General features: G+C 39.4%; 60 protein-coding genes, 4 tRNA genes and 1 pseudogene (2 of these 65 cut by a window edge). 25 read left to right on the forward strand and 40 right to left on the reverse strand.

Features of this window, described 5'->3' with window-relative positions:
* Window positions 1–753, reverse strand: partial view of a transketolase gene (gene tkt, locus AC4CU0_RS08850; RefSeq protein WP_490742963.1) — the beginning only. 1,236 nt of this gene lie to the left of the window's left edge; the window shows 753 of its 1,989 coding nt (coding positions 1–753); it begins with the start codon at window positions 751–753; the stop codon falls past the left edge of the window.
* Between the two features lie 462 nt (window positions 754–1,215).
* Entirely contained in the window at window positions 1,216–1,641 is a 426-nt protein-coding gene (locus AC4CU0_RS08855) for a pilin (protein WP_490742964.1), read from the reverse strand.
* Window positions 1,642–2,083: 442 nt separating this feature from the next.
* Between AC4CU0_RS08855 and metK the strand changes: the two genes are divergently transcribed.
* From metK to AC4CU0_RS08880, 5 genes are all read left to right on the forward strand, one after another.
* On the forward strand, window positions 2,084–3,250 hold the full coding sequence (gene metK, locus AC4CU0_RS08860; protein WP_078188779.1) for a methionine adenosyltransferase: 1,167 nt from the start codon (window positions 2,084–2,086) through the stop codon (window positions 3,248–3,250).
* 169 nt (window positions 3,251–3,419) lie between these two features.
* Window positions 3,420–3,860 (forward strand): SMI1/KNR4 family protein, encoded by a 441-nt coding sequence (locus tag AC4CU0_RS08865; protein WP_490742965.1) that lies wholly within the window; start codon window positions 3,420–3,422, stop codon window positions 3,858–3,860.
* A 151-nt stretch (window positions 3,861–4,011) separates the two neighbouring features.
* On the forward strand, window positions 4,012–4,356 hold the full coding sequence (locus tag AC4CU0_RS08870; protein ID WP_078193577.1) for a hypothetical protein: 345 nt from the start codon (window positions 4,012–4,014) through the stop codon (window positions 4,354–4,356).
* Between the two features lie 145 nt (window positions 4,357–4,501).
* Entirely contained in the window at window positions 4,502–5,203 is a 702-nt protein-coding gene (locus AC4CU0_RS08875; RefSeq protein WP_180034757.1) for a VIT1/CCC1 transporter family protein, read from the forward strand.
* A 135-nt stretch (window positions 5,204–5,338) separates the two neighbouring features.
* Complete coding sequence (locus AC4CU0_RS08880) at window positions 5,339–6,550, forward strand: YeeE/YedE family protein (protein ID WP_490742966.1); 1,212 nt, start codon at window positions 5,339–5,341, stop codon at window positions 6,548–6,550.
* A gap of 39 nt (window positions 6,551–6,589) precedes the next feature.
* On the opposite strand, the gene AC4CU0_RS08885 is transcribed toward AC4CU0_RS08880, so the two are convergent.
* The 3 genes from AC4CU0_RS08885 to AC4CU0_RS08895 form a co-directional block, all read right to left on the reverse strand.
* On the reverse strand, window positions 6,590–7,111 hold the full coding sequence (locus AC4CU0_RS08885; protein WP_490743488.1) for a hypothetical protein: 522 nt from the start codon (window positions 7,109–7,111) through the stop codon (window positions 6,590–6,592).
* Window positions 7,112–7,176: 65 nt separating this feature from the next.
* Window positions 7,177–7,956, reverse strand: a complete 780-nt coding sequence (locus AC4CU0_RS08890) for a TIGR03915 family putative DNA repair protein (RefSeq protein WP_490742967.1) — start codon at window positions 7,954–7,956, stop codon at window positions 7,177–7,179.
* Window positions 7,957–7,965: 9 nt separating this feature from the next.
* On the reverse strand, window positions 7,966–9,225 hold the full coding sequence (locus AC4CU0_RS08895) for a putative DNA modification/repair radical SAM protein (protein ID WP_180106200.1): 1,260 nt from the start codon (window positions 9,223–9,225) through the stop codon (window positions 7,966–7,968).
* A gap of 215 nt (window positions 9,226–9,440) precedes the next feature.
* Here AC4CU0_RS08895 and AC4CU0_RS08900 point away from each other — a divergent pair, with 215 nt between their 5' ends.
* Window positions 9,441–10,484 carry an NAD(P)H-dependent flavin oxidoreductase gene (locus AC4CU0_RS08900; protein WP_490742968.1) on the forward strand — a complete coding sequence of 348 codons (1,044 nt, stop codon included), beginning with the start codon at window positions 9,441–9,443 and terminating at the stop codon, window positions 10,482–10,484.
* A gap of 220 nt (window positions 10,485–10,704) precedes the next feature.
* Here the strand turns inward: AC4CU0_RS08900 and dusB are convergent, their stop codons facing one another.
* Window positions 10,705–11,724 carry a tRNA dihydrouridine synthase DusB gene (gene dusB / locus AC4CU0_RS08905; RefSeq protein WP_257222171.1) on the reverse strand — a complete coding sequence of 340 codons (1,020 nt, stop codon included), beginning with the start codon at window positions 11,722–11,724 and terminating at the stop codon, window positions 10,705–10,707.
* Between the two features lie 128 nt (window positions 11,725–11,852).
* On the opposite strand from dusB, the pseudogene AC4CU0_RS08910 reads away from it, so the two are divergent.
* Window positions 11,853–12,208: pseudogene (locus AC4CU0_RS08910) on the forward strand (tyrosine-type recombinase/integrase); the annotation flags it as partial.
* 16 nt (window positions 12,209–12,224) lie between these two features.
* On the opposite strand, the gene AC4CU0_RS08915 reads toward AC4CU0_RS08910, so the two are convergent.
* Window positions 12,225–12,572, reverse strand: a complete 348-nt coding sequence (locus AC4CU0_RS08915) for a hypothetical protein (protein ID WP_168377460.1) — start codon at window positions 12,570–12,572, stop codon at window positions 12,225–12,227.
* 447 nt (window positions 12,573–13,019) lie between these two features.
* On the opposite strand from AC4CU0_RS08915, the gene AC4CU0_RS08920 reads away from it, so the two are divergent.
* Window positions 13,020–13,766, forward strand: coding sequence for an IS5 family transposase (locus AC4CU0_RS08920; protein ID WP_026056797.1), 747 nt, complete (start codon window positions 13,020–13,022; stop codon window positions 13,764–13,766).
* A gap of 915 nt (window positions 13,767–14,681) precedes the next feature.
* On the forward strand, window positions 14,682–14,852 hold the full coding sequence (locus AC4CU0_RS08925; protein WP_490742969.1) for a hypothetical protein: 171 nt from the start codon (window positions 14,682–14,684) through the stop codon (window positions 14,850–14,852).
* Between the two features lie 92 nt (window positions 14,853–14,944).
* Here the strand turns inward: AC4CU0_RS08925 and AC4CU0_RS08930 are convergent, their stop codons facing one another.
* Together AC4CU0_RS08930 and AC4CU0_RS08935 are read right to left on the reverse strand one after the other, a co-directional pair.
* Window positions 14,945–15,154, reverse strand: coding sequence for an acyl-CoA thioesterase (locus AC4CU0_RS08930; RefSeq protein ID WP_180007934.1), 210 nt, complete (start codon window positions 15,152–15,154; stop codon window positions 14,945–14,947).
* A gap of 120 nt (window positions 15,155–15,274) precedes the next feature.
* The gene (locus tag AC4CU0_RS08935) at window positions 15,275–15,457 is read right to left on the reverse strand and encodes a hypothetical protein (RefSeq protein WP_168377709.1); all 183 of its coding nucleotides are present in this window, start codon (window positions 15,455–15,457) and stop codon (window positions 15,275–15,277) included.
* A 277-nt stretch (window positions 15,458–15,734) separates the two neighbouring features.
* On the opposite strand from AC4CU0_RS08935, the gene AC4CU0_RS08940 reads away from it, so the two are divergent.
* The 3 genes from AC4CU0_RS08940 to AC4CU0_RS08950 all read left to right on the forward strand — a co-directional run bounded on the left by AC4CU0_RS08940 (window position 15,735) and on the right by AC4CU0_RS08950 (window position 17,916).
* A complete protein-coding gene (locus AC4CU0_RS08940; protein ID WP_490742970.1) occupies window positions 15,735–16,940 on the forward strand; it encodes a DUF1615 domain-containing protein in 1,206 nt (401 codons plus the stop codon).
* Window positions 16,907–17,536, forward strand: coding sequence for an HAD-IB family hydrolase (locus tag AC4CU0_RS08945; protein WP_490742971.1), 630 nt, complete (start codon window positions 16,907–16,909; stop codon window positions 17,534–17,536). Before AC4CU0_RS08940 ends, AC4CU0_RS08945 begins: the two co-directional genes overlap by 34 nt.
* Window positions 17,537–17,712: 176 nt before the next feature.
* Window positions 17,713–17,916, forward strand: a complete 204-nt coding sequence (locus tag AC4CU0_RS08950; protein ID WP_078188800.1) for a hypothetical protein — start codon at window positions 17,713–17,715, stop codon at window positions 17,914–17,916.
* 84 nt (window positions 17,917–18,000) lie between these two features.
* Here the strand turns inward: AC4CU0_RS08950 and AC4CU0_RS08955 are convergent, their stop codons facing one another.
* Both AC4CU0_RS08955 and AC4CU0_RS08960 read right to left on the reverse strand, forming a co-directional pair.
* Window positions 18,001–19,095 (reverse strand): fatty acid desaturase family protein, encoded by a 1,095-nt coding sequence (locus tag AC4CU0_RS08955; RefSeq protein WP_078193588.1) that lies wholly within the window; start codon window positions 19,093–19,095, stop codon window positions 18,001–18,003.
* Between the two features lie 12 nt (window positions 19,096–19,107).
* A complete protein-coding gene (locus AC4CU0_RS08960) occupies window positions 19,108–20,175 on the reverse strand; it encodes a ferredoxin reductase (protein ID WP_490742972.1) in 1,068 nt (355 codons plus the stop codon).
* 144 nt (window positions 20,176–20,319) lie between these two features.
* Between AC4CU0_RS08960 and fabR the strand changes: the two genes are divergently transcribed.
* Window positions 20,320–21,018, forward strand: coding sequence for an HTH-type transcriptional repressor FabR (fabR, locus tag AC4CU0_RS08965; RefSeq protein WP_490742973.1), 699 nt, complete (start codon window positions 20,320–20,322; stop codon window positions 21,016–21,018).
* A 63-nt stretch (window positions 21,019–21,081) separates the two neighbouring features.
* Here fabR and AC4CU0_RS08970 read toward each other — a convergent pair whose 3' ends face one another.
* Complete coding sequence (locus AC4CU0_RS08970) at window positions 21,082–21,879, reverse strand: alpha/beta fold hydrolase (RefSeq protein WP_490742974.1); 798 nt, start codon at window positions 21,877–21,879, stop codon at window positions 21,082–21,084.
* A 106-nt stretch (window positions 21,880–21,985) separates the two neighbouring features.
* On the reverse strand, window positions 21,986–22,249 hold the full coding sequence (locus tag AC4CU0_RS08975) for a PAAR domain-containing protein (RefSeq protein WP_078193592.1): 264 nt from the start codon (window positions 22,247–22,249) through the stop codon (window positions 21,986–21,988).
* Window positions 22,250–22,762: 513 nt separating this feature from the next.
* Between AC4CU0_RS08975 and AC4CU0_RS08980 the strand changes: the two genes are divergently transcribed.
* Window positions 22,763–23,200 carry a hypothetical protein gene (locus tag AC4CU0_RS08980; RefSeq protein WP_490742975.1) on the forward strand — a complete coding sequence of 146 codons (438 nt, stop codon included), beginning with the start codon at window positions 22,763–22,765 and terminating at the stop codon, window positions 23,198–23,200.
* 112 nt (window positions 23,201–23,312) lie between these two features.
* On the opposite strand, the gene rapA is transcribed toward AC4CU0_RS08980, so the two are convergent.
* The 8 genes from rapA to AC4CU0_RS09020 form a co-directional block, all read right to left on the reverse strand.
* Complete coding sequence (gene rapA / locus AC4CU0_RS08985; protein ID WP_490742976.1) at window positions 23,313–26,150, reverse strand: RNA polymerase-associated protein RapA; 2,838 nt, start codon at window positions 26,148–26,150, stop codon at window positions 23,313–23,315.
* Between the two features lie 141 nt (window positions 26,151–26,291).
* A complete protein-coding gene (locus AC4CU0_RS08990; RefSeq protein WP_490742977.1) occupies window positions 26,292–26,936 on the reverse strand; it encodes an RluA family pseudouridine synthase in 645 nt (214 codons plus the stop codon).
* A 136-nt stretch (window positions 26,937–27,072) separates the two neighbouring features.
* Window positions 27,073–27,774 carry a phosphopantetheine-binding protein gene (locus AC4CU0_RS08995; protein WP_490742978.1) on the reverse strand — a complete coding sequence of 234 codons (702 nt, stop codon included), beginning with the start codon at window positions 27,772–27,774 and terminating at the stop codon, window positions 27,073–27,075.
* Between the two features lie 139 nt (window positions 27,775–27,913).
* Entirely contained in the window at window positions 27,914–28,207 is a 294-nt protein-coding gene (locus AC4CU0_RS09000) for a hypothetical protein (protein ID WP_490742979.1), read from the reverse strand.
* A gap of 222 nt (window positions 28,208–28,429) precedes the next feature.
* Window positions 28,430–28,843, reverse strand: a complete 414-nt coding sequence (locus AC4CU0_RS09005; protein ID WP_490742980.1) for a GlcG/HbpS family heme-binding protein — start codon at window positions 28,841–28,843, stop codon at window positions 28,430–28,432.
* 103 nt (window positions 28,844–28,946) lie between these two features.
* A complete protein-coding gene (gene hemL, locus AC4CU0_RS09010) occupies window positions 28,947–30,245 on the reverse strand; it encodes a glutamate-1-semialdehyde 2,1-aminomutase (RefSeq protein WP_490742981.1) in 1,299 nt (432 codons plus the stop codon).
* A gap of 35 nt (window positions 30,246–30,280) precedes the next feature.
* The gene (gene thiE / locus AC4CU0_RS09015) at window positions 30,281–30,901 is read right to left on the reverse strand and encodes a thiamine phosphate synthase (RefSeq protein ID WP_078188828.1); all 621 of its coding nucleotides are present in this window, start codon (window positions 30,899–30,901) and stop codon (window positions 30,281–30,283) included.
* A 592-nt stretch (window positions 30,902–31,493) separates the two neighbouring features.
* Window positions 31,494–31,877 carry an Mpo1-like protein gene (locus AC4CU0_RS09020; RefSeq protein WP_490742982.1) on the reverse strand — a complete coding sequence of 128 codons (384 nt, stop codon included), beginning with the start codon at window positions 31,875–31,877 and terminating at the stop codon, window positions 31,494–31,496.
* 319 nt (window positions 31,878–32,196) lie between these two features.
* Here AC4CU0_RS09020 and AC4CU0_RS09025 point away from each other — a divergent pair, with 319 nt between their 5' ends.
* Both AC4CU0_RS09025 and AC4CU0_RS09030 read left to right on the forward strand, forming a co-directional pair.
* Window positions 32,197–33,657, forward strand: a complete 1,461-nt coding sequence (locus tag AC4CU0_RS09025) for a CYTH domain-containing protein (RefSeq protein ID WP_490743489.1) — start codon at window positions 32,197–32,199, stop codon at window positions 33,655–33,657.
* Window positions 33,658–33,984: 327 nt separating this feature from the next.
* Window positions 33,985–34,314, forward strand: a complete 330-nt coding sequence (locus tag AC4CU0_RS09030; RefSeq protein ID WP_180084258.1) for a hypothetical protein — start codon at window positions 33,985–33,987, stop codon at window positions 34,312–34,314.
* Between the two features lie 68 nt (window positions 34,315–34,382).
* Here AC4CU0_RS09030 and AC4CU0_RS09035 read toward each other — a convergent pair whose 3' ends face one another.
* Window positions 34,383–35,072: a TetR/AcrR family transcriptional regulator gene (locus AC4CU0_RS09035; RefSeq protein WP_249735044.1), complete on the reverse strand. Its 690-nt coding sequence runs from the start codon at window positions 35,070–35,072 to the stop codon at window positions 34,383–34,385.
* A gap of 117 nt (window positions 35,073–35,189) precedes the next feature.
* Here AC4CU0_RS09035 and AC4CU0_RS09040 point away from each other — a divergent pair, with 117 nt between their 5' ends.
* A complete protein-coding gene (locus AC4CU0_RS09040) occupies window positions 35,190–36,434 on the forward strand; it encodes an MFS transporter (protein WP_490742983.1) in 1,245 nt (414 codons plus the stop codon).
* Between the two features lie 35 nt (window positions 36,435–36,469).
* Here AC4CU0_RS09040 and AC4CU0_RS09045 read toward each other — a convergent pair whose 3' ends face one another.
* Window positions 36,470–37,102: a hypothetical protein gene (locus AC4CU0_RS09045; protein WP_490742984.1), complete on the reverse strand. Its 633-nt coding sequence runs from the start codon at window positions 37,100–37,102 to the stop codon at window positions 36,470–36,472.
* Window positions 37,103–37,208: 106 nt separating this feature from the next.
* On the opposite strand from AC4CU0_RS09045, the gene AC4CU0_RS09050 reads away from it, so the two are divergent.
* Together AC4CU0_RS09050 and AC4CU0_RS09055 are read left to right on the forward strand one after the other, a co-directional pair.
* Window positions 37,209–37,610, forward strand: a complete 402-nt coding sequence (locus tag AC4CU0_RS09050) for a DUF3144 domain-containing protein (RefSeq protein WP_078188837.1) — start codon at window positions 37,209–37,211, stop codon at window positions 37,608–37,610.
* A gap of 172 nt (window positions 37,611–37,782) precedes the next feature.
* On the forward strand, window positions 37,783–38,847 hold the full coding sequence (locus tag AC4CU0_RS09055; RefSeq protein ID WP_180111719.1) for an amidohydrolase family protein: 1,065 nt from the start codon (window positions 37,783–37,785) through the stop codon (window positions 38,845–38,847).
* A gap of 80 nt (window positions 38,848–38,927) precedes the next feature.
* Here AC4CU0_RS09055 and AC4CU0_RS09060 read toward each other — a convergent pair whose 3' ends face one another.
* Together AC4CU0_RS09060 and AC4CU0_RS09065 are read right to left on the reverse strand one after the other, a co-directional pair.
* The gene (locus tag AC4CU0_RS09060) at window positions 38,928–41,696 is read right to left on the reverse strand and encodes a M16 family metallopeptidase (RefSeq protein WP_490742985.1); all 2,769 of its coding nucleotides are present in this window, start codon (window positions 41,694–41,696) and stop codon (window positions 38,928–38,930) included.
* A gap of 149 nt (window positions 41,697–41,845) precedes the next feature.
* Window positions 41,846–42,667: a PhzF family phenazine biosynthesis protein gene (locus AC4CU0_RS09065; RefSeq protein ID WP_490742986.1), complete on the reverse strand. Its 822-nt coding sequence runs from the start codon at window positions 42,665–42,667 to the stop codon at window positions 41,846–41,848.
* Window positions 42,668–42,771: 104 nt separating this feature from the next.
* Here AC4CU0_RS09065 and AC4CU0_RS09070 point away from each other — a divergent pair, with 104 nt between their 5' ends.
* Window positions 42,772–43,380, forward strand: a complete 609-nt coding sequence (locus tag AC4CU0_RS09070; RefSeq protein ID WP_490742987.1) for a flavin reductase family protein — start codon at window positions 42,772–42,774, stop codon at window positions 43,378–43,380.
* A 109-nt stretch (window positions 43,381–43,489) separates the two neighbouring features.
* The gene (gloB, locus tag AC4CU0_RS09075; protein WP_180183911.1) at window positions 43,490–44,221 is read left to right on the forward strand and encodes a hydroxyacylglutathione hydrolase; all 732 of its coding nucleotides are present in this window, start codon (window positions 43,490–43,492) and stop codon (window positions 44,219–44,221) included.
* 91 nt (window positions 44,222–44,312) lie between these two features.
* On the opposite strand, the gene AC4CU0_RS09080 is transcribed toward gloB, so the two are convergent.
* The gene (locus tag AC4CU0_RS09080) at window positions 44,313–44,579 is read right to left on the reverse strand and encodes a hypothetical protein (RefSeq protein ID WP_490742988.1); all 267 of its coding nucleotides are present in this window, start codon (window positions 44,577–44,579) and stop codon (window positions 44,313–44,315) included.
* Window positions 44,580–45,019: 440 nt separating this feature from the next.
* Here AC4CU0_RS09080 and AC4CU0_RS09085 point away from each other — a divergent pair, with 440 nt between their 5' ends.
* Window positions 45,020–45,223, forward strand: coding sequence for a hypothetical protein (locus AC4CU0_RS09085; RefSeq protein ID WP_078188846.1), 204 nt, complete (start codon window positions 45,020–45,022; stop codon window positions 45,221–45,223).
* Between the two features lie 305 nt (window positions 45,224–45,528).
* Here the strand turns inward: AC4CU0_RS09085 and AC4CU0_RS09090 are convergent.
* The 6 genes from AC4CU0_RS09090 to AC4CU0_RS09115 all read right to left on the reverse strand — a co-directional run bounded on the left by AC4CU0_RS09090 (window position 45,529) and on the right by AC4CU0_RS09115 (window position 48,424).
* Window positions 45,529–45,613, reverse strand: a tRNA-Leu gene (locus tag AC4CU0_RS09090).
* Window positions 45,614–45,686: 73 nt separating this feature from the next.
* Window positions 45,687–45,771, reverse strand: a tRNA-Leu gene (locus AC4CU0_RS09095).
* A gap of 36 nt (window positions 45,772–45,807) precedes the next feature.
* Window positions 45,808–45,881, reverse strand: a tRNA-Trp gene (locus AC4CU0_RS09100).
* A 37-nt stretch (window positions 45,882–45,918) separates the two neighbouring features.
* A tRNA-Leu gene (locus tag AC4CU0_RS09105) sits at window positions 45,919–46,003 on the reverse strand.
* A 107-nt stretch (window positions 46,004–46,110) separates the two neighbouring features.
* Window positions 46,111–46,935 carry a protein kinase domain-containing protein gene (locus AC4CU0_RS09110; RefSeq protein ID WP_490742989.1) on the reverse strand — a complete coding sequence of 275 codons (825 nt, stop codon included), beginning with the start codon at window positions 46,933–46,935 and terminating at the stop codon, window positions 46,111–46,113.
* A complete protein-coding gene (locus AC4CU0_RS09115; RefSeq protein WP_180002994.1) occupies window positions 46,913–48,424 on the reverse strand; it encodes a DUF3336 domain-containing protein in 1,512 nt (503 codons plus the stop codon). Before AC4CU0_RS09115 ends, AC4CU0_RS09110 begins: the two co-directional genes overlap by 23 nt.
* A 189-nt stretch (window positions 48,425–48,613) precedes the next feature.
* Here AC4CU0_RS09115 and AC4CU0_RS09120 point away from each other — a divergent pair, with 189 nt between their 5' ends.
* Window positions 48,614–49,492 carry an ATP-binding protein gene (locus AC4CU0_RS09120; RefSeq protein WP_490742990.1) on the forward strand — a complete coding sequence of 293 codons (879 nt, stop codon included), beginning with the start codon at window positions 48,614–48,616 and terminating at the stop codon, window positions 49,490–49,492.
* 235 nt (window positions 49,493–49,727) lie between these two features.
* Here AC4CU0_RS09120 and AC4CU0_RS09125 read toward each other — a convergent pair whose 3' ends face one another.
* Window positions 49,728–50,117, reverse strand: a complete 390-nt coding sequence (locus tag AC4CU0_RS09125; RefSeq protein ID WP_180110621.1) for a hypothetical protein — start codon at window positions 50,115–50,117, stop codon at window positions 49,728–49,730.
* A gap of 132 nt (window positions 50,118–50,249) precedes the next feature.
* Window positions 50,250–51,266 carry a tRNA (adenosine(37)-N6)-threonylcarbamoyltransferase complex transferase subunit TsaD gene (tsaD, locus tag AC4CU0_RS09130; protein ID WP_490743490.1) on the reverse strand — a complete coding sequence of 339 codons (1,017 nt, stop codon included), beginning with the start codon at window positions 51,264–51,266 and terminating at the stop codon, window positions 50,250–50,252.
* 146 nt (window positions 51,267–51,412) lie between these two features.
* On the opposite strand from tsaD, the gene rpsU reads away from it, so the two are divergent.
* Window positions 51,413–51,628 (forward strand): 30S ribosomal protein S21, encoded by a 216-nt coding sequence (gene rpsU / locus AC4CU0_RS09135; RefSeq protein WP_001136722.1) that lies wholly within the window; start codon window positions 51,413–51,415, stop codon window positions 51,626–51,628.
* Between the two features lie 39 nt (window positions 51,629–51,667).
* A complete protein-coding gene (locus AC4CU0_RS09140) occupies window positions 51,668–52,114 on the forward strand; it encodes a GatB/YqeY domain-containing protein (protein ID WP_078193617.1) in 447 nt (148 codons plus the stop codon).
* A 103-nt stretch (window positions 52,115–52,217) separates the two neighbouring features.
* On the opposite strand, the gene AC4CU0_RS09145 is transcribed toward AC4CU0_RS09140, so the two are convergent.
* From AC4CU0_RS09145 to AC4CU0_RS09170, 6 genes are all read right to left on the reverse strand, one after another.
* Window positions 52,218–52,775, reverse strand: a complete 558-nt coding sequence (locus tag AC4CU0_RS09145; protein WP_180041330.1) for a GNAT family N-acetyltransferase — start codon at window positions 52,773–52,775, stop codon at window positions 52,218–52,220.
* Between the two features lie 47 nt (window positions 52,776–52,822).
* Window positions 52,823–53,182 (reverse strand): hypothetical protein, encoded by a 360-nt coding sequence (locus AC4CU0_RS09150; RefSeq protein WP_111885700.1) that lies wholly within the window; start codon window positions 53,180–53,182, stop codon window positions 52,823–52,825.
* A 122-nt stretch (window positions 53,183–53,304) separates the two neighbouring features.
* Window positions 53,305–54,744, reverse strand: a complete 1,440-nt coding sequence (locus AC4CU0_RS09155; protein WP_490742991.1) for a M48 family metalloprotease — start codon at window positions 54,742–54,744, stop codon at window positions 53,305–53,307.
* A gap of 85 nt (window positions 54,745–54,829) precedes the next feature.
* Window positions 54,830–55,801 (reverse strand): 2-hydroxyacid dehydrogenase, encoded by a 972-nt coding sequence (locus tag AC4CU0_RS09160; RefSeq protein ID WP_180094218.1) that lies wholly within the window; start codon window positions 55,799–55,801, stop codon window positions 54,830–54,832.
* Window positions 55,802–55,821: 20 nt separating this feature from the next.
* A complete protein-coding gene (locus AC4CU0_RS09165) occupies window positions 55,822–56,469 on the reverse strand; it encodes a hypothetical protein (RefSeq protein ID WP_180177948.1) in 648 nt (215 codons plus the stop codon).
* Between the two features lie 171 nt (window positions 56,470–56,640).
* A protein-coding gene (locus tag AC4CU0_RS09170) for a M48 family metalloprotease (protein ID WP_490742992.1) crosses the window boundary here: on the reverse strand, window positions 56,641–57,323 show its end. Its footprint extends 1,207 nt past the window's final position; 683 of the gene's 1,890 nt are visible here — the last part of the coding sequence; its start codon lies off the right edge, out of view — the gene reads right to left on this strand; the stop codon is at window positions 56,641–56,643.

Genomic DNA, 57,323 nt, shown 5'->3' on the forward strand with positions numbered 1-57,323 from the left:
TAAACCAATAATGGTTTTACAGATAATTAAGGTTGGTTTCGCAGTTTCAGCTTTTGCTTCAACAGTTGCTGCACGGATTGCGTCTGCATCATGGCCGTCAACTTTAAGTACTTGCCAGCCGTATGCAAGGAAACGCTGTTCTGTATCATCAGAGAACCAGCCTTCTACTTCACCGTCAATCGAGATGCCGTTGTCATCGTAGTAAACAACTAATTTACCTAGACCCAAAGTACCAGCCAATGAACATGCTTCGTGAGAAACACCTTCCATTAAACAGCCGTCACCTAAGAAACAGTAAGTGTTGTGATCTACAACTGTGATGTCTTCTTTGTTGAATTGAGCCGCTAAAGTTTTTTCAGCAAGTGCAAAACCTACAGCGTTTGCAATACCTTGACCCAATGGACCAGTCGTTGTTTCGATACCCGGTGCATAGCCCAATTCTGGGTGACCTGGAGTTTTAGAATGCAATTGACGGAATGATTTCAAATCTTCAATAGACAGGTCATAACCTGTTAAGTGCAATAGCGCATATTGCAACATAGAGCCATGGCCGTTTGACAATACGAAACGGTCACGGTTTGCCCATTGTGGGTTTGCAGGGTTGTGGTTGAGGAATTCACGCCATACCACATCAGCAATATCTGCCATCCCCATTGGAGCACCTGGATGTCCTGAATTTGCTTTTTGCACAGCATCCATTGCCAATACACGAATTGCGTTTGCAATACGACGTTCGTTAAGCGGGGTTGTCATAGGTCAGAGTCCAAACAAATGGTTTAAAAGAGTAAGATGAATAAGAATTCAAAGATGCGCATATTGTCTTAAAAAAAGCGGAATGGGTAAAGCCTCAGGGGCAAATTTTCGCTAATTATTCCTGCACCACCTGTATTTTGGGCGCTTATTGCTCAATTTCAAGCCTATGCATGTCGTTTATTTTGTATACAGTTACGCTTTTATATGGCGAATCAATGACAGCGCAATGCATATTTAGAGTTTAGTGGCGAAAGCAAACGCTTCGTAATTGATAAAAGTCCAATACATCGAATGGAAATTGTGAATATAAATAGCAGCCAAAGCCGATCCAAATAAATGACCATTAGAAATATGAAATATAATCAATAAAGAAACTTATGAATGTTTATTAAACTCTAAGAGCATACTCATCCCTTTGAAATCAGCACTTATCCAATATACTCACGGTTTCACATTCAATATTTATATACCACGACATGTAGCAGGTAAGTTTCGCTGCGAAATATCATCCGATTGACAATTCCAAGCACCGTTTAAACCATCTGGAATACTAAAATAGATCTGCTTTGAGCGAAGAGCAAAATTGACATCTGTTGATTTAAACGTAAAAACCACTGAACACGTTCCTGCCACATCAGTAATTTCACTACTTGCAATATACTTGGTACTGATACTTTCATTCAGCGCTGTATTCAAATCTACACAGCTTTGTTCCTCTGAATAATTTTCAATCAGTTTCAATTTATAGGGTGAAATCATTGTTAATACTTCAGCTACTTGCGCCCGAGCGACATAGCCATTGTAAGATACAGTAGCAATTGCAGCCAAAATGCCGATAATTGCCACTACCATCATGATTTCAATGAGTGTAAAACCAGACTGTTTCATTACGTTTCCCCATTCAACGTAATGACAAATAGGCAATTTGCGTACCAAGTCTCAAAAGCGCGTACTTATTGTGTTTTATTTTTCAAATTAAACGAATAATTGTCGTTTACAGTCATATTCTGTCAGTTCATGACATTCATATTGATAAATCTCAGGATATTGATTTGATTTTTTCTTATAATTGATTCACTTGAAATGCCACTTTAGGCATTTTAACGCCTAATCACATTGTTGCTTGTGCCAAAACAAAATATCTCAATTTTTCTCATCATAAAAAATTAAATTGATAAATCCATAGCTCATATCAATTTTTTAGATGCCTATATCAATTAAAAAGTCATTGAAATGAATTAATTTCATCCAATTTGGTCATGTTAAGCTAGTCCTAAACGCTTTCTCGATGTAACATATTGCGTCTTTAAATTTAACTGTGATAGGACTTATGCGCGAGTACGCTGTATTTACCTCGGAATCTGTAAGCGAAGGCCATCCGGATAAAATGGCTGACCAAATCAGTGATGCTATTTTGGATGCAATCTTAAAAGAAGACCCATATGCACGGGTTGCTTGTGAAACGCTTGTAAAAACGGGTGCGGTTGTACTTGCCGGTGAAATCACAACAACTGCAAATGTTGACTTTGAAGCGATTGTTCGTAATACCGTAAATGGTATCGGATATCATCATTCAGATCTTGGCTTTGATGGTTCAACTTGTGCCGTGATCAACATGATCGGTAAACAATCACCTGAAATTGCTCAAGGTGTAGACCGTCAAAAACCTGAAGATCAAGGTGCAGGCGACCAAGGTTTAATGTTTGGATATGCAAGCCGTGAAACCGATGTGCTTATGCCAGCACCTATTTCATATGCGCATCGCTTAATGGAAAAACAAGCTGAACTACGTAAACAAGGCAAACTTGCTTGGTTACGTCCTGATGCAAAAAGCCAAGTAACATTTGCTTATGAAAATGGCATGCCAGTTCGCTTAGACGCAGTTGTACTTTCAACTCAGCACGATCCAAAAATTACCCAAGCTCAATTGAAAGAAGCGGTAATTGAAGAAATCGTGAAAAAAGTGATTCCTGCTGAAATGTTCCATGCAGACACTAAATTCCACATCAACCCAACAGGTATGTTCGTCATTGGCGGCCCTGTAGGTGACTGTGGTTTAACAGGCCGTAAAATCATTGTAGATACTTATGGTGGTATGGCTCGTCACGGTGGTGGTGCATTCTCTGGTAAAGATCCATCAAAAGTTGACCGTTCTGCTGCTTATGCAGGCCGTTATGTTGCTAAAAACATTGTGGCTGCTGGTCTAGCTGACAAATGTGAAATTCAAGTGTCATATGCGATTGGTGTTGCAGAACCAACATCTATCTCGATCAACACATTCAATACTGCAAAAGTATCTGAAGATTTGATTATTGCACTTGTACGTGAACACTTTGACTTACGTCCATACGGTATTACTCGTATGTTGAACTTGATCCAACCGATGTACCAACAAACTGCTGCGTATGGTCACTTTGGTCGTGAAGGTTCTGATACCGCATTTACATGGGAAAAAACTGACAAAGTGGAAGCGCTTAAAGCATCTGCTGGTCTTTAATCTTAGTAGATTAATTTCTCAAAAAAGCCTGCATTGATTGCAGGCTTTTTTATGGCCCATATGTCCATAACTAAAACATCTAGGATAAAAATAACGAGTGTAAAAAATATTGACTAAAATTTACGCCTAGCTTATTCATAAAACACCAAAATAATTTAAGAACAACATCATGCCCTTTCCATTAGACTTAAAATTTATTACTGCAACTGAAGAACAATTAGGATTTAAGTTTCCAGAAAAATATAAAGCCAAAATGCAAATTGAAAATGGTGGCGAATTCGGCATTAGCTTTTCTAATGCGGATGAATTTGAAGATGATGATGACATCGAAGCTTGGTGGCTTTTTCCCTTCCAAGACACCAGCGATGTGAAAAGAATAAAACGTACGATGAATCATCTAGCCGTAGAACATCAATCCATAAGTGAAATAGAAGACTTCCCTGAAAACAGCATTGCTATTACACATAACGGCGATGGCGATTATTTATTGATGCGTACGATAGACGATACACAATTGGGGGAAGAAATATATTTATGGCGCCATGAAGACAGTGAATTTCTCTATCTACTTGTGACTTCAATTGAAGAATTATTTACTCAAAATCCTTAACACCATAAGCAGATATAAAGCCTTTCAAACTACAAAATAAGCTGGATAAAATTACACTAAATCAACAATTTTTGATCGATTTTTGAATATTTTTTCAGCTAATATAAATTCAGCCCATGCTACGGGCATAACAAAAAAAGGAAAGATCAAAATGAATAAATTACTTGTTGCTTTAGGTTTGGCTGCAACTGTTGCACTTGTTGGCTGTAATAAAGACAAAGCGCCAGAAACAGGTGCAACAACTGGTGAACACTTAGAAAACGCTGCTGACCAAGCAGGCCATGACATCGCTGATGCAACTTCAGATGCGGCAACTGCGACAGCGACTGCTGTTGATAATGCTGCAACTGCAACTGCGACAGCAGCCGAAAATGCTGCAGAAAATGCTGAAGCTGCTGCACACAATGCCAAAGAAGCAGCTAAAGACGCAACTGCTGCAACAGCAGGTGCTGTTGAACAAGGTGCAGCTGACGTGAAAGAAAAAGCGCAGCAATAAGCATTTTATAAAAAAGCACCTTCGGGTGCTTTTTTTACATCTGTATTTTATTCAACTTACTGTTTCAATCTATTTTTAACTTGAAATTTAACTGATGTCAGGTCAATCTTATGAGGTCATATAAATAACAAACTTAGAGAAAATAATGTCTTACTCACATCATGCCGAAAAACATTTTATGGAACGTACAGGTTGGCTACGTGCATCTGTACTCGGTGCAAATGATGGCATTATCTCCGTCACTAGTTTAATTATGGGCATGGCTGCAAGTGGTGCTTCTAGCCATACCTTACTCATTACATGCATTGCAGGACTCATATCTGGTGCAACCTCTATGGCGGCGGGCGAATATATCTCTGTGAAATCTCAAGAAGACGTCGAAAAAGCAGATCTTCACATGGAGCATAAAGAACTGCAAAAGAACCCTGAGCTAGAACTTAAAGAACTTACCCAAATTTATATTCAACGTGGTTTAGAGCCTACACTGGCCCATGAAGTCGCAGTCCAATTAACTGCACATGATGCACTTGAAGCCCACGCCCGAGATGAAATTGGAATCCATGACAATACAGCAGCAAAACCCGTTCAAGCAGCGCTATCATCGGCTTTAGCCTTTTCAATTGGTGCACTATTTCCGATGGTTGCGATCTTGATCAGTGCTGACATGCATATTGAAAAAACCGTTATGGCCGTTGGCGTGATTTCTCTAGCACTACTCGGTGCCTTAGCCAGTTATGCAGCAGGTACTTCTATGTTGAAAGGCAGTCTACGTGTTGCACTCTGGGGCATTGCAGCCATGCTATTTTCAAGTTGGATTGGTTCTTTATTTAATGTAAATCCAGTTTAATGTTTCTTTTATCAGTTTTACAAATATTGAAAATCAATTATACACAGTAATGATTGTGTGATTTTTCAACAATATTCATTTTTACAATATATAAAAACCGTAAAATAGAGATACATTTTTTAAGCTTTTTTTTCCATGTCTTTTATTGCTGCGCCAGCCAATCGATCCAATATATCGATTTGGGTGGCTTTTGTTTTATTAATTTTAGTTACCATTGGTGCTTATCTGATTGTAGGCGTTAACCAAGCATTACTATTTTTAATTGGTGGTGCTTTGGGTATGACCCTTTATCATGCGTCTTTTGGTTTCACCTCGAGTTGGCGTGTCTTTATTAAAGAGCGTCGTGGTCGTGGCTTGCGTGCACAAATGATCATGTTGGCATTGGCTGTACTGCTCTTCTTCCCTGCTTTAGGTGCGGGTGAATTATTTGGCAACCCCGTCAAAGGTAACGTTAATCCTGTTTCAATGTCCGTGATGATCGGTGCCTTTATTTTTGGTATTGGTATGCAACTTGGCGGCGGCTGTGCATCGGGTACCCTGTACACTGTGGGCGCAGGTAGTGCACGCATGATTGTAACGCTGATCTTCTTCTGTACAGGTTCATTGATTGCAACTTCACATATTCAATGGTGGTTTGACCTTCCCCACTTTGAGCCGATTTCTTTAGTCAAAAGCTTTGGTGTAGTCCCTGCACTGGCATTAAACTTTGTGCTCTTTATATTGATTGCCGCAGCAACAGTTTACTTTGAAAAGAAACGCCATGGTCAGCTTGAGGTTGAGCCGCAAGCAATGCAACACGGCTGGAAACGTTTTCTACGTGGACCATGGCCATTGGTTTGGGGCGGAATTATCCTGACTTTACTGAACTTTGCCACACTCGCACTTGCAGGCCGTCCTTGGGGCGTGACCTCTGCCTTAGCCGTTTGGGCCGCAAAATCAGCAAGTGTCATGGGCATCGATGTTGCATCTTGGGCATATTGGCAGCAGCCTGCAAATGCCAAAGCACTCACCGAATCATTATGGTTTGATATCACGTCGATGATGAATTTCGGTATCATGCTCGGTGCCTTACTCGCAGCGAGCCTAGCTGGTAAATTTGCACTAAACTTTAATATTCCAAAACGTTCACTGCTAGCGGCTGTTATCGGTGGTTTGATGTTAGGTTATGGCGCACGTTTAGCATACGGCTGTAACATTGGTGCGTATTTCAGCGGTATTGCTTCAGGTAGTTTACACGGTTGGTTATGGTTAGTATTTGCCTTCATTGGGAACAGTATTGGCGTCAAACTACGTCCAATCTTCTTCCCCGGCGAACGTCCACAAACTGAAAAACTAACAGGCTGCTAATTTCTGTGAAATAAAAAGCCCCTCAAATGAGGGGCTTTTTTAATCTGTCAGAGCTGCTTTTAGATTACAACCATATTGCATAGTTTCTTGTGCCTGTTTGTATGTAGTATAGCGGTTGATAATAAAATCATAAAATTGGTCTGCATTCGCAAATACCTGACTCAAATCTTCGTTTGCGGCATTTGGCAGTTTAACGTCTTTCACCAAGGCTAAGTTCACATGTCCGAGATGATACATTTCAGAAAAATAATGATTCATTACTTCGCAATAGGCAATTTTGGAGCTTTTTAAAGCGGTATTGGCAACAAAATGCTGATTTAAAGTTTTTAAGTTCTGAACATCTAAAGCGGATTGATCTGAAAAAGCCATACTTTCTACTTTTTTTAGTTGGCTGAAATCAGCTGCTAGAGTCTGATTTAATTGTTCAAAGCGTTGTTGTAATCCCGCTGTATCGGCAACTTGATAACTTTGCGGATTGAATGTTTTCTTTTCTTGTTCATTTGCAGAACACGCCGTGAGCGTCATTGCCGTCAGAACGGTTGTAACAAGAAATAATTTCATCAAAGTCTCACTTAAACAATCAAAAGCGCAATCATTATGCCCGAAAACAACTAGATGATTCACACTTAAATCGCTTTCTCATTCATATAACGCCAATAACGACGTGGCACATACTGCACATGTAATTTCATATTACGTCGGGCTTCAATATTGACACTTCTAAAATAATCTTTCCAAAGCTGATCATACAAAACCTCATCATCATCCAGTTCGATATTAAAGGATTGACTATGGCCTGATTGTATTTGCCTATCTATGGTTGTGGCATCCATATCCACTTGATGCACCTGTTTTAAATCATAATAAATGCCATAATTGCGTTTTTCATCGTAAATCAGCCAACGTTGATCTTGATAGCGTGATTTGAAATGCCGTTCGATCAAAGGCAATACATTAAAGTCAGGTGAGACTAAACTGATAAACAAGCCATCCTGACATTTTTTAAAACGCACAAAAGCTTCCATTCGGTGCTTTTCACGCCCCACTTGCTTCGCCCACTGACTCATCCCTAATACATCAGCATGACCATAGTTTTTAGACACATCACGCTGTTGCTGGAACACATAAATCGCAAAATTAAAACAATGTTGAAAAGCCCGCTGCTGCTCGGATAAAAACGCATAATAAAACTGCTTCAAAGCACTTTCAGATGCTTTAAGCTTTAATCCTTGCCATACCCGCTGTGCTTGTTCATCGTGACTAGCCACATCAATGACTTCGGCGAAAAGACCTGCCTGCACTTGCCCATCTGTACAAATCTGAATGTCAAATTGCTTAAATTGAAAGGCCCGAAAAATACAGCTTAGCAATCCTGTCATCGTGCCATCAAAGACATAAATACTCACGACTGTATCCTAAAATCCTAAGTTCAATTGTGGAGAAACTTGCTGCGTATATTTCGACTGACCACTTTGCAAGATCTGCTGACGTATTTGATGTGGCTGTTGATCTCGAATAAATTTGGGAGAATCTTCACAACGTATAAAATGTTGTGCTCTATTGTAGGAAATACCCATACGTTTTAATTGGTCGATATGGATTTTCCCAAATCGTCGTGCTTGAACAATTTTTTGAGCAGAACGCACACCAATACCCGGCACTCGCAAGATCATCTGATATTCTGCACGATTGATATCCACGGGAAATTGCTCTGGATGACGCAGTGCCCACGCTAATTTTGGGTCAATATCCAGCTCTAAATTTGGATGCTCTTCATCGACCAATTCCGTCGCTTCAAAACCATAAAAGCGCATCAACCAGTCACTTTGATACAACCGATTTTCTCGTAATAACGGTGGCGCAGACCCCACAGCTGGCAGCGCACGCTCCTCTTCATTAATGGGAATATAACCTGAGTAATACACACGCTTAAGCTTAAACTCTTTGTAATGACGGTCTGCCATCAGTATTACATCACGGTCAGACTCTTGATGTGCGCCCACCACCATTTGCGTCGTTTGTCCTGCGGGTACAAATTTAGGTACAGTGCGTATTATTTTTCGTTCATCTTTGAATTGAATCAAACGATCTCGGACGATACCTAAGTCCTTTTGAACTTCGACATGGCTTTTTTCAGGTGCAAATTTTTTTAAACCATCTTCTGTCGGCATTTCCAAATTAATGCTCATACGGTCTACATATAAACCTGCTTCGGTAATGATTTCCTGAGATGCCCCCGGAATAGTCTTCAGATGAATATAACCATTAAAATTTTCTTCTAAACGCAGCTTTTTCACCACTTGCAACATGCGCTCCATGGTGTAATCCGCCGATTTAAAAATCCCCGAACTTAAAAATAGCCCCTCAATATAGTTCCGACGATAAAAGTTCATGGTCAAATCGACCACTTCCTGTACCGTAAATGCTGCGCGCTTTACATCGTTACTCCGACGGGACACACAATATGCACAGTCAAAAATACAGACATTGGAAAATAGAATTTTTAACAATGATACGCAGCGGCCATCTTCGGTATAGCTATGGCAAATACCGTTTCCAGTGTTACCCAGACCTTTGTCTTTATTTTGGCGCTTGCTACCACTCGAAGAACATGAGACATCATATTTGGCAGCATCGGCTAAAATTTGCAGTTTTTCACGGATACGTTCAGACATGGGAGAGTTTTAAAATTTAAAATGATCAGAGCATTAATTTTAATAGGATCAACCTCAAAAGTCGGGTCATACATCATCAATACGACATGAGGTGTCGCTTAATTTTAAGCACAGCATTGGTGCAGGCTCCAGGCCATTTCGATATGAAATAACGAATATTATTTGCTTAATTTCACTCGCTTGGGCAAAGTAATTAGAGTGATTGGAGTATGCACATGACTTTATTAGAAAAACTTGGCATCAAACACCCTATATTTCTTGCCCCGATGGCAGGTGTTTCTACATCTGAGCTTGCTGCAGAAGTGTCAAATCAAGGTGGGCTTGGTTCACTGGGTTTAGGTGCAAGCAGTGTTGAGAATGCACGTCAGCAAATATTACAAACTCAAGAACTTACTGACCAACCTTTTCAGGTCAATTTCTTTTGTCATGACACTGTAGAACTCGATGAGCAAGTTGCTGCCAAATGGATCATGCAATTTAAATCACGCTTTGCCCAATATAATGCAGAAGCTCCAGAAGCACTCAACTGTATTTATCCAAGCTTTAAAGACAATGACCAGTTTCTAAACCTCGTATTGGAAACGCGCCCTAAAGCGGTGAGTTTTCATTTTGGCATTCCGCACCCACATCAAATTCAGGCCTTAAAACAAGCGGGTATTTTGACTCTAGTTTCTGCAACCAATTTAGCAGAAGCTAAACTGATCGAAGCTGCGGGTATTGATATCGTGATTGCTCAAGGTATTGAAGCTGGTGGTCACCGTGGCATTTTCAATGAAAACTTCGATAGCAGCGTTAAAACTCGTGACTTAGTTCAGCTCTTGAAACGCCATATTCAATGCCCCGTTGTTGCAGCTGGTGGCATTATGAATGGACATCAGGCCTATCAAATTATGGAGTTGGGTGCAGATGCTGTTCAACTGGGCACTGCTTTTGTGCAATGCAAAACATCAAATGCAAATGAGGCTTATCGCAAAGCACTATTTGATGCGCCCATCACGCAGATTACATCAAGTATTTCAGGCCGGCCTGCACGTGGCATTATCAATAACTGGCACACAGATATTGATACGCCGACTCGCCCAACCGTTCCGGCTTACCCATATAGCTATGATTTAGGCAAACAATTACATGCAGCAGCCAGCAAGCATGGCGTACATGAATATGGTGCATTTTGGGCAGGAACCAATGTCTCTCAAATACGTGAATTGGAAGCACCCGACTTGATCAATCAATTGGTTTTAGAAATGCGCTTTAACTAAGACCTCGCTCAACGCATCATTTAAACATGAATGCCTAATAAAAAGCCCTCAACATTGAGGGCTTTTTATGTGCAATTTAGGCTGTCATCGATGCACAATTTAAATATTTGTTTTAGATCATTTGAATAAAGTTAGTTAAATCTATTTCAAATAAATCTAACTAGCTTAAATCGACTTACTTTGTATCACATTGCACAGATCCATTTCGATTGGCTTTAAGTTATTTGGTTTCAAGCAAATTGACCTGATCAACTTGAACATCACTCATGATCTGACCATGATCGAGTAAGTGATTAAAATAGTTCTCGACGACTTTATATTGATCTGCTGTAGATTCAACTTTATACATATTTTGGCGGAACTCATTACTAGAGCGTAAACCCTTTGTGTACCAAGCAATATGTTTACGTGAAATTCGACAACCTGAATATTCACCATAAAAACCATATAATTCAGACAAATGTCCGAGCAATACGTCACGAACTTCCATAATACTTGGCGCAGCCATATGCTCACCTGTCGTCAGGTAATGTCCAATTTCACGGAATATCCATGGGCGACCTTGAGCTGCGCGACCAATCATGACTGCATCGGCACCAGTATAATCCAATACATATTTGGCTTTTTCAGGTGTATCAATATCACCATTGGCAATCACAGGAATATTGATCAACGATTTCACATCTTTAATTAAGCTATAACGCGCCGTATTCAGATACATATCTTCACGTGTACGACCATGAAGCGCCAATGCAGCAATCCCAGCTTCTTCGGCACGTTTCGCAACGCGCATAATGTTTTCATGACCATTGAGATAGCCCAAACGGGTTTTTAAGGTCACGGGCACATCAACTGCATCAACCACAGCATCTAAAATGCGAGCCACTAAGTCTTCATCTTTGAGCAGCGCTGAACCTGCTAACTTATTACAGACTTTCTTCGCGGGACATCCCATATTAATGTCGACAATTTGCGCACCATTTGCCACTTGATAGCGAGCGGCTTCAGCCAGTTCAGCTGGATCTGACCCTGCAATTTGGGCAGAAATAGGCGCTATTTCACCATCAAAATTGGCACGATAAAGACTCTTTTTACTCATGCGTAGTGTCTTATCTGCCGTCATCATTTCACTGACCGCATGACCTGCACCAAAGTATTTGCAAAGTGTACGAAATGGGCGATCTGTAACCCCTGCCATAGGTGCCACCCACAGTTTTCTCTCGATGGGACGATCGAACAATTCTTGAATGACATTGTTTTTACTCAAAATCTTTAACCTCGTTTAACTTCGTTTAGTCGCTCCGTATTGACTTTTAATGCTCTTTAGTTGCACCTATTTGCATCACGAAATTTCAATGTTGCAAATTCATAGGTACAGTCACTAAGCGACAAACAAAAGACGGTACAACTCGGTATAGAGCTCAAGTCCGCGTACAACTTCAAGGCTACCCAGAATTCAAGCAATCCAAAACATTTAGCTAAAAGTCTTTGGCTGATGAGTGGATTAAACGCGCAGAGGCAGAAATTGAATTGCACCCTGAAAAAATGTTGAACCCTGAGGTGCAACTTAAGCAAAAACACTCAGAGAATTCATATTTCAGTATTTGGATGAGGCGGACAGTTTTGCTAGGACAAAAACAGGAGCACTACAGCATATCGCTAGTTTAGATATTTCTGAAAAGAATATCTATTCTTTAACGCGACAAGACTTTTCTGATTACGCCGCTTCTTATAAAAGTATTAATCTTTCTGAACACCAACATTATCTGCATCAAATTCTAATGACATTTTCTCATATAGCTTGCTTTCAGCTGCATCTAAGCGAGCTTTTGCGGCAGCTAATGGTTTCCGGTAATAAAGATAGCTTTTCATATCTTTATCACAGCTATCCAGTTTTTCCTCACAATCACTATCATTCCTTTTGGCTTCTCTAGACTCTCTGATTATTCTGTTGTAATTATTTTTGGCTTCGTACCATTTAAATTCAATTACATTATGAGCATTTGATGGTTCATCTTTAGCATAGCAGTTCACTGATGCTAGGAAGCAAATTGTTATTCCGTTAATAATTTTGGTTAGATAATGCACTTTTGATGCTCGTTAAATTGGATGTTATTGTAAATAGTAACGTAATCTAACCCACCTGCCATAGGTGCCACCCACAGTTTTCTCTCGATGGGACGATCGAATAATTCTTGAATGACAGGATGTTGACTCAATGTTTTAACCTCTAGCTATATTTAGCAAATGATACCCGAACCACATTCGAAATCTTCGAATCCACTTTTAACAATGCTAAATTCAAATGTATGTTCGCAAAATCTGTTGAGCGTAAAAACGTTTCATGGCAATGATTATGCAATTGAATGATGACAATGAACATCAACATCGTTCAACGCTTAAATTGAGGAATTTGAAGCTTCGGAATTGGACGGCAAATTTGCAATGCGATAGTTTAGGGTCTGTTGACATTTGTTGATTAAAAAAATAGCGAGATAGTAAAATTAAATCGCCAAACCCAATTTTACACTCGCTATGCCTCGAACAATGCTAAATGATCAACACTGGTCCAAGTTACTTGCTATTTTCCGTCACTTTAATATTTATCTCAAATTAAATTTACGGAATTTTATTGAAGCGATTTTATTTCGAATTAGAACAGGCTGTCCTTGGCGTGATTTACCTCAAGAGTTTGGTAAATCAAATTCTATTTTTAAGAAATATAATCGATGGTCTAAAAATAGTAAGTTTATGAATATTTTTAAATTATTCAGCCAGCATGCTGATAAAGAGTGGATTTTTATCGATGGGAGCCATGTACGAGCGCATCAACATTCAGCTGGTATTAAGAATCAAAGTATTTCCAAAAGTATTGGTGGTAATAGTTCAAAAATACATTTAGCAATCGATTCAAATGGTAATCCTATTGAATTTATTATTTCAGATGGAACTTCACATGATATTAAGGTTGCACCTGATCTTGTATCAAAATTAGATTTAACAGAGTCAGAAATGCTATGTGCAGATAAAGGCTATGATTCAGAAAGTTTCAGAAAGAAAATTAGAGAAAGTAATACGAAAGCAAACATTCCTCGAAGATCAAATGCCAAATCTAGCAATGATGATATGGACTGGTATATGTATAAAATCAGACATTTAGTTGAAAATGCATTTTGTAGATTAAAACAATTTAGAGGAATTGCCACAAGATACGATAAGCTAAAACGTAACTATCAAAGCGCTGTTGCTTTAGCTTGTATATTTATATGGTTGCCTCTTTAGCTCAATTTATCGGCTGTAAATGTCAACACACCCTAGTAATTCCAAACAAAAATTTCTACGCTTTTGCTTAAGAGTCGTTGAAAGTTATGCATATACCTTCTAGCTAACACACTATCGATTCAACATCAGACTTTCAGCAGATCTGCCTGTACAGGTGTTACTATAGAGGGATACTGCTAAAATCATTGAAAACTTAAATCTATAAATTCACATCAGTGAGTTGAACTTTATGAAAAAATTGAAAATTCTCTCTTTTATATTTTTCGCTACCATATTGACTGCCTGCCAACAACCGAATGACGAGGTAGCTGCAGCTGAAAGCCAAAACGCTGATTAAACAACGGAACAAGCGACTCAACAATTTGAGCAGTCAGATGCGCAAATCAGTCAATACCTTGATGTTTTAGATGCCCCAAGCACATCTATTAAGGAAAAAACACAAGTCTTATGTCATGACTACCCTCATGAATATAAAACTAACTACATGCCTGCCATGCTCAAACTCGCAGCCCAAGACTATACTCAAGATAAAATGTTGAATGATTTGAAGATTGCACAGGACTATTACAAAGAAAAACTCAAAATTGAATGCCCTGCTGAATAACCTCCGTTTCATCATGGCGTCATAATTGTGCGATAAATTATAATTAAGCGAAAAGTGGGTAAGTTTCGCTGTAATAACAACGTAAAATATACTTCCCGATTTATTCGGGTTTTTCTTTTTAAAGCTTTCAAATAATAAACGGCAATTGAATGGCACATATTATTTTGTGATAGACTTCAAAATACTGATTTAATTTGATAATTTTTTCGTTGAAATTCACAATTTGGACACAGAACAATCTATTTTAATTACACGTTTCTCATGATTAATACATTAAGTTATTTTTCCAAAAATAGACTGAAGATTGAATCATGAAAACTTTAAATAAAGCACTTTTTGCTGCACTTATCTCGACGGCGGCTGCAACTACATTTGCTGCTGAAGAACAAAAAGTTGAAGCTGCTGCATCTGAAGTTCAAACGACTGAAGTTGCTCAAGACGCAACTGAAGCGGCACCTGCTTCTGAAGCTGTTGCAAAATAATTGAGCAAAAATTTAAAAGCCCACAGATAGTGGGTTTTTAAATTCACAGGCATTTTTAAGTCTTTCGCAGCTTTCAATGAATTTGACTTCAATTATTTAAAATATAAACGTTGAATTTGACGTGCCCGCCGGTTTAAACCTAATACTTCTTTTCTTTGTAAAATGTCTTCTTCACTAAATCCCAAGCGCTGGATTAATTCAGACATAGCTAAATCTGCATGTTCGATCAACACGGCATCTTGTTCCGTTGACCAAATCACGGTTGATACCGTTAATTTGTGCTGGCGTTTTAAATTTCTCATTTGCACAGTATAAAAGACTTTGGACACATCAACAAAAAAGCCCACCCGATGTGAGCTTTTTGCAAAGACTGATTAGTGTTCATCTATTGGATTGAAAAATAGATTTACTGAACGATGATGTTAAAGATTTTCATCCTTCGTGATCATCACTGAGGTTAAAATTGGAACGGCAAAACAAGGTAGTAAGAGTAAGATCCAATATTCCACCATCGGTTTAGCCACAACAAAGTTAATAATGATTGCCCCCAATACCATAACTAACGCAATCAAACCCAAGAAACGACTGAAAAATTTAGCTGGCATAATAATCCCCTTAAAAAATTTATGGATTTCAGCTAGTATATACCTGCATTTTTTATAATCTGTTGAAAATGATATTGGAATATTCATCTATTTAGCTCAAAAAGCATTCTTTTTCCAATCATCCCAACCAAACTGCTTGTTTCTACACGTGTAGATCTCCATAAATAGATTGACAGTCACCTATGAGGCATATACATATTTATTCATTACTTATGTATTTTGCATAGTATACTGCTCCTGCTTTGTCGCCCCCATATGGCTGAGTTTATTGGAAAATATGAACAAAACTTTTTCGACCACATTATGCTTTAAATCCCTTTCTGTACTGGCTTTATCCATTGGCTTGACTGCCTGTGGTAATGGTTCATGGTGGAGCAAAGATGAACCCACTATGGAAGCGGAACAGATTAAAAAAGCCATTCCACCTCGCGTGAATGATCGTCTGTCATGGGCCAATGATATCTACGACATTAGTGATCAGCTCGGTATTCCGACCACGAAAGAAAATGTCTGTACGATTGTTGCTGTGGTCGATCAAGAGTCCAATTTTGTTGCTGACCCACATGTGCCGGGGCTCGGTGAAAAAGCCGTTAAAGAAGTTCAAGATCGTCTTGAAGAAAAGTTTAAAGATAAATTGGGTGATGGCATCGGTGGTACAGTCGCTGGCTATTTCCAAGATGTGTTAAAAAATCAGCCGAGTCCTGAAGATAACTATTTGAGCCAAATGCGCCGCGTTCAAACTGAACGTGAGCTAGACGAGCTATATCGTGAAATTTTTGACTATATGTCTAAACACTATCACGTGAGTGCGTTAACAGGCGCGGCGAAATTGGTTGGACAAGATATTGGTGAAAAGCTCAACCCCATTACCACTTTAGGTTCGATGCAGGTCCATATAGGCTATGCCAAAGACCATAAGCGCCAAGGTGGAAATATTGCGGCACTACGTACAGATATGTATAGCCAATATGGCGGTTTGTATTACGGCATTCACCGTTTAATGATGTACCCGGCTGAATATGACAAACCGATTTATCGTTTTGCAGATTATAACTCGGGTCGTTATTCGAGTCGTAATGCGGCATTCCAAAGCATGTTGAATGACTTAACCCCTGCTGAGCTCGATTTAGATGGTGACCTCTTACTTTATAATAAAGATGGTTCTCCACGTTCAGCTAAAAGCCAGTCTGAAACCGCGCTGATTGCCGTTTTTGCAGAAAACAATGTGATCGCGACGCCACGTCAAATTCGTTCAGATCTTAAAAAAGAAAAAGATCAGGACTTTGAAGATACTTTGACGTATAAAGCGGTCAAAAAGTTGTACCAAGAAAAGACTGGTAAAGAACCGTTTTATGCCATGATGCCTGAAGTCGTAATTTCGGGGCCGAAATTAAGCCGTGATTACAATACCAATTGGTTTGCCACACGAGTCGATGGACGTTATCAAACATGCATGCGCCGCATCAAAAATCTAAAACTCTAGCCTTATTTGATTTTGACGGAACCCTGTGTAACAAAGACAGTTTTACAGGGTTCATCTTCTATTCCCTGCCTAAACGGCATATCGTGCGCCAAGGGATTAAAATTCTCCCTTGGATTCAAGGCTATTATCTCAAGCTATATCCTGCACATGCAATGCGTCCTCGCCTTTATGCTGCAATGTTTAGCCAAGCCAATCATGAGCAGGTTTTAAATCAAGCAGCGCAATATGCTGAACATTTGATGGCAGAACTCAATCCTTCACTGTATGAACAATTACAGCAACACCAAAAACGCGGTCATGAAGTTGTATTGGTTTCTGCATCCGTCGATTTATATCTTAAACCTGTGGCTGAAAAGCTCGGGGTCAAACTGATCTGTACTGAAACTGCAACCAATAACCAAAAACTGACTGGTTTATATGAAACCTTAGACTGTAGTGGTGAGCAAAAGAAAATTCGCGTTTTGGAGCAATTTAACCTTCAAGACTACGAGTATGTTTATGCCTATGGAAATAGTGATGAAGACCTCGCTATGTTCGAATTGGCCACCCACCATTTCATGAATGGACAGGATAAGCGCCTACCGGAACTCGACTAAAGTCGAGTGATTTAGTTTGTTTTATTAATCAAAGTTAACAATCACAAACTTAAATTTAAGTCGCTCTAATATATGATTAAATTTTGAAAATTCTGCTTTTATTTTGGCTTTATAGTGTGCTATTTTTCTCATTAATTAGAAATAATGCGGTCAAATATTAAAAGCGGGAAAAGAATATGAATCAATTCAATCCACCGAAATATGTCAAAGGCCTCCATATTAAATTTGGCGAAAATCCATTTGTACTCCTTGCTCAATTTGCCTTCTCAGCCACTCGCCAGATGTGGACGAAAGAAGAAATTGAATTGGTCATTCGTATGGCTAAAAAAGGAAATTATATGAATTTGATTAAGATCCTCAAATTACATATCAAAAAGTGAAGTAAATATTTACCCCAAAGTTAATATAAAAAAGCCATGCAAATGCATGGCTTTTTTGATCCAGTAACTCAAGCGTAGCTTTTATTACTTTTTAAATGGAAACGCATATTTCACAATACGTTTTAGTACACTGCCGTACTGTTTCACTAAGCTTGCGTTGTTATAGTTCAAACCATATTTTTCACATACGGCCTGTACTTTTGGCGCCATTTTACGATAACGACGCGCAGGAACATCTGGGTATAAATGGTGTTCGATCTGATGGCTTAAATGCCCTGTCAAAATATGAAATGCTTCTGAACCGGTAAGGTTTGAAGAACCACGAATTTGGCGCATGTACCAATGTCCACGACTTTCATTTTCAAGTACTTTTTTCGGGAAAACTTCAACATCTTTGGTAAAGTGACCACAGAAAATAATACTAAACGTCCAAATATTACGAAGACCATTCGCAACGAGGTTCCCTGTGAGTACAGGTAATGCTGCAGGCCCTGCAATAAGCGGGAAGAACACATAGTCTTTAAATAATTGCTTGCCGATTTTGGCTTGCATTGGCTTCCATTCTTCTTTGGTCTGTTGTTTTGTTTTGCGACCTTTAAAGTATTTACCCAATTCAAGGTTTTGAATGGCAACACCCCATTGGAACAATAAGCAAAATGGAATACTATAAATCGGTTGTAATAGATAGCCCGGCTTCCAACGCTGTTCTGGGAACAAACGAACGAGACCATAACCAATATCATCATCCATACCTTTAATGTTGGTATAGGTATGATGTTTAAAATTGTGAGTTTGGCGCCAGTTATCTGCAGTACCCACGATATCCCATTCATAAGTCTGACCATTGAATTTAGGATCATTCATCCAGTCATATTGACCATGCATGACATTATGACCTAATTCCATGTTTTCCATGATTTTGGCAAAACCTAAAAGACCTGTGCCTAAAATCCACGCTGGCGGAAACCAACCTGCAAACAATAATGCACGACCCGCCATAGATGAATATCGAATGGTCGAATACACACGGCGAATGTATTTCGCATCCTTTTCACCTAAGTCATCTAAAACTTCTTGCTTAATCGCGTCAAGCTCACGCGCAAGTTCATCTAATTGCGATTGGGTTAACTCACGGTTTTTAGGATTTTTAAAATATTCAATTTTTACAGGCATGTTCATATTTTTTCTACCTTATAAATCAATAACAAGATCTGACTGTGCTGAGTTCACACAAATTTTGAGTAAATTACCCGGCTCTGTATTTTGGCTACCATTGACCATATTTTTAGTCGAACCTTCAACTTTGTTGCAGGCACATTTATTACAAATGCCCATACGGCAACCGTGATTTGGTTTGATATTTTGCTGTTCAAGACTGGCTAGAATTGATTGGCCTTTTGGGATACTGACGGTTTTATTGGATTGTGTAAGCGTGACATTCACAAAGCCAATGTCATCCGTTGCAATTGGGCTCATGCTAAATGCTTCACTCATAAAGCATTGTGCATGATCAAATAACGCTTCGGCCTGAGTGACGAAACCCGATGGACCACATGCAAACACTGTACTGTACTCAATGGTGTCAAATTGAGCAGCGTGAGCGGCATTTAATCGTGGATCAGCAACTTCTTCTTGGGTAAAGAAAATTTGAAATTTAAAGTTTGGATATTGATTTGCCAAAGCTTCGAAGCGTAATTTGAATGCAGCATCATCGTGATACTTAACCCAATACATTAACTGAATTGGTTGCTCCGCAATTTGCTTAGTTTTGCTCATCCCTTTCAACAAACTCAACATTGGCGTAATACCACTACCCGCAGCCAATAGTAGCAAGGGTGTAGAATTTGACACCAAAGTCATATCACCAAAAGGCTGACCAAATTCTAAGATGTCACCAACTTGTGCTTGTTCTACCAGCCAAGTACTCACAATACCCGTATTCACTTTTTTTACGCTAAGCAATACGTGTTGATCATCTAACTGAGTCAAACTATAAGTACGTTCGTAACGGATCCCATTTACACGAGCAAAAACAGGATGATGCTGACCAGCTTCACCCATTTTAAACAAACGGTTCACCTGTATAGTTAGGCTGACCATCTCATTTGCTGCATTTTCTTTTTGTACAATTTTGCCGAGAGCCTGATTACCAGACCATAACGGATTAAATTTCTGCAACCAGAAATTTACCGCATTGACGTCTACAACACTGTCTTTGAGTGCGTTTAAAGACTTTTTCGCTTTTTCGAGTACATGCATAATCAAATACAACTCATGGGAGGTTTTTAATTATTATACATATGTATATATATTTGTATATACGCTTGTGCATTTAATCGACATTTTCACAAAAGCTATTAGCAGACGCTATAATATGTTAATGTTTTTAATCTATTAAAAAATATGACTCAGTCTGCACAGACGAATATGGTTAACATGTACCAGGAAGATTTACATTCTGAAGCTGAAACTCCACTTGCAGTTCGCACTGTAGGTCGTAAAGCAACAATTACCAAGGAAGAACTGTTTCAGGCAGCGCTTAATTTAATTGGTCCACAAAAAAGTATTTCATCACTGAGTTTGCGTGAAGTTGCACGTGAAGCTGGCATTGCTCCAAATAGTTTTTATCGTCACTTCAAAGATATTGATGAATTAGCCATTGAGTTGATTGATCGAGCTGGTGGTGTGTTACGTCAAATTTTGCATGAAGCACGCCTTCAGGCATCACGCCAAAGCAGTATTATTCGTAGTTCAGTTGAAGTATTTATTCAGCAGCTAGATGCCGATGAAGGCAACTTAAGCCTGTTACTCCGTGAAGGCTATACTGGTTCGCATTCTTATAAAAATGCAGTTGAGCGTCAACTTAACTATTTCCAACAAGAATTAAGAGAAGATTTAATCGTCCTAGAACGCTTAAATCAAAGCAAATTGGCTCATCCTGACATCGTGGCACGTGGTATTACCCAATTGGTGTTTAACATGGGTGCAAAAGTCATTGATCTACCGACAGAACAACGCAAAGAAGTTGCCGAACAAACCATGATTATGATTCGTATGATCTTGGAAGGTGCTCGCCATTTAGACGAAGCCCAGATTCGCTAAAAATTAACGGTGAGAAAAAAAGGAGACGTTCAGGTCTCCTTTTTTATGAGCAAATTTTATTTTCTAATGCTGTAAGTACTGCATGACGTGTAGCGCTGTCTGTTTCGGCTGCTCAAGTGGAAACATGTGCCCGCCTTCAACTACACTATAATCTATACCATAGGTTTTCTTCATTCCGTCAGGCAAACCTTGTTTATAAAAATGGCTGTTATCTGCGGTGATAAGGTGTACAGGCATTTGAGGGGCTTTCCGTGGAGTACGCCACCACCATGCAGGCACTGTACGGAAAATTTGCGCTTCCACGGCTTTTGGAATGCTGAGGGTCACGCCACCGCGTTTTTCATCAGCTTGAATGCCTTGTGCGATGTAATCTTCAAAACACTGCGCATCAAAACTTTTAAATAAACGATTATTCCGTAGTGCCGTATAGGCTTCATCCAAATTTGACCAATGATCATTGCGCTTCAGTGTAATTGCTGCAGGGGTAATTTTATCGACAGCTTTGAGCTTTAATTTTTGCATGCCCTCAAAAATGGCGGACTTAGGGCCGATTACGAAAGGTGGATCCATAATAATCAGTTGTGAAAACAGGTCTGGACGTTTATAAGCCGCCATAAGGGTGACTAAAGAACCAAAAGAATGCCCAAGCCCAATCACTTTTTGCTTTGGAAATTGGTGCTCGATATCTGCTATGACTTGATCAACCAAATATCGCCAGTCTTTGGTGATCGGATAGCGCTCATCCATACCAATCAGCGGAATCGCCTTCACATCAAATTGCGGTGCAAAGTAGGATAAAAACTTTCGATAACTTGCAGCAGGAATACCATTGGCATGGGTAAAATGGATCGCGCTTTTCACCTAAAACTCATCTAATCAGCTGATGATGACCCATCATAAAGTGATCTATACGATTTAAACAGGACTCAATGAGTTTATCTATATGACCCCAAAGTCAATTTGCAGATTATTTTTGTGAACCAACCATTGATTGATTCGGTAAAAATGTTGCGCCACAAGTGGTTTTATCTCCAGCAACCACAACACCTCGCCCCTTTACCGTTGTACTTTGATCTGCCGCTATCGCAGCCACAGTCGAATTACATTTCGGGCAATAATGTTTCATACCGTTTAAATGCACCGCAATACCATTAATCACAAATGAAGGTTCACATTCTGAAACTACACCACCGTGTGACGTTTTACTACCTAAGGTAATTAAGGATTTCATATTTTTATTTTCTTCTAACGAACTGCTGAAATTTGAAGCATTTTAACGGAACTGCCCTCAACTCGCTAGCATCGACGTATAAATTTAACCAAGCCAAAACTTTACTTAACTAAAGCATCAAAACACGACATTAAGACAGTTCGTGAACAATCATTTGATTATGATGCTATCGCTATATGTCCGAATACATTTAATCATTTCACTTTCAGGATTCAATCGATATCAATAACGACAATTTATGTCGCGATGCCGATTCTTTTACTAATCAAAGCATGTATATTGGGTCTAGCAATGAGCATGAAGCAAAGCGCCCCATTTTACAATTTCAGTATTTAACTGAACTTCGAATCAAAAAACGTTGCATTTCTACGACATGATTAACTTTAGAACATTCTTAGACTAAACACATTATTCAAAACTATTTTTATAAATATTTAGACTCAATACGTAGCACAACTTCATATAAATAGCGCAGATAAATAAAGCATAACCATTCTATTTTCAGGAGGTTTTATGATTTTAATAAATGACTTTGATTTAACCCAACCCCAAAAAGTCATCGTGTTAGACCATACACTAGATGACTCAACCCTTTTAACTGAAGTACTCGCCTTGTGTAAGACCGCAGACCCAGAGCTCATCGTGGCGGAAAGCAAAGAGGCTGATTTAGTCTTACGTTTATTACCTGAAATACATGCTTATTGTGGTGCCATTGCCTTAAAACAGCCGCTATGCAATGACATCAACTTTGATTTACTTACTGCTCATTATGCAACACGCAGCCAAGCAGACCAATGTACGATCCAAATTCAGTTAGCAAAAAATCATCCGGACTATACAAAGCTCGAAGCCATATTTTATATGTTGGATGAACATGAAGACTTTGATCAAGCTGTAGAATTGCTGAAGAATAGTTACTTTTTTTATGCCGATGTCGACAATTTAGATTAAAAATAAACAATACAAAACTTAGATTTAGCGTAAATCTGTCGTGATTAATTTTGCAGTTATATTTTTAGCCATAAAAAAAAGCACCCGAAGGTGCTTTTTGAAGATTCTTAACTTATGGCTTAACCACTACCATAATTTGAATTGCTTCTGGTGTAACCGCCAGACCATCAAGCAGTGTTAAACCTTCTTTTTGCAGTTTTTGTAAATGTGCAATTTCGTCTTCACGAATACTTGGGTTGAACTGCTTCAAATAAGTCAAACGGTCAATTTCATACTGCCATTTGCTACCGTAGATTTCTTTGGCTTGTTGTTTAAAACCCGGTAATGCACCACGAGCAATTTCAAGCGCTTGCGTATAACGCTGTTCAATGACATCACGACGCGCCTTAACCACTTGGCGGCAACTGTTGCCATCAAGATGATGTAAATAAGGACGTAAAATTTCAGGTGCAATTTTTTGCGATAAATCCTGACCTTTTTCGCTCAGTAATACACGAACCAACTGTTGTGGCAAACTTGACGGCAAATTCAATGCTTTTGGTGCAACCACATCGACTTTAAACCACACTTCCATTAACACAGAACCTTGTGGTAAAGCGGCCGATTTCAATACAGCAACGTTGGTACTACCAAAGCTTTGTGTATTAATCATTTCCATCACACTTTCAGTGAATGGATGCTCAAGTGTTAAATACTGAGCATCTTCACGGATCTGTGCTTGGTCACGATAGAACGTCGCCGTCATACCTTCTTCATCCAAAGTCAGACCTTGAACTTGCATTTGATCCGTTGGCTTGATGATCACGGTACCGTTACTTTGCTCATCAAAATCAATGTTTGTCGACGCCATGAAGCGCTTCATGAACATTGGTAAGGTTGTATTGTCGTCGTAGTCTTCAAGTGCAGTCACAATTTCTTGCGCCACGATTGGACGGCAAGAGTTGTACTCAAGTAAACGGTCACGACCTTCTTGAAGTTCAGCTTCAAGTGCTTCACGTTGTACACTCACCGCTTCGAGCAAATCTTCAAACTCTTGGCCTTTATCTGCCAACAAACAATCTTTCAGATTGACGATGAAGTTTTCTTGTAAGGTTTGCGCTGTCGGCGAGATATTACAGAAAATATTTAATGCTTCGTTATACCAACGGAACATACGCTCTTGAGCAGTACCAACCAAATAAGGCACATGAATTTGAATACGATTTTCTTGACCAATACGGTCTAAACGACCAATACGTTGTTCAAGTACATCTGGGTTGGCAGGTAAGTCAAATAACACAAGGTCCGATGCAAACTGGAAGTTACGACCTTCAGAACCAATTTCTGAACAGAGTAAAATTTGCGCGCCGTATGACTCTTCAGCAAAGTAAGCTGCTGCTTGGTCACGTTCTAATAAACTCATGCCTTCATGGAACATCGCTGTGCGAATACCCGCATGCAAACGAAGTACATTTTCTAAAGACTCAACCACTGGACCACTGCGTGCAATCAATAACACTTTTTTGTGTTTCAGGTCTGTACGCAGACGTTCCATCAACCACATCACACGTGGGTCAGTTTCCATCCACGAGCCATCAAGCTGCGCTTCTTCAGGCCACATTTGTTCACGTAGTTTGCCATCTTTAGACCAGTTTTCTGGTGCAGGTAATGGTGCAGGCTGACAGTCACGACCTGGGAAGCCTTGAATCGCTTCACGGGTATTACGGAATAAAATACGACCAGTACCATGACGGTCTAATAATTCGTGAATGGCACGGAAGCGTTGTTCTGGCTCGTCAGTAATTCGATGACCTAATAGGCTTTCAATCGCTGCCAAATGCCCTTCTTCGAGTGGCAGATCAGACATCAGCACTTCAGCAATTTTAGCTGTTTGGTGATACTGCTCTTCTTCATCTAAGAAACGATCAAGCGAACTAAAACGTTGTGGATCAAGTAGACGTAAACGAGCAAAGTGACTTTCCACACCTAATTGTTCAGGTGTTGCGGTTAATAACAAGACACCCGGCGTTTTTTCAGCAAGTTCTTCAACAAGGTCATAACGGTCATTGCCGCCTTCTTCTTCTGACCACATTAAATGATGGGCTTCATCGACCACGAGCAAATCAAAACCAGCTTCAAGCGCTTGTTCACGCAAGTCATCATGGTCGATCATCAAATCAACACTCGCAATAATGCATTGTTCAGTTAAGAATGGGTTTAGGTCTGGATCGTGTTCTTTAATCGAAGCTGTACGCGTCAAGTCAAATAATGAGAACTCAAGATTGAAACGACGACGCATTTCAATCATCCATTGATATTGCAATGAATCAGGTACTAAGACCAAGATACGTTCTGAACGACCCGTTTTGAGTTGCTGATGAATGATCAGACCGGCTTCGATGGTTTTACCTAAACCGACTTCGTCAGCAAGTAATACACGTGGGGCAAAACGTTTACCCACTTCATGCGCAATATACAGTTGGTGTGGAATGAGACCCACACGTGAACCCACTAGGCCACGTAAAGGGCTAGACTTCATATTGGCTTGAAGAAGCAATGCTTCGATACGCAGGTCATACCATTCTTTATAGTCTACTTGGCTTGCAAGTAAACGGTCTAATGGTTTTGCTAACTGAATACTTGCACCAATACGTGTTTCATTCAGTGCTTTACGTTCTTCTGTACCGTCGGCCAGTTTACGTACCGCGTTATAACGAACCACACCACCACGGTCTTCAAGCGATTCGACAATCCAAATTTGACCTTCTTGGTCTTGGACTTCGTCATTTACATTGAAAACAATACGAGATAAAGGTGCATTGTGACGGGCATAGACACGAGTTTCATCACTTTTCGGGAATAAAATGCTGACCGATCGCTCATCAACATCAATAAGAACACCTAAACCCAGTTCCGTTTCTGTATCTGATAACCAACGTTGACCAATAGCAAACTGCTGCAATTTTTCCACCTTTTTCTCAAGTTCGGTCTGAAAATATTATGCTCAAACTGTGAACGTTATTTGAGCAAAAATCTAGACCATAAAGCAATATATTTTGACATAAAGCCCACTAAATAGTGAGCAGAATTCTTAGGGATTTAAATGATTTTCCTAAAATGGTACAGGACAGTGAAATTCCACTGTTTGCTCAGTTTCAGGATGGTTAAAACTCAAGCGCTCAGCATGTAAACATAAGCGCGGCATCAGCTGCTGTTGCTCAGGTGTTGCATACAAAGTATCACCTACAATAGGATGACCTAAATATTGCATATGAACACGAAGCTGATGTGATCGACCGGTAATAGGCGTTAAAACTACACGTGTTACGGCTTGCCCCTGAATCTCAAAATGTTCAGTGGCTTTCCAATGCGTAAGTGCAGGCTTATTATGTGCAGGATCGGCAATATGCATTGGCGGATGTTCTGGGTCATACACGACGGGTACATCAACAGTACCTTCACCTTCGAGCGTACCCGCAACCAATGCCTGATATGTTTTTGAAGTTTGACGTTCTTGGAACTGGCGTGAAATTCGATTTTGCCCTTGACGGGTTAATGCAAAAACCAAAATACCTGAGGTATCACGATCCAAACGATGGATGAGCAAAGTATTCGGCTCAATTTGTAATAATCGATTGATAACACAGTCTTGTAAATCTGCTGTTTTTCCCGGAACTGTGAGTAAACCTGCTGGTTTATGGATCACCATAAAGTCAGTGTCACGATGTATCAGGTGTTCGGTTAGAAAATTACTCAAAGTTCAATCCAGTTCTGATCTCGAAAAACAAGGCGGCAATAATAAAAAGCTTAGCCAACAATTACAATGCACAAAACCTCTTTTCCCAAGGTATTTTCCGATTTAAGACAAAAATTTTCCCAATTCCCTGTCTTTATCAAGAACTGAGCAATTTTTCCAACAACGCTTTTAAACTTGCATCTGCTAAAAAGTCTTCATAACGAATATTTGCACCATTGGCACGCCATAATCCAATCAAGCTCACCATCGCCACAGAATCCAATCCATAGCTACGTAAATCTTGTAATGGGTCAATTTCCAAAGCGTCCATATTTAACTGCTCTGCAATAGCCAATAATATGCCTTTGGCTGACAAAACGAATTCCGTTGGCGCTGACAGATTCCAAAGCCGCATCAAATTATAACTACTCATATGATGGATACCTTGGCATGACAAGGAGTCCACCCACTGAATATGCTGTTCCTGATTACTTAGCACAATTGCGTCATCAACAATACAGATTTGCTCTGTCACGCTGTATAGATGCGGCAAGATCTGTTTCAGCATAGGCGTGATTTGCCCTGCAAAGATGAGCTGCGGGTGTGTTGTTGCATATTCACCGAGCTGCTGCATGCCTTGAAGTAAATCATCACCATATAAATCGACAATTGGAATCTCTAAGGCTTTGGCTTTATTGGTCAGTTGGATCAAATTTTCCATCAGCTGCGTATCTTGTATGCCCTGCTGCATGCGTAAATTTTGTAAACCAACCAGCACCAATGCCGACTGTGTTGATGACAGCTGCCATTTCGCTTGAGAAGGTGCAAATTGGATTTTTTTAGGCATGGGGTACAGCATGGGAGATGAGTCAACTAATTATTCATAAATTAAACTTATGCTAGCGTAGATACACAAAAGTAATAAGTTCTTTGCTATTTACCTATGTAAACATAAACATTTCGTACAATCTTCATTATATTAAATGGATTTAATTTTGCTAAGCCCTATATTCTTTAAATGCTTGAAGCATTTCCTCTTTCTGTTCTTTAGAAGCATCTAGATATGAGTAAAATCTTTCATAATCTGTTCCAAATTGGCTACTTTCAATTCTTTTCGCTAAGCCATCAATAAAACTTTTTCCTTGAGTCTGATACTGCTGAATCGCTTGTTCATCTAGGCAGATAGTTTTCTCCCAAGAAATTGCACTTATATTTATAAAAACATTGAGATATATATTTTCGCTATCCTCATATAGTTCCCAAAAATAAGGTTCTATTTCTATTAGCTGCATTCTACTAGTATTCCTAAACTTTTAATTATTTTTACAATTAACATAATAAACGTTATACGAAACTCTTAAAATTTTCATATAAGTATCAATAACTTAACTAAATCCATTCCAATAAACAGTGCACTGGAACGGTTTTTTTGTGATTATTCATGTTCGACGCATCATTGGCTATGAAACTATGAATTTTCAATATAGCTAAACTTAAAAATCTCTAAGTAAGTTTTATACTTGCGCTAAAAACTTCTCAATCGCCACTTGTGCAATTTCTGCATCTTGAAATGACTTTACCCCAGACACGCCCATTGCACCCACCAATTGCCCTTCATACAAAATCGGCTCACCACCTTCCAACATTCCCGAAAAGGTATCCATAGTCAAAAACCCCATCTGGCCGCCTTTAATAATGTCTTCAAATAATTTTGAAGGACGGCGACTAATCGCAGAACATTTGGCTTTTTCTAAGCATAGATTTGCTGTCATTGGCGATGCACCATCCATACGTTTCATTGCCAACAAATTACCTGTTTCATCCATTACCGCAATGCTGACATTAAAGCCATTTTCTACTGCATAAGCATGTGCTGTGTTTAGTAAAAATTCTGCATCTGCCAAAGTTAAATAATGCTTGGTTTTCATTTAAAAATCCTTTTCTTAAAAAACTGAACTTAAAACAACAAAAAAAGCCCACAGCAGGCTGCGGGCTTTATTCTAAAGCAGAAATTACCAATTTAAATGAAAATTACTTCATTTCGGCAAAAACTTCTTTTGCCATTTCAATGGTAAATGTAATATCTTCATCGCTATGCGCACTTGAGAAGAACCCTGCTTCAAATGCAGACGGTGCAAGGTTAACACCACGTTTCAGCATGCCATGGAAGAAAGTGCGGAACGCATCTACATCACATTTCAAAATTGAATCAAAACCAGTGATTTCAGTTTGATCTGTAAAGTAAATACCAAACATTCCACCTACTTGCTGCGTAAAGAACGGAATGCCCGCCTCGTCTGCAGCAGCTTGTAAACCAGCAAGTAAGCCTGCCAATTTTTCAGTTAAGGTTTCATAAAAGCCTGGCTGACGCAAATGTTTAAACATCTCAATACCAGCACGCATTGCAAGTGGGTTGCCTGATAGTGTGCCTGCTTGATATACCTTACCAAGCGGCGCGATGCATTCCATTACTTCGCGTTTACCGCCAAATGCACCGACTGGCAAGCCAGCACCAATGATCTTACCTAATGTGGTCAAGTCAGGCGTTACGCCATAATGCGCTTGCGCACCACCAAGACCGACACGGAAACCTGTCATTACTTCATCAATGATAAAGACCGAACCATGCTCATCACACACATCGCGAATTGCTTGCAAGAAACCCTCTATAGGTTTCACCAAGTTCATGTTGCCTGCAACTGGCTCGACAATTACACCTGCAATTTCTGAACCGAATTTTGCAAAGCATTCTTTAAGCATCGCAATATCGTTATACGGCAGTGTTAAAGTGTGTTTGGCGAAATCAGCTGGAACACCTGCAGAAGTCGCTTCACCCTCACCTTTAGTAAGTAGGCCAGAACCCGCTTTCACTAAAAGCGAATCTGAATGGCCATGGTAGCAGCCTTCGAATTTTACAATCTTGTCACGGCCGGTGTAGCCACGAGCAAGACGGATGGCGGTCATAGTCGCTTCAGTCCCTGAGTTGGTCATACGAACCAATTCAATAGACGGCATAATTTCGCAAATGATGTCCGCCAAAGTGGTTTCATGTACAGTTGGCGCACCAAAACTTAAACCATCAACAGCCGCGTCTTGAACCGCTTTAATAATATCTGGCTGAGCATGGCCTAAAATCATTGGCCCCCAAGAACCGACATAGTCGACATAGCGTTTTCCGTCTACGTCATAGAGATATGCGCCTTGCGCTTTTTCGATAAATACCGGTGTACCGCCTACACCATTAAATGCGCGTACAGGAGAGTTTACGCCGCCAGGAATATGCTTGCTGGCTTGTTTAAATAATTGTTCTTGCTTAGCAGATAAGCTCATAAAAATTCTCTACTTATTCAATCTAAAAAATAAAATTAAGCTTGTTCAGCAAAAAGCTCAGACCATTCATAAACACGACTGCTTACAGCAGACATTGAACGACCTAATACATCACTAATCACAGCACAAAGATCAGCACCCGCTTCAATCACTTCAGCGGAGTTCTCTACAGTTAAACCACCAATTGCACAAATTGGTACATTTAGTTTCGCTTTGGCTTGTTTTAGCGTTTCTAAGCCAATATTGCCTGCTTCAGGCTTGGTTTCAGTTGCAAAAATAGCGCCAAAAGCCACATAGTTTGCACCGTCTGCAATCGCCTGCTCAGCCAGCTCTAAAGAGTTATTACAGCTTCGACCGATCAAAACATTTTTAGGTAAGCGTGCTACAGCTTCAGCAATTGAACCGTCATCTTGCCCTAAATGGACACCCACACCATATTGAACTGCAGTTTCTAGATCGTCATTAATAACAAAAGGCACTTTGTACTGATTACACATATTTTTCATGTATTCAATTTCATAAGCCTGATCTTCCTTTGCCACTTTTTTACGGCGATATTGCAAAACAGCAACTTCATAAGTTGCCATCGCGCCTTCAAGCTTGGCTAAAAGCAATTCGATAGGATCATCATTGGTAATGAGGTATAAACCACGCATAGTTCAATCACAACTTAAAACTTTTGAATATTATAACGATTAGGTCTGTGAAATGTTGCTTGGGACATAAAATTTTAATGCTTTGCTGCTGAGAAAGTTATATTCCTTTTCACAGGACTACTTATATAAATGTTTAATTAAATTTTCTATAGAAAATGGCAAAAAATACCTATTTTCAGGTATAGAACAAAACTGATACAAATTATTTAATAGTGCACCAGAAGAACTCAAAACGCAGCGCATAAAAACACAACACTTTTATAAAAATAAAAATGTGTAACCTATTAGACTTTTTGGTGCTCGGTAAGAAACGTTTTGGGGAGCGTTCAGAGCATCAAAAAGTCTAACCTATTTTATAAAAGTTTTTATTGTTATATATTTCAAACAATAGACTTTTCTAAGGCCATAAAAAAAGCCTAGAGAAGGTCACTCTAGGCTCGGAAAACTGGGGTTTATCGACTATTCATGTTTTAGATAAGGAGTAAATAAACAATATGAACATTATTAGACTAATCACTCTAATTTTGCAAGTCATTTACTCAAAAAAATCACACCCATATCCATAAAAATTAAGCGTTTGATTAATAAACAATTAACTATCAATCTTATCTAAATTGCGGTCTTTTAAGCTTAAGTTCCCCTTCACAATATCAGACAGCATGCGCCAATCGGAAATAAAACTGTACAAAGGTTGCTTGAAACTAGCTGGCTTATTTTTTTCAAAGAAAAAATGTCCGACCCATGCACAGGCATAGCCTGAAACCAGGCCATAAACAAAATACTTCGGTTGTCTTTTTAAAATTGCTTTTGCAAAGAAATAGAGTCCTATACTGCTGCCTGTGGCATGTAAACGTCGGCTCATGATATTTCGATGTTCAGTCAAATAAAATCGATAAAATTGCGAGTAGTCACGAATAGGTAACTGAAATTCGGGCTTTAAATCTCGATTAAACTCGGGTTGTACTTGTGAATTCATTTTGTGCTCATCCTGAACTTATTTTAATCAACATAGCTCAAAACTCGCCCACTTTAAAGGCGTAAAATTTTATTTTGTTCCAATGAAAATTGAACTATTGTGAATTATACAATTGAGGAATATCCATTTTTAAAACTTTTCTTTGGCCAAAATCAGCGCTTTCAAATCAGTCAAGTCTTACTTCTCAACTGTTTTTCGCTACAATCGAAACGCGTTTAGCTCATAGAAAATTTACGTACGATTTAGTTTTTCATTTTTATAAAAATTTAGAGATCGCTTCATGCCAGATTATGAAGTTGTAACATCAGGACAGAAAACCATGGTTGAAGTTGAATTAAAGTTCCAGATTCCAGAAGCACGTCGAACTGCATTATTAAAAGCACTCGATCCAAAAAAATCGGAACAAATTCAACTTAAAGCTAAATATTTTGATACCCCAGATCGAAAAATGGCACAGCAGCATGCAGCTTTGCGTCAACGTTTAGAAGGAACGCGCTGGATTCAAACCCTGAAAGCTGCAGGTAAAAGTCACATTGAACGGTTTGAACATAACTTAGATTTGGGCGAGCATGAACAAGCCCCTGCCCTAGATTTATCGGTCTATGCCAATGAAGCTGAAGTTCAATCGGTTTTAAAAACCACTTTAGGTGATCAGCAAGATTCTCTACAACTTCAGTTTGAAACAGATATTCTGAGAACTTATCGCGTCATAGAGTTTGAAGACGCCAAGATCGAAGTTAGCTTAGATGTCGGCTGTATCCGTAGCAACAGCACAGAAACAGAGGTTCACGAAGTTGAATTTGAACTTAAAAGTGGCTCTATTCAATCGCTTCTAGCCTTTAGTTTTGAATGGGTTAAAAAGTACCATTTGTGGTTAGACGTTCGCAGTAAAGCGGAAATTGGTAACTTGCTGGCATTGAATCAAACTGTGAGTCCAGCAGTTGAAGCTAAAGAATTTCAACTCAGTAAAAAAGATACTGCCGCAAAAAACTTACGACTTTTAATCGCACAGGAAATGCAGCACCTTCTGCCTAATATTGCCGCAATTTCTGCAGGTGTGGCTCAGGCTGAGCACATTATACAAGCTCAGAAAGCACTCCATCATTTACAATTAACCATTTCGCTATTTAAAGATTGGAACAGTGATATCGTTGAAAAATGGGCTATGCAATTGGGTGCATTTAAGCAGCAATTTGAACAATTACACCATTTTGAACACATGCAAAATACCTTGGGTGGCTTTTTACAAAACCCAACGACTTCAGAAAATTTAACTAAAGATATTTTGTATTGCAAAGAGAAGTTAGGCAATTTGGTTAAATCGACTCAAAATGTACATCATTATCTTGAGCTTTTAATGTTTAGTTTGAAAGTGGAGGATGCACCGCAGCAACACGATTTTAAATGGTATGCTCAAACAACCCTGCAAAACCAATATAAAGCCCTCCAAGAGGCTTTAAATGATGCCGACATTAACAATTTTGAAAGCTTAGACGTGCTTTCTCAACGCATACAAGAGCTTAAATTTAGCTTCCCAATTTTGACGTCGATTTACGATGTAAAAAATTTGCAGAAATACAGTAAAGCACTCAATGATGCACAAGTTGCGGCACAGGAATACCAAGTCCTTTCCTCTTCTGCACAGTATATTCAGCAAACAGAGCTGGAAGCTAGCGATTGGTTTGTTCTCGGTTGGTTGACTGCAAAACTAGAGGTTTATGCTGATAAGCTATTAGAAGCGACAGAACAATTCCTTGTGAGTCGAAAACTCATTAAGTAAAATCAAAAAGGGAGATTCAATGAGTCTCCCTTTTTATTGGCATCCCACATTGCCATATAGATATTCATTTGTTGAACATTCAGATTCAAAGTCGGTTAATTTCAATTCATCATTTCTTTAGTTTGACTCAGTTACATTGAAATATTTTGAGAAGCTATTATTTTTGTTTTCTGGATAAAAACTTTTAAAATAAGCTATCTGAAAAATTAGATTCAGGGTGGTTTTATGTTGAATAGTCACATACCTGTAATTCATCCCCTATTTTCATTTTCACTTATATTTATCCTTTTCCCATTACTAAGTGCTTGTAGTGAACAACATAAGCCTATGCAAAGCACCGAATTAAGGCGCACGGCATCCTTACAAGTAGAAAAGCCGCTTTCTCCAACTCAAAACTTTGATCAGACACGACGAACCTTTAAAGTCCTGCGCAATAATAATGAGGACTATGGTGATGAGTCTTACCAAATCAAAACCGATGCTGGCACACTGAGTATTTACAGTATGAACTTGAATCCGCAGCAAGGTCAGCTACTATCCAGCGTCAAGTCTGGAGAATGTCTAACTCTATCGAGTCAAAGTGACAATTTAATTGCGGTTGATGGTTATATCAGTGTGATGGAATTGGGCGACATTAAAATTCATCCCTGCAAATAAGCGTCAAAAAATTGTTTTTGTATAACAGTCATTTAAAAAACTAAGAAAATTGCCTTAAGGCTACGCTGCTATTGGGAGTTTAATTCATAATCCATACTGATTTGACCTTGTGCTAATAATCCCCATGATTTCATCGCATTACTCACCATACGCTGTAATTGCGTCAAGGCCATACCATCACGTGCTTGTATGGTCATCCCTTGCAATAAGGTCATATAAAAATCAGTCAATTGCTCTGCATGAGCCAAACTTTCAATTTCCGAATTTTGCACGCCTATAGCGAGCCGATCCATAATTTTTGTTTTAGTATAGGCACGACGTTGTTTGAGCTGTTCTTGTACGGTTTGGTTTTGCTGTGAACAATTCATTGTTGCCACCACCACCATACAACCTTTAGGTTTATTGGCTTGTACCAAATGCTGAATACTGTCATATAGGTACAATTCCATCGCAATTTTAGCCGTTTGACCTGCTTGTAGAATTTTTTCTGCAGGCTGAACTTCGTGTTCACTATAGTATTCAATACATTTTTCAAAAAGCGCCGTTTTGTCGCCAAATGTGCCATATAGGCTAGGTGCGGTGATATTCAAAGCTTGAGTTAAATCACTGATGGACGTTCCTTCATAGCCAAATTGCCAAAACAACATCATCGCCTTTTCCAAGGCTTGCTGTTCATTAAAACATTTAGGTCGTCCACGCTTCTTGACCGAATCGGCTGGATTAGCGTGCTGATTTTCTTGCTTTGAATCATTCATCATAAGCTAACATTTATATTTTATAACGTTCACTAATAAAATAATTGACGCTCACAATTTAATCAAATAATTTATTTTTATAACAGTCACTATTAAATTAAATAATTAAGGTGTAACGCTATGAATCCGCATGCTACAGCTTTAAAACCAGATAAACAGTTGACGCAGCAGCCTGATGAATCTTCTCCCAATCAAGGGAATTGGTTTGCAATCCTCACGGTTGCCATTACAGCTTTCGCACTAGTCACCAGTGAGTTTTTACCTATTGGTGTGTTAAATGCCATTGCTCTTGATTTAAAGATTAGTGTAGGTACCGCAGGTTGGGTGATTACCCTCCCTGGCATTATGGGTGCGGTCGCAGCGCCCCTGCTTTCTATTGCTGTGAAGCAACTTGACCGTCGTATCTTACTGATTGCCTTAACCGTGATTATGGTCATTGCTAATTTTATAACTGGCTTCGCAGAAAGTTTTGCACTGTTGTTGTTTAGCCGTTTTCTACTGGGCATCGCTATCGGTGGATTTTGGGCAACAGCCATAGCCTTGAGTGGACGTATCGCACCCAGTCATCTCGCCATAGCCACAGCCACTGCGATCGTCATGGCAGGAGTTACCTTAGCGACGGTTTTAGGTGTTCCATTAGGTACATGGTTGAGTGACTGGTTAGGTTGGCGTAGTGCGTTTCAAATCATTGCAGCGATTGGCATCGTCATTTTAGTTTTAGAAATCAAATTTCTCCCAAAACTTCCACCCACTTCGGCTATTCGATTTAGTGATTTACCTGCACTGATTCAACATGATAAAGCACGTAAAGGCCTGATTATTATTTTATTAATTGGTTTTGCTCATTTTTCTTCTTATAGCTATCTCGCCCCATTTTTTAAGAATCATGCAGGCTTTGATGCGACCACCATCAGTTCATTATTATTGATCTACGGCATCGCAGGTTTCTTTGGTAATTTATTTGCGGGTTATAGCAGTAACATCAATGTCCGCTATACCCTTGTTTTTGTCGCCTTCAGTTTTATCGTGGTATTTTTTAGCTTTCCACACTTTGCAGTTCACTTATTCGGTGCATATCTTTTAACCGCATTATGGGGTTTCGCCTTTGGTGCATTTCCTACAACGGCCAATATCTGGATGTTTGTACATGCCCCTGAAGCTGTTGAAAAAGGCATGCCGCTGTTTATTGGTATTTTCCAACTCATGATTGCGTGTGGCTCTCTATTTGGTGGCTATATTGTCGATCATTTTAATGCCAATACCTTATTGTATTCGGTGATGATCTTTGTCGCCTTCGCCATAGTGGCTATTTTCACATTAGGGCGTGGATTAAATAATCCAAAGCTTCCTTGTGCAGCGAACTAAGTCCACGCTCTAACTAATGTCGTCAAAACATTTGATTAACGATATTTCCCAAAGATTTTCCACGTATTGTTATCTGCTAATGGGTCACTATAGCTATCACTACGAGCTTTACGTGGTTTATCACGGGCATCCACCAATTTAAAGTCGTTTTCGACACTGAGTACAATGCCATTCACATAAAAACGGGTACGGGTGTATTCACTTTGTCCATGTTGAAATACATAGGTTCTGAGGTCAATAAATTCACGGTGTGCGACCAAAGCTGCCGTATCATCGCTGTCTAGCCATAGCCGCATCGCTTGAATTTGACCTGCTTCAAATTGCCCACATTTTTCAACTAAGCTGGCAATACCACGAAAGGTTTTAGATTCTTTCGCACGTGTTTTGTTAATTCGAATACGATCCACGTGAAAATAAAAAAGCGGCAGATTCAAATGACTCGGCAAATGGACTGCATCGAGGACTTCATCTTCCATAAAAGGCTGAAATAATTCCTGAGCACGTTCAATTAAGCCAGTCCACTGCGCATAATATTCGGCTACTTCAGATTGTGTACCATAATAAATGGGCAGCCCTTCTACATTGGCTAAGGTTGAGGGCGGCCAAGCATTTTGTCGAAGTAATCCAATATCACTTTTCAGACTTTGCACTGCGATTGCATCTTGCATGGAGCATTCCATTCTACTTAGGCTATTTTTAGATTAAGTCAAAGGTTTAGTTTCTGCAAGGCTTTGCCTATAATACTGCATTAGATTTTTATGCTAGGACACATTCATGGTTCAAAAGATTGAAGCTACTGATGTAACCGAAGAAGAAGCGTTGAATGCAGCTTTCTTTGAACGTGCGGATGAATTTATTAAACAAGCCAATGAATTTTGTCGTGTTGAAAAAGGTTCTCAAGTCAAACCTGCAGAAATGCGCGGTCAAGTAAGTGCTGCCATGTTATTTGGTACTGCTCGCTTTAATACTTGGGTTGCTGCAAATGGCTTCAAAGATGGCAAAGAAATGCGTGATGCCAAAGATCAAGTGATGTCTTATATTCTTCAACAATTTCAAATGATGCTTGAAGATAATTATGATGAATATTGCGAACAGTTTGAAAACTATCTTCGCTTCCGTCATAACGAAGAATTCCATGCAAATAAGCATGATCACGACCACGATCATCAGCATTAATCAAAAGCCCTTCGGGGCTTTTTTTATACAACTTCTCTTTCACAAAGCTTTGATTTAATATTCAGTTATAACGTTGTATTTTCATCATTCAAACTATTTTCAGTGCCTCGCGTATTCGGAAATACAATGAAATACGCAAGAAATGGACATGGTTTTAAGGACAAGGATAGCAATGCAGACGCTCGATTTTGCCATCGTGGATTCACATATACATCAATGGGATCCGTACAATACCCCACATGCCGCTTCACTTGCCGTGAAATTATTGGGTAAACATCCCTACTTGCTCGACAAAATGATGCGCTTAGTTAAGCCGCAAGAGTTAATTGACACAGTTGGTTTGACCAAACATGTGACGACACCGTATTTGCCTGAAAATTATAAGCAAGATGCAGGACATTATCAGGTCGATCAAATCGTACATGTAGAAGCGAGCTGGCATGACCATAAAGGTAAAGGGGTAGTTGGTGAAACCAAGTTTATTGAATCCTTAGATTTTAATGCTCAAAAGATTAAACTTGGCGCCATAGTCGGCACTGCAGACCCATGTGACAGTAGTTTTAAGAAAATTCTTAAAATGCATAAACAAGCCTCCCCACATTTTCGTGGCATACGAAAAATGGCAGCTGTACATGAAGACCCAAAAGTTCATGCATGGACCAATGAGCCGCATCTCTATACCAATAAAAAATTTATGAAAGGTTTTGAAGCTCTTGCTCAAATGAATTTAAGTTTTGATGCATGGGTTTATTCAGACCAAATTCGTGATTTAACCGCTTTAGCACGTGCTTTCCCTGAAACATCTATCGTTCTGGATCATTTTGGGACACCTGTCGGTGCCTTTGGACCTGTCGGCTCACATACAGGCTTAACCCAAACTTCACGTGACAATATCTTGTTTCGTTGGAAAGATGATTTAGCTGAACTGGCAAGTTGCCCAAATGTTTATACCAAAATGTCTGGATTATTCATGCCGGTGCTGGGTCATCAGTTTCATAAAGAACAACGCCTTGCATCCAAACAAGAGATTTTCGATTGCGCCTTTCCGCTTATTTCTCATGCTCTACAATGCTTTGGGAAATACCGTGTGATGTTTGGCTCTAACTTCCCGATGGATAGTGTGAGTGCATCCTTGGTGAATATTATTGACGCCTTTTCAGATGCGGTCGCGAGTTATGATCCTGATGCACTGACTTTAGTCTTCCAACAAAATGCCCGTCAGTTCTACCGTCTATAAGTTCGTTAAGATAATCTTGCAATCAAGTCATACTATGTAGCTCAAAAAAATCCTCCAGATGGAGGATTTTTTTATTAAGTTTATTTTTGAGTAGATTTTACAGCTTGACCATATTGGTCAGCCATCACCTCAACCAAACGCTCAGGTTGAATATATTTTTTGATGACAGCATTAACATCCGCTTTGGTCAAACTAGCAATGCGTTGATCACGCTTTTCACGATAGTTTAAATCACGACCTTTTTCTAACTGTGGAATTAACATGCTATGAATGCGACGGTCATCTTCAAGTGCAGTTAAACGCTTTTTCAAAATACTAGCTTTGGCTGCTTCTACTTCCTGTTCCGTCACGCCATTTTTCAATAAGTTTTGCAAAACTTTATGAACAGACTGAGAAACTTGTGCAGATTTACCTGCAGTGTAGTTTGCATCAATACTCAGGACACCCGAATTCACCCACTCATCAAAATTAATGTCTGCACTAAAACCATAAACCAGAGCATTCTTTTCACGTAACTCTTGAGCTAGACGTGAAGACAACTGTGAATCACCAAGTATGTGGCGTAATACTTGTAACGCAGGAGAATCGGTATGCTCTACACCTACAGGTAGAGTCATAATGGCTTGGTAACTACCAAACTCACGCTGTTCAGACAATGCATGCACTTTCTGTGCAGGATACGCTGTAAATGTAGACTCTAAGCGTTGATATGGCTCGCTCGTTTTCCAATCTGCAAATTCTTTTTTCAGAATTTTTTCTATTTGCTTGGTATCAAAATCACCTGTTACCGCAATTTGTGCGTGCTGTGTTTTAAAGAATTTCTGATGTAACTGCTGCACTTGATCACGTGTAGCCGACTCAATTTGTTTTTTCGCAAGTTCAGGTTCGAAGTGATAACGAATATCCCCCGGCTGATAGATCTCAACAATACGCGACAGAGTCATTGCTGCAACGGTATCAGGCTCTGTATAAGGTCGATCCAAACTCGACAAACTTTGCGCTTTGATTAAATCAAATTGTGATTGTTCAAATGCTGGCGCTTTAATAACATCAATGACATATTGCAAAAAGTCAGCAAATTTTTCTTTGCGAGCAACCACCTGAATCATGAGACCATTATCATTTGCACTGACCGTTGCACCACCACCAACATCAATAATTTTATCGGCAATTTGCTGCAAACTTTGATCTTTAGATGCACGGAACATGAGGTAAGCTGTCAAATCTAGTAACTCCCCTTTGTTCATTAAGCTTTGTGCTGTACCAAAATCCAAAGCAATCGTGGCATAGGTTTTGTCATCACGGGTTTTAGTTGGAAACAACGCATACTGAATGCCGTTTTTAAATTTAGCGCGCTGAATCTGCTTTTCTTTCTGATTTAAATATTGCTTAGACTCTGCAACATATTGCTTCACTTCAGCACGATAAACACTCGCATCTTTCAACGGCTCTTCTGCAGGCGCTTGCTGATCTAAAGTTTCAGCAGGTTTCGACGCAACCTGTTGCTGTACTTTCTTTTGGTCTTCAGGTGTTGGTAGAATATTTCCTGTGACTCGGTATTCAGGCTTTAGAAAATCCTTATACACTTGATTCACGTCGCTTACACTCAGCTTTTGTACTTTATCTAAGTCTCGGAAATATTGAGACCAGTCCCCGTTATAAGCCACAGTATAAGAACTGAGACGTTCGCCAAGAGCCGTAGCGCTATTCTTAACATTGTCAGCCATATTTCGAGTCAAGCTTTTAACACGGTTCAGTTCAACATCGTTAAAGGCTTTGTTCTGCTCCACACCTTGTGCAAGACTGGTTGCCACTTTGTTTGCATCATGACTTGGGCCATATATCGCCCCCATTAACACCAAATTAAAATCTTTATCTAACCATGTGGTCGATTGAACTGCGGTTGCTGTCCCTGTTTCCACCATGCTTTGATACAAATGTCCACTTGGCTGTAAGGTATACAAAGTTGGAGATACCGCCAAAGCAGTTTTAATCGGTTCGACTGCACCATTTAAATAAATATTAAATTTGCCAAAGTCACTACCCTTATGAACAGTAAATTCGCGTTGCTTTAATTTCGTTCCATCTAATTTAGGGACTTTGGCCTGTTCAGGAATTTGACGTGCGGCAATTGGGCTAAATTGTTGATCAATTTGTTTTAATACAGCCGCTTTATCAAACTTACCAGAAATCACCATCACTGCATTATTTGGCGCATACCAACGGCGATAGAACTGGTTTAATTCGTTCATATTGATCGATTGAAGTTCTTTCAAATCACCAATCGGTAAACGACCTAAAGATTGATTGCCATAGGCTTCTTTTAAAACTTGGTCGATTAACACTGAAAATGGCTGATCTAAACGAATTTCACGTTCACGCTTAACGATATCAATTTCTGTCGGTACAAATTTTTCCTGAAGTACCAATTTGTCCATCCGTTCTGCTTCCAAATGCAAAACTTGGTCAATCGAACTTTGTTCAGGACGAATCACATTGGTGTATTTCGTTGAATAATAATCCGTACTGGCATTGGTCATCAGCGTGAATTGGTCTAAGCGACGCTGAAATTCATCACCTTTGACATTTTCAGTGCCTTTAAAGGCCAAATGTTCGAGCAAATGTGCCAAACCACCTTTGCCCGCAGGGTCATTTAAAGAACCCGTGAAATACACCGTATTCATAAACACTTTGCTTTCTTTATCGTTTTGCGCCAAAACCACACGAAAACCGTTATCTAATTTATATTCTTCAATGGCTTGTTCAGTTTTAACCAATACAGGTTGAGCAAAGAGGCTTGTACTTAAACCTGCAAAAAAAAGTGAAAGCGTTAAATGTTTAATACGCATGTAATTCAAGTGTCCTTTATATTTAGCATCGATCAGCGCAGTGCTGTCGATCAGATTGGTTTTGATTTTATGCTGAGCTTTTCTGGATTAATAGTTACTTTTTATTAAATACATGCTGCAGAATGAGACAGCATGTATTTGATTTATGTTCAGATATAAATGTCAGACTGCATATATAAACAAGCATAGCCTGAGATTTCTATACGGTCATTTTCGAGCATTTGACAATGTAACTCACCACCACGGCTTGATGCTTGATACGCCAAGATCTGACGCTGGTGTAGACGTTCTGCCCAAATAGGCACGATTCCGGTATGAATAGAACCCGTAACAGGATCTTCATTGATGCCATTACCCGGTGCAAAATAGCGTGAAATGCAGTCATATTGCTGGGCTGCCGCAGTGATTGCAACATCAGTGATCGTACCCGGCGCTGTAATTGCAGTGCGGATTTTGCCGAGTCGTTTTAAAATTTCAAAATTCGGTTGTTCATCCAAAACCTGTTGAGCCGTTTCGTATTCCACGATATACGCCTGCGCATTCAGATAAACCTGCTTAAAAGGTTGACTCAACCCTAGACGTAGCTCTTCAGGATATTCGCTCACGACCTGTGCCCGACGCACAGGGAAATTCATCAGAATTTTTCCATCTTCAGCTTTATTTACGCTAAAAATACCGAGATTTTTGACATGAAATTGGATGTTTTTTTCTACAGTATAAAACTCAAAAAGCACATAACTGCTGGCCAATGTCGCATGTCCACAAAAATCCACTTCAGTGGTCGGCGTAAACCAACGAATTTCATAATTGCTGCTGTCGATTTTTTTCACAAATGCAGTTTCAGACAGATTATTTTCCAAAGCAATCTGTTGCATCAAGTGTTCATCTAACCATTCATCCAACACCAAAACCGCCGCTGGGTTGCCTTTAAATAACACTTGGGTAAATGCGTCCACTTGATACATTTTCATTGATAGAACTCCTGATTTAGTGATTTATATTAAAGGCTTTTGAAAATATTTCATGCGTTATATGCTATGTAACAACACTTTTTAATAAAACATCTAAGTTTTAGATGCACTTAAATATAGGTACAATTTTGAAAACGCATATTCACCCTGTTCCTTTAGAAAAATCATACCGACTTTTAAATCATGGCCCGACTGTGCTCGTCTCTGCTCAGGATCAAACCCATACTGGTGTGATGACTGCAGCATGGGCATGCGCCTTAGAGTTCAACCCTGCAAAAGTGACGGTAGTACTGGATAAATCAACTAAAACACGTGAGATTATTGAAAATTCAGGTTATTTCGCCTTACAAGTACCAACACTGAAACAACTCAAACTGGTCTATGCACTTGGCATGATGAGCCAACGTGATGCGCCAGAAAAATTGCGCCAATGTGGCGTAGAATTATTTCAATTTAATCACTCAGATATTCCTGTAGTTGAAGGTTGTGCTGCTTGGCTACTGTGCAAACTTATTCCTGAACCTCACAATCAACAAGCGCACGATCTGTTTATTGGCGAAGTCATTGCTGCCTATGCAGACGACCGCGTCTTCCGTAACGGACATTGGTATTATCATGAAGTAGCAGATGAATGGAAAAGCCTACACCATGTTGCTGGCGGGCACTTTTATACCATTGGTAATCCCGTATCTGTAGACGAGACACCAGACTAAAATAGTGCTATGAACTCTGTCGTTTACCTAGGGTTGAAAATCGATAATCATACCTTTTGAGCATTTTCATGCTAACTTTAACTTAATTTTAAATATTGAATGAATGGATATGACGTTTAAAATACATACATTGGATGTCAAAAATTCACTGCAAAATTATATTTGGCTGCTTGAACACACCGAAAGCCATGATGTCATTGCAGTAGATCCTACTGAAGCTGCCTTGGTCGAGCGCTATTGTCAGGAACATCAACTCAATCTTACGCAAATTTGGCTAACGCATTGGCATAAAGATCACGTCGGTGGCGTACCAGAACTTATTCAGGATAAAAACATTGCTGTTTACGGTCCCCGTGCAGAATTGAGCCGTATTCCATGGGTGAATTATCCTCTCGATCATAATGACCGTTTTGAATTTCATGGTCTTGAAGTTGAAATAACAGCAACGCCCGGCCACACCCTCGGTCATATCGTATATTTTATCGATGACATTCATACACTTTTCTGTGGCGATGTATTATTTGCTATGGGCTGTGGACGTGTATTTGAAGGCACCTTTCAACAAATGTACGATTCCTTGAACCGTATAGCCGCATTCCCTGCTGAAACTCAAGTGTATTGTACTCACGAATACACCCTATCGAATGCGCAGTTTGCGCGGCATGTTGAACCTGACAACCTTGCCATACAACAGCGGTTTGATGAGGTTGAATCCCTACGCATGCTCGGGAAATGTACTTTGCCAAGCAGCATTGAATTAGAACTAGAAACCAATCCATTTTTACGTGCAGAAAGTGTTGAAGCGTTTCAGCGCTTAAGAGAACTCAAAGACAATTTTTAATTGGATTGCGAGTTATAAGCATTTTAGATTTCATCACAAATAAACTGTTTTATTTGTGATGAATATTTCGGGACGATTTATCATTCTATATTTATAAAATTTGATTGGTGGCAGCAAATTCATCCAATTCAGCTTGAGTCACAACTCGAACCGCTTGCATTTCATCGATACGTACCATCAATAAACCACCTAATGCCGGCTGATAACGTCGTGCACTACCAAATGGTGTATATATCACTTTCGATTGCTCCGAAAAGACCAACCAATCTTCATGTCCAAGCATCACCGCAACAGGCGTCTGTCCCGCTTGTTGCATCTGTTCAATTTTTGCTTTGACATCGTGCTCAATGTTCTGCATGCGTTCAATCTATTTATATCGATGGGACATAGTATAAAAGCATTTCGACAAATCTTGATGTGAAATAACTTTGCATGCTCACCTATCCAGTTAATTTGGCTGTGAACAAGTCTTTATTTGCAATCAATACTGCACACCTAATCCACTATACTTTCTTAGTTAAGTCATCGCTTATTTTGCACACAGCTTCTCTATAGGCATAGGATAGATTTTAAGCCAGCAGTTAAAACCTAAATTTTTAAAATACGTTATATTTACTTACATTAAGTTTAGCTTGTTATAAAACAGCGAGTTAAATGAATTTATACAGTTTACAAGCCGATAATCTGTTTATTTATCCATCAAAATTTCATATTTTAAATAAAAGTTTTCCATTTCCCCTTTAAAAAATATTTTGACACCCCTATTTAATATTTTAATGATTGATAAGGAGTTCGCTCGTGAAAAAAGTGGTTAAAGCAAAAAATTTAGTTGCCTTCCGTCTTTGGTTAGAAAAGTTAGGATATTCTGTTCGCACACTGGCAGATAATCGTGGATTTACATTCAGTTTTAAAAAAGAATACGGTCTAGTGACTGTAGATTTGTCTGGTAATGCTTTGGCCATGCAGCTGGGTGAAGAGTTTGAAGATCATTTAAAGGCGTAATCTTCTTTATAATTTATTCGAACGATTAGAAATAAATGATTTAATTCGATTGATTCGAATCCACATTTCAAAATTTGCCCGTATATTCGGGCTTTTTTTCACCTTTGTTTTACTGATTCATTTTAACGAGAGAAATTTCAGACAATAAAAAAACAAGATTAGACATCTTGCTGTATCTCTTGGTTCATCATCTTTCATTAGATTTTATTATTAGAATTAGTCTTCAAAAAAGACCATGTTTAAGACACTGATTTTTTCGAATTTCAAAAACAAAAAAGCAAGGTATAAAACCTTGCTTAATCTAATGGTGGGGACGGAGAGACTCGAACTCTCACACCTCGCGGCGCTGGAACCTAAATCCAGTGCGTCTACCAATTTCGCCACGTCCCCAACTCGGGTGCTGACAATGTCAGACTTTAATTTGTTTTAAAAACCTGTTTATTTGGCAACTTAATAAATTAAGTGGTGGGGACGGAGAGACTCGAACTCTCACACCTTGCGGCGCTGGAACCTAAATCCAGTGCGTCTACCAATTTCGCCACGTCCCCAACAGGATTGCTGACAATGTCAGACTTTTTAAAACTTGGCAGAGGATCAAGGATTCGAACCTTGACGAACGGTTTTGGAGACCGTCATGCTACCATTACACCAATCCTCTGTGACCTTCACTACTAAACTCATGTTTAGTAATTCAGTGGTGGGGACGGAGAGACTCGAACTCTCACACCTCGCGGCGCTGGAACCTAAATCCAGTGCGTCTACCAATTTCGCCACGTCCCCGATGGCTGTGTATATTATAGAGATCACCCCTACATGACAAGCCTTTTTTATAAAAAAGCATCTTGTTTGTTTAAATAAAAAACAATAGTGCTTTTTTTGTATTTTTCTTAAGCAAATTCAGCAACTAAGTCGCTTTTTAAGCGATAAAAATCCACCAATCTGTCATTTTTTTGCTTCATCAACATGTGTTGCAATAGCTGAGTAAACCCTTGATATTGCATTGGCAGATCAAGCTTTAAGCGTTGGCAATGTAAATAGGCCCAATCTTCATAGTTTTTCGCCTCTAAACGCTGTGATGTCAGCCATTCCAAGAAAATAATCCCCAAAGCATAGATATCACTGTGCAAAGATTTCGCTTGTCCATGGAAAAGTTCGGGAGCCATATAACGTGGTGTCGCAGTTAAGGCATCTAACTGATCAAATTCTAAAGGTAGCGCTTGCTCAAAATCGATGAGTCTGCACTGCCCTTGCCAATCCACAAAATGCTCTTGTTTTAAATCTGCATGTATCCAACCGTGCAAGCTTAATCGTTCAACCACATCGAGTGCTTGCCATAGCACTTGCCTCACCTGTTCGATGCTCAAACTCGATGCAGGCTGTACGAACCAAGGCTCAGCATTCGGCAATATTAATAGTTGGTCAATAGACTCTTGCTGAATACTGAGATGCGACTGTTTTATCACTTGAAAAGGTAGCGTGATGCTGTTTTGTGTAGACGCTTGACTAAATAGTTGGTACAGCTCAATTTCACGACCAAAACTGGCTGCATGTTCAGGGCTGCTGTCACTGACTTGTGCCTTGAGCCAATAACGTTGTTGGTAAAATTGAAATTGATATAGACGACGGCCAAAGACCAAACTTTTAGATTTGGTTTTTGGCTCATAAATGATTTGCGTTAAATCTGTGGACTTAAACCGCAATAAACTCTGCATGTCGTTGACTGGGTTCATTTTGATAATTTAATAATTCCAAACAATGCTGAATGGTCTTACCGATGCGAGCTTGCGTTTCGATTAATGAAATCTTCGGCCAAGTGGCTCTTTCACCTTCACGTTGCAATACTTTAAACAGGTAGGGTCGAGGATTTTGCAGCATATAACTATAGTGTCTTAAGCCATATTTCCCCACAATATTGACATCACCATAGTAACGCTGATCCACCACGCCATAACCATGATCAAGCAAACGTCTTACAGGTGGGATACTTCCTGCACGCTCACGGGCAAAATCCATCACCCCTTTACTAATCACCTTACCTTGACGACGAACGATCCGCTCAGGCCAACTCAACATGCTTTTACGAAAACGTGAAGCATCATCCTGCATAAATGGCACAATATGCGGATTGACCTGACTGGCGATACTATAATTAATATTATATAGACGTGCCATTTTCTCCTGTGGGAAATCACTGCGCACACTACCATCCACCCAACGTGTAGCCGACATATATGGCGTAAATTGCCCGTCATAACGCTTACTGGTCAGTCGTACCGGTGGAAATAGAATAGGCACTGCACAAGATGCCAACACCGCACTCCATACCAACAAATCGGGGGAGGTATACGCATTCATAATTCTTGCATCTTGTGATGCATCATAAGGCGCAACTGCCACATTGATATGTAGACCTGATTGCTTATATGCTTCGGCAAAAGTTAAGTCACCTAAGTTTTCAACCAAAAACTTTTTCAGATATTTTACATCTGCCAAACCGCCATTACCCTGCACTAACTCAGTCAATTTACGAAAGTGAAATGCCTCACTAAAGAAGTTTTGTCCATTTAATAAATTGGTAAATTCTGACGGTTTAGATACACCCAACATCCCGGTCATAATGGCGCCAGCACTGGAACCTGACAGGACTTTGGGCATGAGGTCTTGTTCCATCAGTGCTTTACACACACCGGTATGAAACAAACCTAAAGTTGAACCGCCTGAAAACATCAAAACAGGTTGACCATAGGCTTTTTGGCTTTGTTCAAAAAATTCAATTTTTTGTGCAGCATCAAGACAAACGCACTCTTCAGATGCGATAAATGCCAAACTTTTACTCACTTCATCAACATAGTCTTCAATAATTTTTTTGGTGCCGACGTAGGCTTCTGTAAACAGTAAAGGATGAGCAATATTGCCCACATCATAAGTTAAACCTTCACTTAAAATGTACATCAAATCTCGAGTACGTTTCTGAGCACGATATCGTCTCAGTAACCCTAAACGATGAGTAATAATTTCTGCATCAAAATACGGTGAACTATTATCGAATTTCCATTCTTGCGCACCCGATTCTTCATCTATTTTAAGTGCGATATCTTTCCATTCTTCATAACATTCAGCACGGTCGAGCTGACGCTTTAATTTTTTTATCCGATATGCCTGATGTGGATTAATACTTTTTGAAAACCCTGTAAACAACATGACTATCCCTCAGCACACTTTAAACTGTTCACTCGGCTAGATTTATAACAACTTTTTGGTTGTTCGAATAGCGCAGATCTGCCAGAACAATCATTAAACTTTGACATATTTCAGCAATTATAACTGCATTATTGATGTACACTGCTGTCATATACTAACCAACAACAAGACACGACAAGCTGACTTATCATGGCTACAATTGATTTACCTGACAACATCCTTCAATCGCTATCTACTGTACTCTTACAACTACAGCACAGTTTGCCTGAGCTTAAACAAGCACCCGATTTTTCGAGTATCGCGTTTAAATGGCAAGATAAACAGCTTAAAGCCATTCAACAGCCCAAAGTCATGTATTTAGAAGATTTAAAAGGAATTGAACGTCAAAAAGAAAAAGTGATTCAAAACACTTTACAGTTTTTAAAAGGCTTACCTGCCAATGATGTTTTACTCACTGGCTCTCGTGGTACAGGTAAATCATCCATCGTCCGTGCTCTGCTCACCCATTATGCAGACCAAGGTTTACGTTTAATTGAAATTGAGCGTGATGATCTATCTGATTTACCAGAAATCCAAAATTTAATTAAAAATCGCCCTGAAAAATTTATCGTATATTGTGATGATTTGGCATTCAATGCTGAAGATGAAAACTATCGCAGTTTAAAAAGTGTTTTGGATGGTTCATTACAATCAGGTTCAAGTAATTTTATTATTTATGCTACCAGTAACCGTCGTCATTTATTGCCAGAATTCATGCATGAAAACACACCTGTAACCAAGGTAGATGTGCCTCAATATACTGAGCTCCATCCACAAGAAGCGATCGAAGAAAAAATATCTCTTTCTGACCGCTTTGGGATGTGGCTGTCGTTTTACCCAATGGATCAAAATTTATATCTCGAAATTGTGGAACACTATTTGGCAAAAGCTGCAATGCCTTGGACAGATGAAGCGCGTGCTGAAGCACTGCGTTGGTGTCAAGGTCGTGGGCAACGTTCAGGCCGTGCTGCTTATCAGTTTTCAAAGCATTGGATTGGCTCTGAAAATCTAAAGGCCTTGGCAAAATAACGTCTACAATATTTTTATGATCTGAAAATATAAGTTCTGCAAAGCCAGTCAGACAATTTCAGCTAAAAGCAGCTATGTCATCATTGGCTGCTTTTAAGTTTATCGAACTATATTTTAACTTTTTTAGTGAATAAATCGCGTGACCACAATTCTGAACATTCATTATTTCGCTAAATTGAGTTGAGCGATTCACATATAAGGTTCTGATGCCTAATATTTTGAGTTTATAATTGCGCTATGCTTGTGAAAAACATATATCAATTACACTTATATTTTCCTTTAAATTAACTTTAATCATATTTGTATCTTCAAAAGTTGAATCAAAAATTTGCTTTTCATTTTTTAAGACTTTGAATTTCCCTATTGAGGTTGCTTCTGATACGTCATTTTTCAAGGCATCTATTTGAATTTGTTCTTCATTTTCAGATTTTGCTGATACAGTAAATTTCAATGCACTTGTTGGAATACCACGTAAATTAAAATGCTGATTTACAATTTCCTTTAACAATGTCTGACATTCAAAAGAGTTCTTAAAAGTACTCTTTAGCTCAGTTGCTGTTTCTTGTTTCGTACTACAAGCAGACAAAGAAATAACCATAAATCCTAGTGCTAATAATTTATTCATCTTTAATTTTTTTAGTTAAGTTGAAAACTTAGCATAACAAAAGACTCAGATAGATGAACATAACATTCACTATAATTTTTTTTCATTTCCCCAAAAAAAAGAGGCTAATTTAGCCTCCTTTTTAAACGATTTTCACGCTTCGTTTGGATTACTTAATTCCGTCATCGGCCAACGCGGTGTCGTCGTAACAGACAAACCATCATGCTGACCGGCTTTAAGACGCTGATAACCAGCAAACGCAATCATTGCACCATTATCTGTACAAAGCGCAGGTTCTGCATAAAACACATTTGCACGGATTTTTGCCAAGTCAGCTTCTAAGCGCTCACGTAAACGTTTGTTCGCACTTACACCACCAGCAATGACTAAACGTTTTAAACCAGTTTGTTTTAAGGCCTTCACTGATTTTTTCACCAAAGTATCAACTAACGCTTCTTGGAAAGATGCAGCGATATCCGCCTCACGACCTTCGCCTTCAACTTTTTTCAATTGAACTGAAACGGCAGTTTTTAGCCCACTAAATGAAAAATCTAAACCTTGGTGTAGCATTGGACGTGGAAATTCAAAGGCATTGATGTCGCCATTCATCGCCAATTTCGAAATATTTGGACCACCTGGGTATGGTAGCCCCATCATTTTAGCGACTTTATCGAATGCCTCACCTGCTGCATCATCAATCGACTCACCCAATAATTCATATTGACCGATTCCATAAGCAGCCATCAATTGAGTATGTCCGCCAGAGACTAAAAGTGCCACAAATGGAAATTCTGGTGGAGTTTTAGACAACAAAGGCGCCAACATATGACCTTCCATATGGTGCACACCAATTGCAGGTTTATTCAGTGCAAACGCCAACGTGCGACCAAACAATGCACCAGTCATTAAGGCACCCATCAAGCCCGGTCCACGAGTATATGCAATTGCATCAATTTCAGATTTATCTATCTGACTTTCTTCAAGCAGTTGTTTTAATAACGGAATTAACTTACGCACATGGTCACGTGAAGCTAATTCAGGTACCACACCACCATATTCTGCATGCAGTTTGATTTGGCTATACAATACTTGTCCGCGTAATCCTTGCTCACTATCGTAGAGTGCGAGTCCTGTTTCATCACACGAAGTTTCCAAGCCTAAAACGATCATTAAACTGCCTTTTGCCCATTTCAAAATATTGCGAAACCTATTATAGACTTGTGATATGAGATGTAAATGAGTAAAATACTGACCTTCACTTGTGATCAAGGGTAATTCGACCCGAGATCTTATCCATAACTTAATGAGGATTCTTCATGCCACAAGTTAAATTGAAAGAAGGCGAACCAGTAGACGTAGCTATCCGTCGTTTCAAACGTTCATGCGAAAAAGCGGGTGTTCTTGCTGACGTTCGTAAACGTGAATTCTACGAAAAACCAACTCAAGAACGTAAACGTAAAAAAGCTGCTGCTGTTAAACGCTACCAAAAGAAATTGGCTCGCGAATCAGTACGTACTACTCGCCTTTACTAAGATTAATTTGTGATTGATTGACTAACCTGGACAAGATAAATGACTACTTTAAAAAACCAAATAACTGAAGTTTTAAAAGCCGCTATGCGTGCTAAAGAAATGGACAAGTTAACGGTAATACGTAGTCTACAGGCAGCAATCAAGCAAATCGAAGTCGATGAGCGCATAGAGCTTGACGATAAGCAAGTTCTTGCGGTCATTGAAAAGCAAATCAAACAACGCAAAGAATCGGTTAAAGCCTTTTTAGGTGCAAATCGAGATGATTTAGCTAGTAAGGAACAAGCCGAGATTGAGGTGTTATCTCAATTTCTACCAGAAGCTATGACTGAGGAAGAACTTGATTCCATCATTGCGCAAACAATTACTGCGCAAGAAGCTACTAGCATGAAAGATATGGGTAAGGTGATGAACTCTCTACGTCCGCTCATAGCCGGACGTGCCGATCCTGCACAAGTTTCAGCTAAAATTAAAGCGAAACTCTCTTAATCTTTCATCTATATTGTTTGATTTGGTCTATTTAAGTACGCTGATGACTTAAATAGCCAAATTATCCAAATTCAAATTTATTCATCATTTATAATTTTCTTTCTTATCTAACGATTTCATACTTACAAATATCTCGCCAACTTCCATCTACTGGATTTTGAATTGCAGCTTGTTCGATTTCAATCAATTTAAAATTTGCTCGTTCACATAGACGTCGTGCTTGCTTGTTTTCTACATCTACAAAAGCGTTTAATTGTTGAAATCCTAGATCATTCAATAATTGATCCACAAATAACTGCAAAGCTTCTGTCATCAAGCCCTGCCCTTTAAATTCAACATTTCCCCAAAATCCAACGGCAGCTTGGTTTTCCATCCAATTGATTTGATGAATATCCATGACACCTAAAAAGTTATGCGACTGTTGCTCACGAATCACATAAACAAAATTTTCCTGATTTAACGCTGCCAACACTCTCGAATCACAAAATGCCAATGAAGCATCTAAATTAGGTTCTTGTAAGGACCAAGCCAAACTTGCAGGAAACATTCGTAAGGTTTCTATACTTTGACAAATAGCCTCATAAAGTGCTTTTGCATCGTGGCGCTGAATCAACTGAAGCGTGATTCTGCCATGACTCATACCAAAATCATCGAGTTTCATTTTTATTCAGTTTCTCGTGATGATTTAAAATGCTTATAAATTTATTTTTAATTTAGGGCACATTGCACATTATATTTTTTTAATAATTGCATCTCTTTTGATGCGATCACCTGCTGAATCACATCCTGCTTATTCATATTACGGTACTCACGATCTAAAAATGCACGATTTTCGTCTGCAGCACGATATAGATCATTTACATAAGTCTGAACAATACCGCAGTATTTCACTTGCTGGTCTGCTTTAAATCCCTGTTGCTGTGGGTCTAACTGACTAAAAAATTGGCGTACATCGGTTTTATATTTTTCGTTAATATCATTCACAGCAATCACATATTGCTCTGCGCTAGCAGCTGCAATATTCGTTGCTAAGCCCAACAGACAGGCCGCCAAAATCATATTTTTCATTTGTAAGTTCTTAATCATAAAACATTTTACATCCAGCTAGTTTACACTGATTAATCCAAGCCACTAAAACTACAATTTACACTTTATAATCGACATAGATAAGTGCATCACATTTGAAATCTTTATATTTTTAATTTCCGTTCATTTTGCATTTCATCTACACGTTGCTTGATTTTCGCAGCAAGACTTTTCGAGTCTTTGGCGATGCGCTGCGCCTGTAGCAAAGATTTAATCGCGCGCTCTTCATCCCCACCCCAATACTCCACTTCAGCTCGATATCGCAGCACATTGACCGAACGGAAGCTTGCATCTTTGTCTGCATCAGCCATTTGCAACATCAGTCGCCAACCACTCAAGTCGCGTGGATTTGCTTGTAAAAATCGCTGTAGAATCAGTTGTGCTTGCGCATATTCTTTGTTTCGAATCAAAGCCTCTGCATATTTATAATTTAATGCACGATTTTCAGGCATGATGATTGCCGAACTTTTCACAGCGTTCACGGCTTCAGCCGCTTTGTTTTGACCCAACAGCACATCGGTCTGCAAAATAGTAAAAAGTGCATGCGAAGCATTTTGTTTTGCTGCTTCATTTAATAACTTTTGAGCAGCACTAAAGTCACCTTGTTTAATATGCAAGCTCACCAAAGCCAACTCAGCTGCATAGTTCTTTTGTGCCACCATTGCATTTAATTGCAATTCAGTCGCCTGACCTGATAGTACTCGACTATACCAACGCAGAATTTCAAAATCTTGATCAACCAAACTGGTTTTAACTTTAGGCAACTGATTGGCACGTAAGCGCGCTTCGCTCATACGCTCCGTGGTTAATGGATGCGTCAACCAAAAATCAGGCAGAAAGCTCACTCGACTCGTAGAGCGATGCATCACTTCAAAGAAATCAGCCATGCTCTGCGGATTGTATCCAGCACGGTACATATACTGCATCCCAATACGGTCTGCTTCACGTTCTTGGTTTCGGCTATAGGTTAGCTGTTTATCCATCAAAGCAGCTTGTGAGCCCATCATTACAGCCGCACCGACATCACCATCTGCCTGCGATGCCACCAAGGCTCCGACCAAAATACCAGCTAGTGACAATAAACCTTGCCCTTTAAAGGCTTCTTGCGAACGACTGTAATGACGTTGTGATACATGTGCAATTTCATGCGCCATCACCCCTGCCACTTCATCCATGTTACGTGCTGAATTAATTAATCCTGCATTTAATGCAAACAAGCCACCTGGTACAGCAAAAGCATTAATTTGTGGATCATTAATTAATAACAATCCGACCGGTTGGTTGAGTTGGGTTTGGCTCAAAATATGCGTAAAGACAGATAAAAGACGATCTTCCATCCACGGATTTTCAGTCACAGGAAGTTGACGATGCACCTCACGATACACCTTCTCGCCAATGGCACGCTCTTTTTGTTGATCCAACAAGCCGACGCCACTACCTATTTCAGGCACAGAAAATTGTGGGGATGAACTAAAATCTACGGACTGCGTCTGCGCCAATGTCGAACAAAGCCCGAGACCACATGCCAGTAAAATCTTTTTCAAGGTCTATTCTCTAAATTTCATATTCGTACTTCATCGAATATAGCATTGAATTTTGGTGAATTATGGAGAAAACTGTTGTGATTGTTTATTCAAATTTTGGATTGACCACATAGCGTGGCGCGCGCTCATGTACCAAAACATCCACTAGATTTTGATAAGCCAATTCCGCCATACGTTTACGAGTTGCCGCTGTAGCTGAACCCACATGGGGTAATGTCACGACATTGGCTAATGTAAATAATGGCGATTCTTGAAGTGGCTCTTGCTCATACACATCTAAGCCTGCTGCAAAAATTTGACCATGACTTAATGCATCGATTAAAGCGGCTTCATCAATTACTGAACCGCGTGAAATATTCACCAATACCGCATGCGATTGCATCAAGGCCAACTCACGTTCACCAATTAAAGCTTTCGATTCTGCATTTAAATCCACTGCAACGACCACAAAGTCAGCACGTTGCAACAAATCATCCAAATCGCAATATTGCGCTGATAACGATTCAGCCAATTCAATTTTTTCTCGGCGATTATGATAGAGTACATTCATATTAAAGCCATAGCGAGCACGACGCCCAATGGCTGCGCCAATATGTCCTAAGCCAATAATACCAATAGTTTTAGCAAAGACATCCATGCCAAATTGCTCAGGGCCCACTGTACGCTTCCACTGCCCTTGTTTGGTCCATTGATCCAATACAGGCACTTTACGTGCTGCACTCATCAATAAGGTAAATGCTAAATCTGCTGTAGTTTCCGTCAATACATGCGGAGTATGGCTCAACCAGATATTTTTTTGATTTAAAAATGCTAAATCATAGTTGTCATAACCGACACTTACACTTGAGATGACTTTTAATTGTGATGCATGCGCTAAATTTGAGGCATTCAACAAACGTCCCGCACCAATCATGGCGTCAGCATCTTTTGAATGCTCAAGAATTTGCTGATTCACATCGCCCAATTTAGGACTAATTTGGAAAACTTTAAATTGCTGTTCTAAACGTTGGATTATTTCTTGATCTATTTGACTAAAAACCACTACTTTTTTTTGCATAAATTTTCCATTTACGTAATTTAAGTATTTTGTCCTGCCTTGTTTTGCATAAATTGCCATAGGCGTTTTTTCAATAAAGGCTGTTCAATCATTTGCTGTAAAGATGCCAGTGGATACACCTTCGCATGCTCTAAATGCGGAATATCGCCTAAGCAAATGACATTTTTATCCAAGCTCATCGCATCGATAAAGCCCTGCACATAAGATGCTGCACCACGACCATCTTGCAAATTCACCCAACCAAACGGCCACTGTAAAGCAAAGAAATCTGCACTGACTGCGCGCTGAATATTGCTCCACAAAACTTGCTGCTCTGCAGTTAATTCTGTGGCATTAATGACAATGACACAGTGCATTAAACAGATGGCTTCTAAGTTAAACGAAGGGATTTGAACAATCGGACGAACTTCAACAGGCTCAACACCCTTAGGTTCATCTTTAGGTGCTTCTACAGGTTGATTTATAACAACATCAACGTTCTTTTTAAGCTCAGTCTGTGATGGAACAGGCGTTGGCTGAGGCGCATTTTTGAGTAGGATTTCAGAGACTATTTCAGGAGCCGCCTGATCTCGCCAAATATTTGAGCTAAATTGCTGACACGGTGCCGCCTGAGGAATCCATACATCAATTCCCATTGCCGCCATTATGCTTCGCTGATGCCCAATCATGCTTTCATTTTCACCTATTCAAGGCTTGATATTCTAACGGGATTCACACTTTTTTGTTGAACTTTTATAAAGCAATTAGACCACTCTATTTCTTTAATGATTTAGTAGAATCGCTCAAGCTACTTTTGATTCTCCCCACAATCTATTCATAAATCAAGCAGCTATAAACAATTATACGATCATTAAACTATTTTTCTTTTGCATTAATTCAACCATTTCAGCCGATTCAAATCCAATACGCCAATATAGCAACTGCAAAACATCCAACTCATCTTGCGTGATAATTCGATCATTCCATAGACATACTTCTGCAACCCCAAGGATGCTTAAACGCTCACGCAGCAACAATCCTGAAATATCATTCAGGATTTCAGCCAAATCAATTGGCTCATCAGAAATATCACGATAAAACTCTAGTTCTTCTTTCGTTAAGATTCGATTGAGGATTTTTTCACGTACTTCGAGCTGGTTATCACTGTTAATTTGTTGCACATGCAACAAGGCATCAATCAAACGCACAATACTCGGTTTTACATCTTCTAATGATGTAGGTGTATGTGCAGGCAAAAGATTTAACTCATATTTCACTGTTTCAAGTAGCAAGGCATCGAGTAGACCAATTTCACCATCTTCTTGAATAATCTTGGCCAGCTTGGTTAAGAACTGCCGTGAAATTGTCGCAGGCATGGCACCAATATTTTTACATGCTTCATGAAAAATTGAGATATGTACACGACCATCAAGATTCAATAAGGCATCTACAATCGCACGACTCACCTCAGCTTCAGTCGGAATAAACTCTCGATACTGACGAATCATTAAAATCGCAACCATGACCTCACGCGAACCCGTTG

Source organism: Acinetobacter sp. LipI_15, from assembly GCF_058242865.1.

Excerpts from the sequence above, each read along its gene's own strand:
- AC4CU0_RS08855 (WP_490742964.1), bottom strand. The coding sequence starts at position 1,641 with ATGAAACAGTCTGGTTTTACACTCATTGAAATCATGATGGTAGTGGCA.
- metK (WP_078188779.1), top strand. The coding sequence starts at position 2,084 with ATGCGCGAGTACGCTGTATTTACCTCGGAATCTGTAAGCGAAGGCCAT.
- AC4CU0_RS08865 (WP_490742965.1), top strand. The coding sequence starts at position 3,420 with ATGCCCTTTCCATTAGACTTAAAATTTATTACTGCAACTGAAGAACAA.
- AC4CU0_RS08870 (WP_078193577.1), top strand. The coding sequence starts at position 4,012 with ATGAATAAATTACTTGTTGCTTTAGGTTTGGCTGCAACTGTTGCACTT.
- AC4CU0_RS08875 (WP_180034757.1), top strand. The coding sequence starts at position 4,502 with ATGTCTTACTCACATCATGCCGAAAAACATTTTATGGAACGTACAGGT.
- AC4CU0_RS08880 (WP_490742966.1), top strand. The coding sequence starts at position 5,339 with ATGTCTTTTATTGCTGCGCCAGCCAATCGATCCAATATATCGATTTGG.
- AC4CU0_RS08885 (WP_490743488.1), bottom strand. The coding sequence starts at position 7,111 with ATGAAATTATTTCTTGTTACAACCGTTCTGACGGCAATGACGCTCACG.
- AC4CU0_RS08895 (WP_180106200.1), bottom strand. The coding sequence starts at position 9,225 with ATGTCTGAACGTATCCGTGAAAAACTGCAAATTTTAGCCGATGCTGCC.
- AC4CU0_RS08900 (WP_490742968.1), top strand. The coding sequence starts at position 9,441 with ATGACTTTATTAGAAAAACTTGGCATCAAACACCCTATATTTCTTGCC.
- AC4CU0_RS08920 (WP_026056797.1), top strand. The coding sequence starts at position 13,020 with ATGCCTCGAACAATGCTAAATGATCAACACTGGTCCAAGTTACTTGCT.
- AC4CU0_RS08925 (WP_490742969.1), top strand. The coding sequence starts at position 14,682 with ATGAAAACTTTAAATAAAGCACTTTTTGCTGCACTTATCTCGACGGCG.
- AC4CU0_RS08930 (WP_180007934.1), bottom strand. The coding sequence starts at position 15,154 with ATGAGAAATTTAAAACGCCAGCACAAATTAACGGTATCAACCGTGATT.
- AC4CU0_RS08935 (WP_168377709.1), bottom strand. The coding sequence starts at position 15,457 with ATGCCAGCTAAATTTTTCAGTCGTTTCTTGGGTTTGATTGCGTTAGTT.
- AC4CU0_RS08940 (WP_490742970.1), top strand. The coding sequence starts at position 15,735 with ATGAACAAAACTTTTTCGACCACATTATGCTTTAAATCCCTTTCTGTA.
- AC4CU0_RS08945 (WP_490742971.1), top strand. The coding sequence starts at position 16,907 with ATGCATGCGCCGCATCAAAAATCTAAAACTCTAGCCTTATTTGATTTT.
- AC4CU0_RS08950 (WP_078188800.1), top strand. The coding sequence starts at position 17,713 with ATGAATCAATTCAATCCACCGAAATATGTCAAAGGCCTCCATATTAAA.
- AC4CU0_RS08955 (WP_078193588.1), bottom strand. The coding sequence starts at position 19,095 with ATGAACATGCCTGTAAAAATTGAATATTTTAAAAATCCTAAAAACCGT.
- AC4CU0_RS08960 (WP_490742972.1), bottom strand. The coding sequence starts at position 20,175 with ATGCATGTACTCGAAAAAGCGAAAAAGTCTTTAAACGCACTCAAAGAC.
- fabR (WP_490742973.1), top strand. The coding sequence starts at position 20,320 with ATGACTCAGTCTGCACAGACGAATATGGTTAACATGTACCAGGAAGAT.
- AC4CU0_RS08975 (WP_078193592.1), bottom strand. The coding sequence starts at position 22,249 with ATGAAATCCTTAATTACCTTAGGTAGTAAAACGTCACACGGTGGTGTA.
- AC4CU0_RS08980 (WP_490742975.1), top strand. The coding sequence starts at position 22,763 with ATGATTTTAATAAATGACTTTGATTTAACCCAACCCCAAAAAGTCATC.
- AC4CU0_RS08995 (WP_490742978.1), bottom strand. The coding sequence starts at position 27,774 with ATGCTGTACCCCATGCCTAAAAAAATCCAATTTGCACCTTCTCAAGCG.
- AC4CU0_RS09000 (WP_490742979.1), bottom strand. The coding sequence starts at position 28,207 with ATGCAGCTAATAGAAATAGAACCTTATTTTTGGGAACTATATGAGGAT.
- AC4CU0_RS09005 (WP_490742980.1), bottom strand. The coding sequence starts at position 28,843 with ATGAAAACCAAGCATTATTTAACTTTGGCAGATGCAGAATTTTTACTA.
- hemL (WP_490742981.1), bottom strand. The coding sequence starts at position 30,245 with ATGAGCTTATCTGCTAAGCAAGAACAATTATTTAAACAAGCCAGCAAG.
- thiE (WP_078188828.1), bottom strand. The coding sequence starts at position 30,901 with ATGCGTGGTTTATACCTCATTACCAATGATGATCCTATCGAATTGCTT.
- AC4CU0_RS09020 (WP_490742982.1), bottom strand. The coding sequence starts at position 31,877 with ATGAATTCACAAGTACAACCCGAGTTTAATCGAGATTTAAAGCCCGAA.
- AC4CU0_RS09025 (WP_490743489.1), top strand. The coding sequence starts at position 32,197 with ATGGTTGAAGTTGAATTAAAGTTCCAGATTCCAGAAGCACGTCGAACT.
- AC4CU0_RS09030 (WP_180084258.1), top strand. The coding sequence starts at position 33,985 with ATGCAAAGCACCGAATTAAGGCGCACGGCATCCTTACAAGTAGAAAAG.
- AC4CU0_RS09035 (WP_249735044.1), bottom strand. The coding sequence starts at position 35,072 with ATGATGAATGATTCAAAGCAAGAAAATCAGCACGCTAATCCAGCCGAT.
- AC4CU0_RS09040 (WP_490742983.1), top strand. The coding sequence starts at position 35,190 with ATGAATCCGCATGCTACAGCTTTAAAACCAGATAAACAGTTGACGCAG.
- AC4CU0_RS09045 (WP_490742984.1), bottom strand. The coding sequence starts at position 37,102 with ATGCAAGATGCAATCGCAGTGCAAAGTCTGAAAAGTGATATTGGATTA.
- AC4CU0_RS09050 (WP_078188837.1), top strand. The coding sequence starts at position 37,209 with ATGGTTCAAAAGATTGAAGCTACTGATGTAACCGAAGAAGAAGCGTTG.
- AC4CU0_RS09055 (WP_180111719.1), top strand. The coding sequence starts at position 37,783 with ATGCAGACGCTCGATTTTGCCATCGTGGATTCACATATACATCAATGG.
- AC4CU0_RS09060 (WP_490742985.1), bottom strand. The coding sequence starts at position 41,696 with ATGCGTATTAAACATTTAACGCTTTCACTTTTTTTTGCAGGTTTAAGT.
- AC4CU0_RS09065 (WP_490742986.1), bottom strand. The coding sequence starts at position 42,667 with ATGAAAATGTATCAAGTGGACGCATTTACCCAAGTGTTATTTAAAGGC.
- AC4CU0_RS09070 (WP_490742987.1), top strand. The coding sequence starts at position 42,772 with ATGCACTTAAATATAGGTACAATTTTGAAAACGCATATTCACCCTGTT.
- gloB (WP_180183911.1), top strand. The coding sequence starts at position 43,490 with ATGACGTTTAAAATACATACATTGGATGTCAAAAATTCACTGCAAAAT.
- AC4CU0_RS09080 (WP_490742988.1), bottom strand. The coding sequence starts at position 44,579 with ATGCAGAACATTGAGCACGATGTCAAAGCAAAAATTGAACAGATGCAA.
- AC4CU0_RS09110 (WP_490742989.1), bottom strand. The coding sequence starts at position 46,935 with ATGCAGAGTTTATTGCGGTTTAAGTCCACAGATTTAACGCAAATCATT.
- AC4CU0_RS09115 (WP_180002994.1), bottom strand. The coding sequence starts at position 48,424 with ATGTTGTTTACAGGGTTTTCAAAAAGTATTAATCCACATCAGGCATAT.
- AC4CU0_RS09120 (WP_490742990.1), top strand. The coding sequence starts at position 48,614 with ATGGCTACAATTGATTTACCTGACAACATCCTTCAATCGCTATCTACT.
- AC4CU0_RS09125 (WP_180110621.1), bottom strand. The coding sequence starts at position 50,117 with ATGAATAAATTATTAGCACTAGGATTTATGGTTATTTCTTTGTCTGCT.
- tsaD (WP_490743490.1), bottom strand. The coding sequence starts at position 51,266 with ATGATCGTTTTAGGCTTGGAAACTTCGTGTGATGAAACAGGACTCGCA.
- rpsU (WP_001136722.1), top strand. The coding sequence starts at position 51,413 with ATGCCACAAGTTAAATTGAAAGAAGGCGAACCAGTAGACGTAGCTATC.
- AC4CU0_RS09140 (WP_078193617.1), top strand. The coding sequence starts at position 51,668 with ATGACTACTTTAAAAAACCAAATAACTGAAGTTTTAAAAGCCGCTATG.
- AC4CU0_RS09145 (WP_180041330.1), bottom strand. The coding sequence starts at position 52,775 with ATGAAACTCGATGATTTTGGTATGAGTCATGGCAGAATCACGCTTCAG.
- AC4CU0_RS09150 (WP_111885700.1), bottom strand. The coding sequence starts at position 53,182 with ATGAAAAATATGATTTTGGCGGCCTGTCTGTTGGGCTTAGCAACGAAT.
- AC4CU0_RS09160 (WP_180094218.1), bottom strand. The coding sequence starts at position 55,801 with ATGCAAAAAAAAGTAGTGGTTTTTAGTCAAATAGATCAAGAAATAATC.
- AC4CU0_RS09165 (WP_180177948.1), bottom strand. The coding sequence starts at position 56,469 with ATGATTGGGCATCAGCGAAGCATAATGGCGGCAATGGGAATTGATGTA.